Annotated in this window: 56 protein-coding genes, 1 tRNA gene and 2 riboswitches (1 of these 59 cut by a window edge); of the genes, 18 read left to right on the forward strand and 39 right to left on the reverse strand. The window is 43.6% G+C overall.

Features of this window, described 5'->3' with window-relative positions:
- The first annotated feature begins 437 nt into the window (after nt 1-437).
- A riboswitch (TPP riboswitch) is annotated at nt 438-539 on the forward strand.
- 100 nt (nt 540-639) lie between these two features.
- Nucleotides 640-1,218, forward strand: coding sequence for an energy-coupled thiamine transporter ThiT (gene thiT, locus CJU60_RS12615; protein WP_044158874.1), 579 nt, complete (start codon nt 640-642; stop codon nt 1,216-1,218).
- A gap of 40 nt (nt 1,219-1,258) precedes the next feature.
- Here thiT and CJU60_RS12620 read toward each other — a convergent pair whose 3' ends face one another.
- Genes CJU60_RS12620 through CJU60_RS12630 form a run of 3 tightly spaced genes read right to left on the reverse strand, consistent with a single transcriptional unit; the run spans nt 1,259 to nt 3,901 of the window.
- The gene (locus CJU60_RS12620; protein ID WP_095713942.1) at nt 1,259-1,783 is read right to left on the reverse strand and encodes a GNAT family N-acetyltransferase; all 525 of its coding nucleotides are present in this window, start codon (nt 1,781-1,783) and stop codon (nt 1,259-1,261) included.
- A gap of 45 nt (nt 1,784-1,828) precedes the next feature.
- Nucleotides 1,829-3,358: a flotillin lipid rafts scaffold protein FloT gene (floT, locus tag CJU60_RS12625; protein ID WP_095713943.1), complete on the reverse strand. Its 1,530-nt coding sequence runs from the start codon at nt 3,356-3,358 to the stop codon at nt 1,829-1,831.
- Nucleotides 3,359-3,376: 18 nt separating this feature from the next.
- A complete protein-coding gene (locus CJU60_RS12630; RefSeq protein ID WP_024122612.1) occupies nt 3,377-3,901 on the reverse strand; it encodes an NfeD family membrane protein in 525 nt (174 codons plus the stop codon).
- 167 nt (nt 3,902-4,068) lie between these two features.
- Between CJU60_RS12630 and CJU60_RS12635 the strand changes: the two genes are divergently transcribed.
- On the forward strand, nt 4,069-4,557 hold the full coding sequence (locus CJU60_RS12635) for a DinB family protein (RefSeq protein ID WP_095713944.1): 489 nt from the start codon (nt 4,069-4,071) through the stop codon (nt 4,555-4,557).
- Between the two features lie 5 nt (nt 4,558-4,562).
- Here CJU60_RS12635 and CJU60_RS12640 read toward each other — a convergent pair whose 3' ends face one another.
- The 3 genes from CJU60_RS12640 to betB form a co-directional block, all read right to left on the reverse strand.
- Nucleotides 4,563-5,141: an MOSC domain-containing protein gene (locus CJU60_RS12640; protein WP_024122614.1), complete on the reverse strand. Its 579-nt coding sequence runs from the start codon at nt 5,139-5,141 to the stop codon at nt 4,563-4,565.
- Nucleotides 5,142-5,230: 89 nt separating this feature from the next.
- The gene (gbsB, locus tag CJU60_RS12645; protein ID WP_095713945.1) at nt 5,231-6,439 is read right to left on the reverse strand and encodes a choline dehydrogenase; all 1,209 of its coding nucleotides are present in this window, start codon (nt 6,437-6,439) and stop codon (nt 5,231-5,233) included.
- Between the two features lie 16 nt (nt 6,440-6,455).
- Nucleotides 6,456-7,928, reverse strand: coding sequence for a betaine-aldehyde dehydrogenase (betB, locus tag CJU60_RS12650; RefSeq protein ID WP_095713946.1), 1,473 nt, complete (start codon nt 7,926-7,928; stop codon nt 6,456-6,458).
- 199 nt (nt 7,929-8,127) lie between these two features.
- On the opposite strand from betB, the gene cudC reads away from it, so the two are divergent.
- The 4 genes from cudC (at nt 8,128) to ktrB (ending at nt 11,815) form a co-directional block, all read left to right on the forward strand.
- A complete protein-coding gene (gene cudC, locus CJU60_RS12655) occupies nt 8,128-8,670 on the forward strand; it encodes a transcriptional regulator GbsR (RefSeq protein WP_095713947.1) in 543 nt (180 codons plus the stop codon).
- A gap of 207 nt (nt 8,671-8,877) precedes the next feature.
- Nucleotides 8,878-9,423: a biofilm surface layer hydrophobin BslA gene (gene bslA / locus CJU60_RS12660; RefSeq protein WP_024122618.1), complete on the forward strand. Its 546-nt coding sequence runs from the start codon at nt 8,878-8,880 to the stop codon at nt 9,421-9,423.
- A 158-nt stretch (nt 9,424-9,581) separates the two neighbouring features.
- Nucleotides 9,582-9,731: riboswitch (cyclic di-AMP (ydaO/yuaA leader) on the forward strand.
- A gap of 71 nt (nt 9,732-9,802) precedes the next feature.
- The gene (gene ktrA / locus CJU60_RS12665) at nt 9,803-10,471 is read left to right on the forward strand and encodes a potassium uptake protein KtrA (RefSeq protein ID WP_024122619.1); all 669 of its coding nucleotides are present in this window, start codon (nt 9,803-9,805) and stop codon (nt 10,469-10,471) included.
- Nucleotides 10,472-10,477: 6 nt separating this feature from the next.
- The gene (ktrB, locus tag CJU60_RS12670) at nt 10,478-11,815 is read left to right on the forward strand and encodes a Ktr system potassium transporter KtrB (RefSeq protein WP_095713948.1); all 1,338 of its coding nucleotides are present in this window, start codon (nt 10,478-10,480) and stop codon (nt 11,813-11,815) included.
- 34 nt (nt 11,816-11,849) lie between these two features.
- Here the strand turns inward: ktrB and CJU60_RS12675 are convergent, their stop codons facing one another.
- The 3 genes from CJU60_RS12675 to CJU60_RS12685 all read right to left on the reverse strand — a co-directional run bounded on the left by CJU60_RS12675 (nt 11,850) and on the right by CJU60_RS12685 (nt 14,782).
- Nucleotides 11,850-12,113 (reverse strand): YiaA/YiaB family inner membrane protein, encoded by a 264-nt coding sequence (locus CJU60_RS12675; RefSeq protein WP_024122620.1) that lies wholly within the window; start codon nt 12,111-12,113, stop codon nt 11,850-11,852.
- Between the two features lie 107 nt (nt 12,114-12,220).
- Nucleotides 12,221-13,069 carry a glucosaminidase domain-containing protein gene (locus CJU60_RS12680; protein WP_095713949.1) on the reverse strand — a complete coding sequence of 283 codons (849 nt, stop codon included), beginning with the start codon at nt 13,067-13,069 and terminating at the stop codon, nt 12,221-12,223.
- 150 nt (nt 13,070-13,219) lie between these two features.
- Nucleotides 13,220-14,782 carry an MFS transporter gene (locus tag CJU60_RS12685; RefSeq protein ID WP_095713950.1) on the reverse strand — a complete coding sequence of 521 codons (1,563 nt, stop codon included), beginning with the start codon at nt 14,780-14,782 and terminating at the stop codon, nt 13,220-13,222.
- 540 nt (nt 14,783-15,322) lie between these two features.
- Here CJU60_RS12685 and CJU60_RS12690 point away from each other — a divergent pair.
- Entirely contained in the window at nt 15,323-15,808 is a 486-nt protein-coding gene (locus tag CJU60_RS12690; protein WP_095713951.1) for a cysteine dioxygenase, read from the forward strand.
- 204 nt (nt 15,809-16,012) lie between these two features.
- On the opposite strand, the gene CJU60_RS12695 is transcribed toward CJU60_RS12690, so the two are convergent.
- The 3 genes from CJU60_RS12695 to CJU60_RS12705 form a co-directional block, all read right to left on the reverse strand.
- Nucleotides 16,013-16,085 (reverse strand) — tRNA-Ala (locus CJU60_RS12695).
- Nucleotides 16,086-16,191: 106 nt separating this feature from the next.
- Nucleotides 16,192-17,022: an undecaprenyl-diphosphate phosphatase gene (locus CJU60_RS12700; protein WP_010331630.1), complete on the reverse strand. Its 831-nt coding sequence runs from the start codon at nt 17,020-17,022 to the stop codon at nt 16,192-16,194.
- 91 nt (nt 17,023-17,113) lie between these two features.
- The gene (locus CJU60_RS12705; protein WP_095713952.1) at nt 17,114-18,280 is read right to left on the reverse strand and encodes an AI-2E family transporter; all 1,167 of its coding nucleotides are present in this window, start codon (nt 18,278-18,280) and stop codon (nt 17,114-17,116) included.
- A gap of 180 nt (nt 18,281-18,460) precedes the next feature.
- On the opposite strand from CJU60_RS12705, the gene CJU60_RS12710 reads away from it, so the two are divergent.
- Nucleotides 18,461-19,447 (forward strand): Gfo/Idh/MocA family protein, encoded by a 987-nt coding sequence (locus CJU60_RS12710; protein WP_024122626.1) that lies wholly within the window; start codon nt 18,461-18,463, stop codon nt 19,445-19,447.
- Between the two features lie 40 nt (nt 19,448-19,487).
- Here the strand turns inward: CJU60_RS12710 and rhaA are convergent, their stop codons facing one another.
- From rhaA to CJU60_RS12755, 9 genes are all read right to left on the reverse strand, one after another.
- Nucleotides 19,488-20,762, reverse strand: a complete 1,275-nt coding sequence (rhaA, locus tag CJU60_RS12715) for an L-rhamnose isomerase (RefSeq protein WP_095713953.1) — start codon at nt 20,760-20,762, stop codon at nt 19,488-19,490.
- 15 nt (nt 20,763-20,777) lie between these two features.
- Nucleotides 20,778-21,092: an L-rhamnose mutarotase gene (gene rhaM / locus CJU60_RS12720; protein WP_059292671.1), complete on the reverse strand. Its 315-nt coding sequence runs from the start codon at nt 21,090-21,092 to the stop codon at nt 20,778-20,780.
- A gap of 15 nt (nt 21,093-21,107) precedes the next feature.
- A complete protein-coding gene (rhaB, locus tag CJU60_RS12725; protein ID WP_095713954.1) occupies nt 21,108-22,565 on the reverse strand; it encodes a rhamnulokinase in 1,458 nt (485 codons plus the stop codon).
- The gene (locus CJU60_RS12730; RefSeq protein ID WP_024122630.1) at nt 22,562-23,347 is read right to left on the reverse strand and encodes a DeoR/GlpR family DNA-binding transcription regulator; all 786 of its coding nucleotides are present in this window, start codon (nt 23,345-23,347) and stop codon (nt 22,562-22,564) included. The genes rhaB and CJU60_RS12730 overlap by 4 nt, the downstream gene beginning before the upstream one ends.
- A gap of 57 nt (nt 23,348-23,404) precedes the next feature.
- Nucleotides 23,405-25,474: a bifunctional aldolase/short-chain dehydrogenase gene (locus CJU60_RS12735; RefSeq protein WP_095713955.1), complete on the reverse strand. Its 2,070-nt coding sequence runs from the start codon at nt 25,472-25,474 to the stop codon at nt 23,405-23,407.
- Between the two features lie 143 nt (nt 25,475-25,617).
- Nucleotides 25,618-27,606, reverse strand: a complete 1,989-nt coding sequence (locus tag CJU60_RS12740; protein WP_095713956.1) for a methyl-accepting chemotaxis protein — start codon at nt 27,604-27,606, stop codon at nt 25,618-25,620.
- A gap of 112 nt (nt 27,607-27,718) precedes the next feature.
- Nucleotides 27,719-29,704: a HAMP domain-containing methyl-accepting chemotaxis protein gene (locus CJU60_RS12745; RefSeq protein ID WP_024122633.1), complete on the reverse strand. Its 1,986-nt coding sequence runs from the start codon at nt 29,702-29,704 to the stop codon at nt 27,719-27,721.
- A gap of 126 nt (nt 29,705-29,830) precedes the next feature.
- Nucleotides 29,831-31,819 (reverse strand): methyl-accepting chemotaxis protein, encoded by a 1,989-nt coding sequence (locus CJU60_RS12750; protein ID WP_095713957.1) that lies wholly within the window; start codon nt 31,817-31,819, stop codon nt 29,831-29,833.
- 174 nt (nt 31,820-31,993) lie between these two features.
- Complete coding sequence (locus CJU60_RS12755) at nt 31,994-33,982, reverse strand: HAMP domain-containing methyl-accepting chemotaxis protein (RefSeq protein ID WP_095713958.1); 1,989 nt, start codon at nt 33,980-33,982, stop codon at nt 31,994-31,996.
- Nucleotides 33,983-34,136: 154 nt separating this feature from the next.
- Between CJU60_RS12755 and CJU60_RS12760 the strand changes: the two genes are divergently transcribed.
- Nucleotides 34,137-34,874 (forward strand): protein-glutamine gamma-glutamyltransferase, encoded by a 738-nt coding sequence (locus CJU60_RS12760; protein ID WP_024122637.1) that lies wholly within the window; start codon nt 34,137-34,139, stop codon nt 34,872-34,874.
- A gap of 12 nt (nt 34,875-34,886) precedes the next feature.
- Here CJU60_RS12760 and CJU60_RS12765 read toward each other — a convergent pair whose 3' ends face one another.
- The 7 genes from CJU60_RS12765 to CJU60_RS12795 all read right to left on the reverse strand — a co-directional run bounded on the left by CJU60_RS12765 (nt 34,887) and on the right by CJU60_RS12795 (nt 40,895).
- Complete coding sequence (locus tag CJU60_RS12765; RefSeq protein WP_024122638.1) at nt 34,887-35,141, reverse strand: hypothetical protein; 255 nt, start codon at nt 35,139-35,141, stop codon at nt 34,887-34,889.
- 24 nt (nt 35,142-35,165) lie between these two features.
- Nucleotides 35,166-36,197 (reverse strand): nitronate monooxygenase, encoded by a 1,032-nt coding sequence (locus tag CJU60_RS12770; RefSeq protein WP_095713959.1) that lies wholly within the window; start codon nt 36,195-36,197, stop codon nt 35,166-35,168.
- Nucleotides 36,198-36,211: 14 nt separating this feature from the next.
- Complete coding sequence (locus CJU60_RS12775; RefSeq protein ID WP_095713960.1) at nt 36,212-36,610, reverse strand: secondary thiamine-phosphate synthase enzyme YjbQ; 399 nt, start codon at nt 36,608-36,610, stop codon at nt 36,212-36,214.
- Between the two features lie 116 nt (nt 36,611-36,726).
- Nucleotides 36,727-38,391, reverse strand: a complete 1,665-nt coding sequence (locus CJU60_RS12780) for a glycoside hydrolase family 13 protein (RefSeq protein WP_095713961.1) — start codon at nt 38,389-38,391, stop codon at nt 36,727-36,729.
- A gap of 185 nt (nt 38,392-38,576) precedes the next feature.
- Complete coding sequence (locus CJU60_RS12785) at nt 38,577-39,866, reverse strand: hemolysin family protein (protein WP_024122642.1); 1,290 nt, start codon at nt 39,864-39,866, stop codon at nt 38,577-38,579.
- Between the two features lie 43 nt (nt 39,867-39,909).
- Nucleotides 39,910-40,587 (reverse strand): zinc metallopeptidase, encoded by a 678-nt coding sequence (locus CJU60_RS12790; RefSeq protein ID WP_024122643.1) that lies wholly within the window; start codon nt 40,585-40,587, stop codon nt 39,910-39,912.
- Between the two features lie 44 nt (nt 40,588-40,631).
- A complete protein-coding gene (locus CJU60_RS12795; protein WP_059335356.1) occupies nt 40,632-40,895 on the reverse strand; it encodes a YuzI family membrane protein in 264 nt (87 codons plus the stop codon).
- A 132-nt stretch (nt 40,896-41,027) separates the two neighbouring features.
- Between CJU60_RS12795 and CJU60_RS12800 the strand changes: the two genes are divergently transcribed.
- Nucleotides 41,028-41,282 (forward strand): protein mistic, encoded by a 255-nt coding sequence (locus CJU60_RS12800; RefSeq protein WP_024122645.1) that lies wholly within the window; start codon nt 41,028-41,030, stop codon nt 41,280-41,282.
- On the forward strand, nt 41,279-42,265 hold the full coding sequence (locus CJU60_RS12805) for a potassium channel family protein (protein WP_024122646.1): 987 nt from the start codon (nt 41,279-41,281) through the stop codon (nt 42,263-42,265). Before CJU60_RS12800 ends, CJU60_RS12805 begins: the two co-directional genes overlap by 4 nt.
- Here CJU60_RS12805 and CJU60_RS12810 read toward each other — a convergent pair.
- The 5 genes from CJU60_RS12810 to CJU60_RS12830 all read right to left on the reverse strand — a co-directional run bounded on the left by CJU60_RS12810 (nt 42,262) and on the right by CJU60_RS12830 (nt 47,059).
- Nucleotides 42,262-42,666, reverse strand: a complete 405-nt coding sequence (locus CJU60_RS12810; protein ID WP_095713962.1) for a YugN-like family protein — start codon at nt 42,664-42,666, stop codon at nt 42,262-42,264. The two genes, CJU60_RS12805 and CJU60_RS12810, sit on opposite strands and share 4 nt — an antisense overlap.
- 60 nt (nt 42,667-42,726) lie before the next feature.
- Complete coding sequence (locus CJU60_RS12815) at nt 42,727-43,098, reverse strand: hypothetical protein (protein ID WP_049809957.1); 372 nt, start codon at nt 43,096-43,098, stop codon at nt 42,727-42,729.
- Between the two features lie 58 nt (nt 43,099-43,156).
- Nucleotides 43,157-44,509, reverse strand: a complete 1,353-nt coding sequence (locus CJU60_RS12820) for a glucose-6-phosphate isomerase (RefSeq protein WP_024122649.1) — start codon at nt 44,507-44,509, stop codon at nt 43,157-43,159.
- Nucleotides 44,510-44,620: 111 nt separating this feature from the next.
- On the reverse strand, nt 44,621-45,793 hold the full coding sequence (locus tag CJU60_RS12825; RefSeq protein ID WP_095713963.1) for an iron-containing alcohol dehydrogenase: 1,173 nt from the start codon (nt 45,791-45,793) through the stop codon (nt 44,621-44,623).
- A gap of 102 nt (nt 45,794-45,895) precedes the next feature.
- A complete protein-coding gene (locus CJU60_RS12830; RefSeq protein WP_095713964.1) occupies nt 45,896-47,059 on the reverse strand; it encodes an iron-containing alcohol dehydrogenase in 1,164 nt (387 codons plus the stop codon).
- 241 nt (nt 47,060-47,300) lie between these two features.
- Between CJU60_RS12830 and CJU60_RS12835 the strand changes: the two genes are divergently transcribed.
- Nucleotides 47,301-47,537, forward strand: coding sequence for a DUF378 domain-containing protein (locus CJU60_RS12835; RefSeq protein WP_003220771.1), 237 nt, complete (start codon nt 47,301-47,303; stop codon nt 47,535-47,537).
- 46 nt (nt 47,538-47,583) lie between these two features.
- On the opposite strand, the gene yugI is transcribed toward CJU60_RS12835, so the two are convergent.
- The 3 genes from yugI to CJU60_RS12850 form a co-directional block, all read right to left on the reverse strand.
- Nucleotides 47,584-47,976: a S1 domain-containing post-transcriptional regulator GSP13 gene (yugI, locus tag CJU60_RS12840; RefSeq protein WP_019259312.1), complete on the reverse strand. Its 393-nt coding sequence runs from the start codon at nt 47,974-47,976 to the stop codon at nt 47,584-47,586.
- 202 nt (nt 47,977-48,178) lie between these two features.
- Entirely contained in the window at nt 48,179-49,339 is a 1,161-nt protein-coding gene (locus CJU60_RS12845) for an aminotransferase (protein ID WP_024122652.1), read from the reverse strand.
- Nucleotides 49,340-49,840 (reverse strand): Lrp/AsnC family transcriptional regulator, encoded by a 501-nt coding sequence (locus CJU60_RS12850; protein ID WP_024122653.1) that lies wholly within the window; start codon nt 49,838-49,840, stop codon nt 49,340-49,342. It lies immediately after the preceding gene.
- A 149-nt stretch (nt 49,841-49,989) separates the two neighbouring features.
- Between CJU60_RS12850 and CJU60_RS12855 the strand changes: the two genes are divergently transcribed.
- Nucleotides 49,990-50,814 carry an alpha/beta fold hydrolase gene (locus CJU60_RS12855; protein ID WP_095713965.1) on the forward strand — a complete coding sequence of 275 codons (825 nt, stop codon included), beginning with the start codon at nt 49,990-49,992 and terminating at the stop codon, nt 50,812-50,814.
- A gap of 26 nt (nt 50,815-50,840) precedes the next feature.
- On the opposite strand, the gene CJU60_RS12860 is transcribed toward CJU60_RS12855, so the two are convergent.
- Nucleotides 50,841-51,101: a YugE family protein gene (locus CJU60_RS12860; RefSeq protein WP_024122655.1), complete on the reverse strand. Its 261-nt coding sequence runs from the start codon at nt 51,099-51,101 to the stop codon at nt 50,841-50,843.
- Nucleotides 51,102-51,188: 87 nt separating this feature from the next.
- Here CJU60_RS12860 and CJU60_RS12865 point away from each other — a divergent pair, with 87 nt between their 5' ends.
- From CJU60_RS12865 to kapB, 3 genes are all read left to right on the forward strand, one after another.
- Nucleotides 51,189-52,352 carry a MalY/PatB family protein gene (locus CJU60_RS12865; RefSeq protein WP_095713966.1) on the forward strand — a complete coding sequence of 388 codons (1,164 nt, stop codon included), beginning with the start codon at nt 51,189-51,191 and terminating at the stop codon, nt 52,350-52,352.
- Between the two features lie 125 nt (nt 52,353-52,477).
- Nucleotides 52,478-53,764, forward strand: coding sequence for a sensor histidine kinase (locus tag CJU60_RS12870; RefSeq protein ID WP_095713967.1), 1,287 nt, complete (start codon nt 52,478-52,480; stop codon nt 53,762-53,764).
- Nucleotides 53,765-53,809: 45 nt separating this feature from the next.
- Nucleotides 53,810-54,196: a kinase-associated lipoprotein KapB gene (gene kapB, locus CJU60_RS12875; RefSeq protein ID WP_024122658.1), complete on the forward strand. Its 387-nt coding sequence runs from the start codon at nt 53,810-53,812 to the stop codon at nt 54,194-54,196.
- A 26-nt stretch (nt 54,197-54,222) separates the two neighbouring features.
- Here the strand turns inward: kapB and kapD are convergent, their stop codons facing one another.
- Both kapD and CJU60_RS21870 read right to left on the reverse strand, forming a co-directional pair.
- Nucleotides 54,223-54,840: a 3'-5' exonuclease KapD gene (kapD, locus tag CJU60_RS12880; RefSeq protein WP_024122659.1), complete on the reverse strand. Its 618-nt coding sequence runs from the start codon at nt 54,838-54,840 to the stop codon at nt 54,223-54,225.
- 77 nt (nt 54,841-54,917) lie between these two features.
- On the reverse strand, nt 54,918-55,121 hold the full coding sequence (locus CJU60_RS21870; protein ID WP_095714058.1) for a hypothetical protein: 204 nt from the start codon (nt 55,119-55,121) through the stop codon (nt 54,918-54,920).
- On the opposite strand from CJU60_RS21870, the gene CJU60_RS12890 reads away from it, so the two are divergent.
- Both CJU60_RS12890 and CJU60_RS12895 read left to right on the forward strand, forming a co-directional pair.
- Entirely contained in the window at nt 55,024-56,232 is a 1,209-nt protein-coding gene (locus tag CJU60_RS12890; protein ID WP_221899242.1) for a multidrug efflux MFS transporter, read from the forward strand. The genes CJU60_RS21870 and CJU60_RS12890 overlap by 98 nt on opposite strands.
- Before the next feature lie 92 nt (nt 56,233-56,324).
- On the forward strand, nt 56,325-57,157 hold the beginning of the coding sequence (locus CJU60_RS12895; protein ID WP_024122661.1) for a transglycosylase domain-containing protein. It continues 1,042 nt past the right edge of the window; the window shows 833 of its 1,875 coding nt (coding positions 1-833); it begins with the start codon at nt 56,325-56,327; the stop codon falls past the right edge of the window.

Below are 57,157 nucleotides of genomic sequence, written 5' to 3' on the forward strand. Positions count from 1 at the left end.
CAACATCTGCGTGATCTACATCGTGCAGACCTCAGTTTGACTGACTACGCACATTGCTGTGCGATTTATAATAAAACTTGAATTAACAGGTACGTTTTGTCTTGTTTAGTTTTCAAAGATCATCACCGCTCTCAATGAAGCAGCTTTACTAATATAACACTCAGCTTCTTAATTGTCAACAACTTTTTTAAAAGTTGTTTAAAGCTTCTTGTTTTGTCTGCTGTTCATCAGCGACGTTTAATAATATAACACCTATAATTATTTATTGCAATAGTTTTTTAAAAAAATCTATAAAACAATAAAACTGTAATCATCTTTATTCTATCTAACTTGTAATGCTTTATAAAACATTTATCTATTAAAGAACATTTACTACAGGCAATGTCATCTTGTTGTTTTAACCTTTTTCTTGTATAGTAGAAACGAACTAAATATCCGATGACCACAAGGGGAGCATAAAAGCTGAGAGTGAGCGGTTTCGTTCTGACCCTTTGAACCTGTTAGTTAACGCTGGCGTAGGGATGTGGCAAAGTCAAATGAATTGCAGATTGTAAAGCAGTGCGTGGAACTTTCCTCATCCTTCCGCGTGCTGCTTTTTTGTTGTCCTTTTGGATTGTCTATCGATGGAAGGGGATTTTTATGGCTCAATCAAGACAACTGGTACGTCTTATTGAAATTGCAATCATGACTGCTGCTGCTGTCATTTTAGACATCGTTTCCGGAATGTTCCTCCGTATGCCTCAAGGAGGGTCGGTATCCATCATGATGATTCCGATTTTTTTGATTTCTTTTCGCTGGGGAGTTAAAGCGGGGCTTACAACCGGTCTATTGACAGGTCTCGTTCAAATTGCGATCGGAAATCTATTTCTTCAGCACCCTGTTCAGCTGTTGCTTGATTACATTGCAGCGTTCGCTGCTGTCGGCATAAGCGGCTTTTTCGCTTCCGCTGTCCGCAAATCCGCCTTATCAAAAGCAAAAGGGAAATTGATCGTATCAATTATTTGCGCAGTTTTTATCGGAAGTTTTCTGCGTTATGCTGCACACGTGATTTCAGGGGCTGTATTTTTCGGCAGCTTTGCACCAAAAGGAACGCCGGTATGGATTTACTCATTAACTTATAATGCTACTTATATGGTTCCGTCATTCATCATCTGTGCGATTGTCCTTTGTTTATTGTTCATGACAGCTCCGCGCTTGCTGAAAACTGAAAAAGCTTAATCTAACAACCCCCAGCGGCCGTTCCGCTGGGGGTTGTTTTTTATCTTCCGTTAAGCAGATTTTTTAATGAAGCAAGATCCGGCCAGCCGAATCCTATTTCTTTCATGCTTTCTCCTGCGATTTCAAAACTATCCTCGGCTGCTCTTTCAGGTGAAAACGAATGATAAAAATTAATCGAAGGATTCTCTTCTACGACCCAAACAAACATGCTCGTAAAGCCATGATCAAGCAAAAAATCTGTTCCCTTTGTCAAAAGCGCTCTGCCTGCACCTTGCCGCTGTTTTTCTTCTAAAAGGTAAATGGCATACAACTCTCCGTCATAGCCGCTCTGCTCTGCACGAATTGGACCAAAAGATGCAAATTCGAATACCGAGCCTTTTTCATCTTCTGCCACAAAAACCCCCTTTAATGAACGGCTTTTCCATTTGTCTTGAAAATCCTTGTAGTTCAAACCATTTAAGTATTCAGCGGAGACAATGCCGCTGTATGTTGTCACCCAGCTGTCAACATGCACTTTTGCGATGGCCTTTATATCATCTAGTCGTGCTTCTCTTATAGTCACCATTCATTCTCTAATCCTTTCCACAATGGTTATTCAGATCCACAATGGTTATTCAGATTTTTGAACAGGTTTTGTTTCTTTTAATTCATTTGTCAGTTCGTTGATGCTCTGTTTGATATTGCCTTTTCCTGAAAAGTTCTCAATCATTTCTTTTACGTCGATTCCCGAAGACGCTTTTAAGCTTTCTTGCAGACTGGACATTAAATTTGTCGCATAGCTTGTGACTTTGTTGGCGCCGCTTGAATCACCGTTTCCTCCTGTATCAACAACGGTGATCTTATCAATATTTGAAAGCGGTGCTGATACCTGTTTCGCGTATTCTGGAAGCATTTTGACAATCATATCGAAAATCGCAGCCTGACCGTACTGCTCAAAGGCAACGGCAATTTTTTCTTTCGCTTCCGCTTCCGCAAGACCTTTTAAGCGAATAACCTCGGCCTCTGTCTCACCTTTTGCTTTTTCAGCTTCTGCTTTTGCAAGGCCGTCAATTCTGACCCTTTCAGCTTCAGCCTTCGCCATCGCTTCTATGCTGTATTTCTTGGCATCGGCTTGGGCTAGCTGTTTGGCTTTTTCAGCAGCGGCAGATTGCTCAACTGAATAGCGGTCTGCATCGGCTTTTTTCTTCACTTCAGAATCATACTGGCGTTCACGGCGGAGAATTTCTTTTTCTTCTAATTCAATTTGTTTTTGGCGTTCTATAATCTTGACCTGCATTTCCTGCTCAGTCACCTGCTGGCGTGCTTTGGCTGTTTCCAAATCGTATGCCTGGTCAGCGTTGGCTTTTGCTGTATCTTGATCTCGCCGGTATTCAGCCATTTTAAGCTGATTGATTTTTTCAGCTTCGGCAATTTCCGTCGCTCGTTCAAGCTCTGATTTTTTGGCTTCTTTATCGGCTTCCGCCCTCTTAATTCTTGTTTCTTTATCGGCCTCTGCGGTTGCAATGTCAGCATCACGTTTAACCTGCGCAATTCTCGGTTTACCTAGTGATTCAAGATAGCCGTTTTTATCACGGACATCTTTAATGGTAAAGGAGACAATCACAAGACCCATCTTCGCAAGATCCTGTGAAGCGACACGCTGCACTTCTTGAGAGAATTTTTCGCGGTTTTTATAAATTTCTTCTACTGTCATAGACCCGAGAATGGAACGGAGGTGGCCTTCCAGTACCTCACGGGCCTCCTGCTCACGGTCTTCTTTTGACTTTCCTAAAAATTGTTCGGCTGCTGTGGCGATTTCTCCAATAGAGCCGCCGATTTTAATAATTGCAGTTCCGTCTGCCATTACAGGCACACCTTGCTCGGTATACACTTCAGGTGTCGATACATCGAGTTTGCTTGATAACAGACTTAGCGGCTCAGCCTGCTGAAAAACCGGAAGAACAAAGGTTCCTCCTCCGCGAACAATCTTCAGGCGGTTGCCTCCCTCATCAACGTGAACATTTTTATTTCCAAGATAACTTCCTGTAACAATTAACGCTTCATCAGGCCCTGCCGTACGATATTTTGTAATAAATACCGCTATAAGTGCGATGAGTAAAAAGAATACAACTGCGATGACGATGATAATCGGCATTGTCATATGACATTCCTCCTTGTTTTATAAAGGTTCATGCGGAGTAACTGAAAGAACTCCGTTTTTGACATCCACAACTAAGACGACTGTTCCGTAACTGATCTGTTCATTTTCAAAGCTGATCGCTGATTTTGAAATCGTACCGCCTATCCCTTCAATCAGTACTTCTCCAAATCCATCAACCGGAACAGCGGTTATGACTTTTCCGAGTCTGCCTCTAAGATCATCTTCCCGATAAGTCAATGATTCTTCTGCCGATGATAAAGGGACAAGCACAAATAAATGGAGCAATATCACCAGCAGCACTGAAAGAAGACAGGATAATAGAGCAATAATCAGGCTGGAGAGGGGGAAAACTGTTTCACCTATATATCCAGATGCAGAGAAAAATGTGAAAAATGAGAGCACCAATGTCGGGTGTAATAACGGAATAGCTTCGGACAGCCCTTCAAACACATCTCCGAAAAATAAAAATAGCAGCGTGAGGCTTCCGGCTATGATAAGGGTGTAAAGGTAAATCGTTTGAACAGGAATACCGTATAACTCCAATTTTCTCATCCTTTCTAAGCTGCTACTTTAACCGACGGCCATCGTTACCTTTTATACGAGACACACAAGGAAAGGTTTCAAAATGTTTCGATAAATGTTCCCGACACAGTGCTTTATACATGATAAATGCCCTTATATATGGTAATGTTTTTTCAGGAGGAGATATGATGAGTATCTTTAATGAAGCCAGATTAGAAACATGGAATGAAGTAAAAGGACTTTCCGATGAAAAGCTGAATCAGAAGCCTTCTTCTAATGAATGGAGTATACGGGAAGTTCTTGATCATTTGAAGAAAATTGATATGATCGCCCAAAACATGCTGAAAGAACGAGTAAAGGAAGCGCCTGTTAAGGAAATTGGGGAAAAACCGCTTACGGCCGCACAGGATAGAAGCAATAAACGGAAAGCGCCGGCCCATCTTGAACCGGATCATGATTTTATTTCAGGCAGCCAAATGAAACGGGAGCTTGATGTTGTAAGGGAGCAGCTGACAGCTGTTATTGCCTCTCTTAAAGAAGAAGATTTTGAGAGAGTATTGCCGCATCCCTTGTTTCAAGAGCTGACCGTCAGACAATGGATCGAATTTATCGGCCATCACGAAAAACGCCACCTCAGCCAGATCAAAGAAATTAAAGAGAAAATAGAAAGAGTCTGATTTATTCAGACTCTTTCTGCTTTTTGTTTGATGTTCCGCTGGTATGAATAAACGATTATTTCGTCACCCGCATACACGGCACCGGGTCTCTCGACAATACATACAATGCCCCTTATCCCCAACGCATGGCGGACAAAAGCCGGTGCAAGCTTTGGCTTGTCCGGATAATAAGACTGGATGACTTCACCCGGCTGGATACACGGATCATTTTCTCCCTCACACAGTAAAGCGGCGCCGCTCGGAAATATAAGCCGGCTTCCTTCTTTTAATGTTGTGAAATCAGGTATACCGCTAATTGCAACATTTGCACCGAGCCATTCGGGAAAAATACTCGGGACTCCCATTTTCAAAGCAATTTCGTCACATTCTTCTGTTGAAACAATTGAAATTTGTCTGCGGTTAAAAATTTCTGTTCCTCTTGAAAACATTGGCTCTCGGGCCCCAGCTTTTTTTGTCAGGCCGAAATGTAAGTCGCCGGGAATGCCGCCATAATCAAAATCGAGCTTGTCCATTTGTTTTGTTACAAAGCTTTCTGTATCTGCAACATATAAGCCTTCCGTTTTTGCGGTCATGCGTTTCCACATAAGCTTGCACCGTCCTTCATCTCTAGGATTGTCACTTATGTTCAATTATCCAAAAAAATCCCGCTCTGTAAAGGAGCGGGATCATCGCATTATACAGTTTTTGGCGTAAGATTAAAGCAGCGTTTGTAGATCCAGTTATATGCTTTCTCATTTAAATCTCTAGGATTTCCGAAGGTTTGCGGATCTTTCATTGCTTCTTTTGACAAGCGCTCGATCATGTCCGGCGATACCCCTTGTTCTTCTAAAGTCGGTACTTCTAACTCTTTCACAAGATCGTACATCCAGTTGACAGATGCTTTTGCAGCTTCTTCTGTTGTCATATTGCTTGTATCAATGCCGAACGCTTTTGCGATACGGGCAAATTTCTCCGGATAGCCCTTCCAGTTGTATTCCATAACAGGGCCCATCATTGCCGCTACACATTGACCGTGAGCAACCGGGATGATACCGCCGAGTGTTTGGCTCATGGCGTGAGCAGCACCCGCTGATTCACTGCCGTAAGAAAGACCGGCAAGCATAGCAGCTTGCGCCATTCCGTATCTGGCTTCGAGATCTTCTCCGTCAGCAAATGCTCTCTTAATGTAGTGAGCGGCATATTCAATCGCCATCAACGCCACTGCGTCTGTAATCGGCTGCGCAAATTTCATTGTGTAGCACTCAATGGCGTGAGCGAGAGCATCAATCCCCGTCATTGCTGTTACGTGCGGCGGCATTGAGACGTGAAGCTCTGGGTCAATCACAGTCAAATGCGCAGCAATCAGCGGACCGCCTGTGTTAAATTTGAATTCTCTTTCTTCATCTGTAATAACCGCCCATTGCGTCACCTCTGAGCCTGTTCCAGCCGTTGTCGGAATTGTCGTAAGCGGAGGAATGCGGTTCTCCAGCGGTTTCTTTCCTTCGGCTGCTTCATAATCAAGTACGCTTCCCTCGTGAGTCGCTTCTACCCCGATGGCCTTCGCTGTATCCATGGAGCTTCCGCCTCCGACTGCCACCAAGCCGTTGCAGTTCTCTTTTTTGTAAAGCTCAGAACCTTCATTTACAAGCCGTACAGGAGGGTTTGGCTCAACTTTATTAAAGAGCACCACTTCAATGCCTGCCCCTTTTAATGACTCGATGACAGGATCTGCGACGCCGGCTTTATAAATTCCAGGGTCTGTAACAAGCAATGCTTTTGAAACACCCAGTCCAGCTACTTCTTTTCCTACATGGTTGACGGCGCCAATTCCGTGCTTAATCACAGTCGGAATTTCAAATGTGTGAAATTTATGCATGCTTTCTACTTTCATATTTAATGTCATAATCAATCTCCCCTTCTTATGAATTGAACCAATTAACCGCTGCCGGTTTTGTGTTGCGATAGACATGTTTGACTTCTGTGTACTCTTCAAGCCCTATTTTTCCAAGTTCCCGTCCGAACCCGGATTGCTTATAGCCGCCCCATGGCGCCTGCGCAAAGTACGGATGGAAATCGTTAATCCAAACCGTTCCCATTCTCAAACGGGCTGCTACACGTTCACACTTTTCAATATCTTTCGACCATACAGCTCCGGCCAATCCGTAAATCGTATCATTCGCTAGTGAGATTACTTCTTCCTCAGAACTGAATGTTTCGACTGTTAATACTGGCCCAAATACTTCTTCCTGAACAATTCTCATGTCAGATTTACAGTTTGAGAAAATGGTAGGTTCATAGAAAAAACCGTTTTGAAGTGCTGGATCTTCCGGACGTTTGCCGCCAGTCTCCAGTTTTGCACCTTCTTCCAGTCCGATCTCTACATATTTTTCAACCTTTGCTCTATGCTCCGCGGAGATAAGCGGACCGCTTTCTGTCTCTTCGTGAAAACCGTTTCCGAGTTTAATGCGTTTCGCCCGCTTGACAAGCTCTGCTAAAAATCGGTCATGAATATCTTCTTCTACAAGCAATCGGGACCCGGCGGAGCATACTTGGCCGGCGTGGAAAAATACGGCGTTTAGCGCCTGATCAACCGCGACTTCCAGGTCTGCGTCTTTGAAGACGATATTTGGATTTTTCCCTCCAAGCTCAAGCGCAATTTTTTTAACGTTGCCGCTTGCCGCCCGCATGATTTTTTTGCCTGTTTCAATTCCGCCTGTAAACGAAATCAAGTCAACGTCTTTGTTTACAGCAAGCTCGTCACCCACTGTGGCGCCCGGTCCCAACACAAGGTTTGCGACACCTTTTGGAACCCCGGCTTCCTCCATCAGCTTAAAGACTTTCATTGTCGTCAGCGGTGTGATTTCACTCGGCTTCATGACAATTGTATTGCCTGCCGCTAAAGCCGGGGCGATTTTCCAGCTTGCTTGCAGAAGCGGATAATTCCACGGCGTGATTTGTCCGCATACGCCAATTGGCTCTCTGATGATTTTGCTTTCTGAGTCAGGGATTGGAGATGAGATGATCTCTCCTCCATCTTTATCTGCCAGACCAGCATAATACTGAAAAACATTGGCGATATCGTCCATATCGGCTTTGCTTTCCTCAAGTGTTTTTCCCGTATCAAGGGATTCGAGCTCGGCCAGCTCGTCTAGATCGCGTCTGATTAATTCCGCAATTTTCAGAACTATTTTTCCGCGTTCAAGCCCTGAAAGAGAAGGCCACTCTCCTGCATCAAAAGCTCTTCGTGCAGCAGCGATTGCTTTAACGGCATCCTCACGTCCGCCCTCGCTAACTGTTGCAATTTCTTCTTGATTAAATGGATTAATAATACTGCGGACCTGCCCTTTTTCGGCACTGATCCATTCACCGTCAATGTATAATGTTTGACTCATCTAAGTCCTCCTTGACGAAAATAAAGTTTGTTAAATAAAAATTTAATGTTTTTAACAACCTTAATCTAACATATGGTTTTTAAACTGTCAAAGCCCTAATTGTGATTTTCATTTTGACTTTTCTCTAGGTTTCGTTAAGATAAAGAACATAAAGAAATGACTTAACAAATTTAATTTTCTAAAGGAAAAGAGGGTCAGTATGGATGAAAATCCAGAATTTGCAGCTATAGAACAGGCACGGGATCTTGTTATTGACTCCATTGCTGAAACAATGGATCTTTACGGAATTACCCGAAGTGTCGGGATATTATATGGAACGATGTACATGCGGGACGAGATGACGCTTGACGAAATGCGGGAGGAGCTGCAAATGAGCAAGCCCAGCATGAGCACAGGTGTCAAAAAGCTTCAGGATTTAAATGTCGTGAAAAAGACATTTCACCGAGGCATCCGTAAGCACACATTTGTAGCCGAAAAAGATTTCTTTAAATTTTTCACAAATTTCTTTCCGCCAAAATGGGAACGGGAAGTTCAGGTGAATGTAGCAGCAATTGAGGAGGCTCAGGCTGATTTACAAGAGGTATTGCATAAGGATGAGCTCAGTGAGGAATTGAAAAATGAAGCGCAGCGTTTATACGAGCAGCTGGAAAGTTCCAAAGCCTACTACGATTGGCTGAAACGTCTCGCTGAATCGGTGCAGAGCGGAGAGATTTTTAAATTTATACCAATTGAAACAAAATAATCGAAAAACGTCTGGAAAACCGGACGTTTTTTTGTTTTTTCACTATATTTACTACAAATTTGAAAAATACGGGAAAAACACCCCATTTACTTCCATTTTATTTGATGGTAATTTTATGTAGGTAAAATTTGTATTTGGCCTTTAAGAGGAGGTGGAAAGCAGAGGCAGGCCTTTAATCTTTATCACTTATTAGGGGGAATTTTTGTTATGAAACGCAAGTTAATATCTTCTTTGGCCATCAGTGTATTAAGTCTCGGTTTACTCGTTTCTGCACCTTCAGCTTCTTTTGCAGCTGAATCTAAGTCATCTTCTGCTCATACTGAGTCTACGATGAGAGCTCAATCAACAGCTTCATTGTTTGCAACAATTACAGGAGCGAGCAAAACAGAATGGTCTTTCTCTGATATCGAATTGACATACCGTCCAAACACGCTTCTCAGCCTTGGCGTGATGGAATTTACATTGCCAAGCGGATTTACAGCAAATACAAAAGATACGATGAACGGAAATGCATTGCGCGAAACACAGATCCTCAATAACGGGAAAACAGTAAGAGTACCTCTGGCTCTTGATTTATTAGGCGCTGGTGAATTCAAGTTAAAACTGAATAACAAAACGCTTCCTGCCGCTGGTACATATACTTTCCGTGCAGAGAACAAATCACTGAGCATCGGAAATAAATTTTACGCGGAAGCCAGCATCGAAGTGGCTAAGCGCAGCACACCTCCGACTCAGCCATGCGGCTGTAAATAATCACAGAGGGCCGGCTTAACGCCGGTCTTTTTTACGTTTTTTGACTCCTTTTCCTCTCCCTTTTCCCTCTATTTCCAGTTACCTTTTCACTTGTATTAAATTTAAATTGACAAACACTAGAAACAGGAGTAAATTCTTGAGTGTTCAATTTCATAAAGTCTCTTTTACCGCTTAATCAAACACGAACGGGGAAACCAATGATTGGCTGTTTCACAAAACGGCCTTGGGGTGAATCTTACTTAGTAAGAAGGGGTACTCTGAATCCCTAATCCGACAGCTAACCTCGTAGGCGTATACAGAGAGGAGGTCTATTTTGACCATTCTTTGTAATGGTCTTTTTTACTTCAAAACGCTAATTTTATTAAGGGAGTCTTGAACATTGGGAAGAATAAAAAACAAGCAATTTGCAGTCATCGGGCTTGGACGGTTCGGCGGAAGCATTTGCAAAGAGCTGCACAGAATGGGCCATGAGGTCCTTGCCATTGATATTAACGAAGAAAAGGTCAATGCCTTCGCTTCCTACGCAACCCATGCGGTCATTGCCAATGCCACTGAAGAAAACGAATTGCTTTCACTGGGAATTCGTAATTTTGAATATGTCGTCGTGGCTATAGGGGCGAATATTCAAGCGAGCACACTGACCACTTTGCTATTGAAAGAGCTTCACATTCCAAATATTTGGGTGAAAGCTCAAAATTATTATCACCATAAGGTTCTGGAAAAAATCGGCGCCGACCGCATTATTCATCCGGAAAAGGATATGGGCGTCAAAATCGCACAAAGTCTCTCTGATGAAAATGTCTTGAATTATATCGACTTATCTGATGATTACAGCATTGTTGAGCTGCTGGCAACACGAAAACTGAATTCCAAATCCATTCATGATCTGAATGTTAGAGCAAAGTACGGATGTACCATCCTGGCAATTAAACATAATGGAGATGTTCGCCTTTCTCCTGCACCGGAAGAGGTGATTTACGAACAAGACTGCCTGGTGATGATGGGTCACAAAAAGGATATTAAACGCTTCGAAAACGAAGGGATGTAGACAAAGGTGGGACTTCATAAGGAAACTGTAATCAAGTGGGTTCGTTTTTCTCCCCCGCAAGTGCTCGCGATTGGTTTTTTTCTTACTATTATTATTGGCTCTCTTTTGTTAAAGCTCCCGATTTCTACTGCGAAGCCGTTGTCATGGATAGATGCCCTTTTTACAGCGGCTTCTGCTACAACTGTTACCGGGCTTGCAGTTGTTGACACTGGGACAGAATTTACGATGTTCGGGCAAACTGTCATCATGGGTCTGATTCAAGTCGGCGGGCTTGGCTTTATGACATTTGCTGTTCTGATCGTCATGATTTTAGGAAAAAAAATCGGATTGAAAGAACGAATGCTGGTCCGGGAAGCCTTAAACCAGCCGACAATCGGCGGCGTGATAGGCCTTGTCAAAGTCCTGTTTCTATTTTCAATCAGTATCGAATTGATCGCCGCCCTGATCTTATCCATCCGGCTTGTGCCCCAGTATGGCTGGGCATCCGGATTGTTTGCCAGCGTGTTTCATGCAATATCGGCTTTTAACAATGCCGGTTTTTCTTTATGGCCGGATAATTTAATGAGCTACGTTGGTGATCCTGCAGTCAATCTTGTCATTACTATCTTATTTATCACAGGGGGCATCGGGTTTACGGTGCTATTTGACATCCTGAAAAATCGGCGTTTCAAAGCCTTTTCATTACATACAAAACTGATGCTAGCGGGAACGTTCGTTTTGAATATTGCTGCCACACTGATTATTTTTATTTTAGAGTACAGCAACCCCGGCACGCTTGGTTCCTTGCATTTGCCAGATAAACTGTGGGCTTCGTATTTTCAGGCAGTGACGCCGAGAACCGCGGGCTTCAACTCTGTGGATTTTGGCAGCATGAGAGAAGGCACCATTGTATTTGTCCTGCTGTTGATGTTTATCGGAGCGGGCAGCGCTTCAACGGCGAGCGGTATTAAGCTGACTACTTTTCTTGTGATTTTGATGTCTGTTATCGCTTATTTAAGAGGGCATAAAGAAACTGTTATTTTCCGCCGGACCATAAAATATCCGATCATTATTAAGGCCTTAGCAGTCAGTGTTATCAGTTTGTTCATCGTCTTTATAGGGATTTTCGCCTTGACCATTACAGAAGAAGCGCCGTTTATACAGGTTGTTTTTGAAACTTTTTCAGCTTTCGGAACGGTCGGACTGACAATGGGGCTGACACCCGAACTGACAACAGCGGGGAAATGTATCATTATTGCGATTATGTTCATCGGAAGAATTGGACCGTTGACGTTTGTTTTTTCATTTGCTAAAACAGAAAAATCAAATATTCGTTACCCTGACGGTGAGGTGTTTACTGGGTAATGTAAAAAATCCGGCATATTACATGCCGGATTTTTTATGATTCAATATGAGATTGACTTTGTCTTTTTTCCTGCTCCGCGATGATATCATTATCTTCTGCGTTATCACGCGTCACTTTTTGTGTAAGGATCGCGCCGACCGCTACAAGGATCATCACTGCAATGTAGTAGCCTTTTTCATTGAGTTCGAGATTATCAGCGTTATAGAGTCCGATACAAAACAAAAATACTCCCGCAAAAAAAGTGAAATAAGCTAATACAGTAAAGGCAACCGTGTTTCTCCGTCTATATTTCTGCACCTTTGTTCCCTCCTGAAGCATAGTTATTAAGTGATAACTTCCGTGGAATATTATACCTCAAATTCCCCTGAATGGAACAAAAAAATAAAAATACCAGGAAAAACGGCTCAGATTGCTTCCTTTATTTCAACAGCTGAGTCATCAATCCAGCCGACCAGTTTATTATTGACTTGGAATTGGTACCATACGGACTGGCCTTTCTGTTTTTTAGATACAACCTTTATATCCTTGCCAACGTAAGATTGCGCAGAGGTCAGCTTAATGGATTGATCATCAGTAGAAGGCTTAGACCATACATCTTGAACGGCGCTGTCTTTGATGGAGCCTTTTAAATCCACAGCTTTCAGAGATGGATTCACCTCATCGTATTCATCTAAATCGTACTTTTCCACAATGGCGCTGATTTTGTCAGCATATTCCGGGTCTGTGGCATAGCCTGATGTTTGAAGAGCGCCTGCTGCTTCTTTATAATCCTCAGCTTCAAGCACCGGCTTATACTTCTTTTTATTCCACGATGTGCCTTGGACAAATAATTTGGCGTGATCATCCATTGATTCAAAAAACGTGCTGTATTTGCGGAATTTCGCGCGAATCGTTTTTCTTTTTCCTTTTTCAAATTCATCTGTATCCATGGTGACGTGATGTCCTTTATAATTTCCTTTTACGCCAAACAGGTTGTTGGCTTTAGAGGCAAGCTCGCTGTTTCCCCAGTCAGATTCGAGTATGGCCTGAGCTATCGTTATGCTGGGAAGGACATGATATTTTTCATATAAAATTTGAGCATGTCCGGAAAGGCTGTCAATAAATACTTGCTGTTCATCAATTTCTTCAGGTTCTTTGGATGTTTCAATTGGCTTTGAAAGAGTTGTCGCTAAAACAAACAAGGCTAGCGGAATCGATACAACGAAAAATAGAGAGATGAAGAGTCTACGTTTTTTCAGTTTTTTACGGGCCATGAAAACCTTCCTTCGATTTAAAAGATTACGAGTGTAAAAGAATCTACCTTTAAGAATTTTACTTGTACTTCTAATATTTTTCAATTCTTTAGGGATAAAGTTTGAGAGAGAACACACAAAAAGCCTTTCCCATCAAGGGAAAGGCAGTGATCATGTATCTATTTTTGTAAGACTGTGCTGTTTAAAATGTCTGAGCGCATCACGATATTCTTGATCATGTATGACTTTATGAGATTTTACGGCAGCCTTTGTCAGTCCATGTGCAGAAACAGCCGGTTTTTCCGGAGCGGATTTTCCTTTATCATGAGGCTTATGAGCCAGCTTGTGCCCCATTCCGGTGGCGTTCATACAAAACGATAAACAAACGAGCAGCACGCTCAGGATAAAAGAAATCAAAAACAGATCATGATAGGCAGTCATCATAGCATCCTGCATCGATCCGTTTTGTCTGGCAGCATCCTTTTTCGTGAAATAGCCGATCAGGATAGGCACACCCATATAGACAAACAATCTTAAAAACTGAACAGCTGTCATTCTTTTGACCAGATCAGGAAGCGGGCCGCCCATAGCGGCTCCCATTAGTCCTGCTGCGACCGTCAGGCCGGTTCCTGCTGCCAGCATGATGAACAGCGCCGCAAACACATAGAGAGACGATTGATATTGCATATGAAGCCATTGAAAATTCACAAAAACGAGAATGAGAGAACCTATAATCCCCAGCATCCCTGGTCCGACTTTATCATATAACAGAGCACTCGCAATAGCTGCGATGGCCACTCCAATCAATAGAGTCATGTTTAAAAGAATGAGATGATCTCGGGATATATCATACATTTGACGAAGCAAGCCTTGAAAAGCTGCCAGACTGACAGCTACCGTAATCGTTCCTGCCGCTATGATAAATAAACCGAGCACAGGTTTAGGCAGCAGCATCTGTTTAATAGAGATGAAAGGGTTTTTCACCTTATATTCTACAAATAACAGAATGAGGAGCAAACATAAAGCAACCCCAAAACCAGCCCGTACATAACCTGATGAAAAGCCCCATTTTTGCAGAAAAATGAATGTAAACGCTGAGGCTGCGGCCACGCATACAGATAAAATGATCCCTGCTCTGTCGAGTGATGACTGTTCCTTTTCTGATCCCCCATGATGCTCATCATAGAGAAAGAAATAACTCACTGCGACGCCGATCAAAGACAATGTGCCAAAGGTAAAAAACAGCCATCTCCAGTGGCCGTAGCTCAACGCGATCGTTCCTAAAATCGAACCGATAATAACAGAGCCATAGAACCCGCCGATAAGCACCAGTAGTGCGTAATTCCGCCGGTCAATCGGAAATGACAGGACTAGCATCGGAATCATAATCATCAGCATGACACCTGTAGCCGCTCCCTGTAAAAAGCGTCCTGCCGCCATCCAGGCAATATCGCTTGAAAATGCGAAGAGCAGTGAGCCAAGTATAAAAACGGGTAATGAAGCCAGATAGATCGGACGGGCACCGAATTTTTTCCTTAGCAGCGGTCCTGCCGGAACTAATAAAGCGAAGGCCATATTGCCGATCAATATTGGATTTACTGATGTGAAGTCACTTGTTCCAACCGTCTTCTGAACAAGGCCTTGAACTGACGACAATGCCGTGTTAGACATCAATCCCGGCCCGACCGCTAAAACAGCGAGCAAAGAAATCACCCAATAGTGTTTTGTCTTCATGTTGTCATTCCTTCCTATATGAATACATACGAAACACATCATTTTTTGAAAACAAAAGAAGCTAATAGATTTTGCATGCCATTAGCTTTCATTCGGATTCTCTCCCCATCATGGGAAATGATATTATTTTATGATAATATGTGAAAAAATGAGCATATACTCAAACATTATTCCAAACCGATTGTGTTTTGTCAATGGCGCAAATTTCAAGCACAAATCAAACACCTAAACGGCTTTTGCCCGATATCGTGACTTATGAGTCCCTGCCTGCTCCCTCAAGCGATTTAAAGCAGGCCGTTTTAAAATTAATCCTATCGGTCTTCGCTTGGGTAATGACGGCACCTTTCAATTCACTGTTTTCATCAAAATTCAAACTAATCAACCCGAATAAGTTGGTGATAAGAACAACATGTTGACCGCACATTTTTTTGTGTTCACTAGGCGTTTGCCGCCTCTAAATTGTCTATGGGTAAATATCATGAACTAATCTGCGAAATACCAATGCTAGGCAATTTTAAATGATCCGGGAGGTAAAAACGAATGGAACTGTATAAGTGTATCGAAGAAATTTTTGGCGGCTTGAAAAATCCATCGGTTAAAGATTTGGCAGCTTCTTTAAAACAAATTCCAAACGTGGCAGAATTGAGTCAACCATATATAAAGGAACCAGACCAGTACGCTTACGGCCGAAATGCCATCTATAGAAACAATGAATTAGAAATTATCGTGATTAACATTCCCCCAAACAAGGAGACAGCAGTCCACGATCATGGTCAATCCATTGGTAGTGCAATGGTGTTAGAAGGAAAACTTCTTAATTCTATTTATCGCTCAACCGGCGATCATACAGAACTCTCCAATTCATATTTTGTCCACAAAGGAGAATGTCTTATATCAACCAAAGGTTTAATTCACAAAATGTCCAATCCGACTTCCGAACGAATGGTGTCTCTTCATGTTTACTCACCCCCTTTGGAAGACATGACGGTCTTTGAAGAACAAAGTGGTGTATTGGAAAATTCATGATTTACAGCCTGAACTACTTTACTTGATTAGTTTGTTATATGTCATTTTTCAAACGCAGGAGCCTAATGAAGGAATATCTGACTTTATCATTGGTTTATGAAATGCTCCTGAGGACATATGATTTCGGATCAACAGAAGGGTTCAGCGAATGAATCCTATCTATTAAAAACAAAAAAACCCTTATAGAATAAGGGTTTACAGGTATGGAGCCAAGGGGGCTCGAACCCCTGACCTCTACGCTGCCAGCGTAGCGCTCTCCCAGCTGAGCTATGGCCCCGTATGTAACGTCATGTTTATTATAGATGATTTTTTTTTGAAAAACAAGCTGTTCCTTTCTAATTGACAGAAAAAATAAGGCCCTTTCCGGAGCCTTATTTTTCGATTTACATCATAAACAAAAGTAAAATCACGCCGAGAATGATTCGGTAGATTGCAAACGGAACAAGTTTGATTTTGTTAATCAGTCTTAGGAAGAAACGGACCACAAACAGCGCAACAACAAAGGCACAGATAAAGCCGACGATAAAAAACGGCATTAAATCGGAGCTTAAGCTGTCCCAGTGTTTCACTAGGCTTAAGGTGCTGGCTCCCATCATAATCGGCATTGCCATTATGAATGTGAAATCGGCTGCCGCACGGTGATTCAACCCGAGAATAACGCCGCCGGAAATCGTTGAGCCGGAGCGTGAAAAACCCGGCCAAAGAGCAAGACATTGGAATAAACCGACGCCGATTGCCTGCTTATATGAAATACGGTCTAGGGTGTCTGTCGTTTCTTTCCGTTTATTAATCCAATCGGCTGCAAGCATTAAAACTGCCCCGGCAATTAAGCCAATGGCCACGGTGCGGACTGAAAATAAATATTCATCAATATAATCCTCAAACAAAAAGCCGAGAACCGCGGCGGGCACAAGCCCTACTGCGATTTGGGCAATGCTTAATTTGTGACCATGCTCTTGGTCACTCGTGATATTTTTTTTCAAGCCAAGCAAATTCAAAATCCTGTCTTTAAACACAATCGCAACCGCTAAAATAGAGCCAAGCTGAATGACAACTTTAAATGAGTTGGCTGCTTCTTCAGACATGAGACTGCCTGATTTAAGCCAGATATCGTCTACTATAATCATATGTCCTGTCGAAGAAACCGGTGCGTACTCTGTTAATCCTTCTACGATTCCTAAAATAGCAGCTACAAACAATTCCCATAGAGTCATGATTTTAATTCTCCCCATTAGACATTTATTTTTTACATAACGGGAGCCTTCCATAAATGGAAAGCCCGTCTTATATAACTATAAATGAAATTTATGCTTTATGACTCTTTGTATTTTCATTTTTTTCTTCATCGTATAGATGCGACTGCATTTTAAACCAGTCAAATAAATGTGTCGTAATGACTTTGGCAACCGCATAGCCCGGAATCGCAAGAATAATTCCGATAACACCAAACAGCTTGCCGGCGGTTAACAGCAGAAAAATAATGGTGATTGGGTGGATATGAAGGTTTTTCCCCATAATTTGCGGGGAGATCAGTTTCCCTTCAATAAGCTGAACAATTGTCCAGACGATCACAAGCTTGAGCAGCATCAGAGGCGATGTCACAATAGCGATAATGATCGCAGGCGTAATGGCGATTGTCGGACCTAAATACGGCACGATGCTTGTACAAGCCGCAATAACGGCAAGTAGCGAAGCGTAATCCAGTCCGATGATCAAATAGCCGATAAACAGCAAAAATCCAATGCAGAAGCTGACAATGATCTGTCCTCTGATATAAGAACTTAGCCGATGATTCATTTCGCTTAAGACTGTGTATGTCTGCTCTTTTAATTGTGTCGGCACAAACTTCAGTATGTAGATCGGCAATTTCTTTCCGTCCTTTAACAGATAGAAAAGAATAAATGGAACTGTCACGATCGAAATGATAATCTCAGTTAAGGCGCCGATGAAATTCCCAACGCCGGTAAAGGTGCTGTTTACAATCGTCGCTGCCTGATCTGACACCTTTGTCGCGAGATCAGATATATTAATGTTCATCGTTTGCTGCGCCTGATTGACAAAGTTACTGCCGATCAGTTCTTTTGTCTGATTCTCAACAACATCCACATATCTCGGGATGTTGTCAATCAAACTCATAATTTGCTCTTTTAAAAAGGGGATAATCGACACGATTGTGATCGTGATCAGCCCGATAATCAACAGATATAACAGCAAAATGGAATAGATTCTTCTGATTCTTCTTCTCTCAAGGAAATCAACGACAGGGTTTAACAGATAAAAAACAATGCCTGTTAAAATAATCGGAAGCGATATCGTTTTGAGCAGAACAATGATCGGGGTGAAAATAAATGATGTTTTTGTAAATACGAGAATATTTAAACCAATCAGCAGCAGAACAAGCAGGAATAAAACAAACTTGTTGTCCAAGAAGAATCGCTTGAATCTGCCGCTCCATGTTTGCAACGTCTCCACTATCGTTCCTCCGTCATACATAGTTTAAGTAAATTGTACACTATCGTACCTATAATGAAAAATAAAAACCGCTAATTGCTGGAAAAACTTCCTTATCTAAAAAATGTGATTTGATCTATCATGTGCTTTTCATCTTTTTAAGCTATAATTTAGCTATATCATACAAAAGGAGCGATATGCGTGATACGATTTGCAATAGTAGGAACCAACTGGATTACAGACCGCTTTCTAGAAGCAGCTTCAGAAGTTGAAGATTTCCAGCTCACAGCCGTTTATTCAAGAACACCTGAACGCGCCGCTGAGTTTGCCGCTCGGCATGGGGCTGCACATACCTTCTCCGACCTTCAGGAAATGGCGGCAAGCGATGGCTTTGATGCTGTATATCTCGCCAGCCCGAATGCTCTTCACAAGGAGCAGGCGATCCTCTTTATGAAACATGGCAAACATGTGCTATGCGAGAAACCGCTTGCTTCAAATACCAGAGAAACAGAAGAGATGATTTCAGCGGCCAGAGCGAATGGTGTTGTCCTCATGGAAGCAATGAAGACCACATTCCTGCCTAATTTTAAAGAGCTGAAAAAACACTTCCACAAAATCGGCACAATCCGCAGATTTACCGCAAGCTACTGTCAGTACTCTTCAAGGTATGATGCGTTTAGAAACGGAACTGTTTTGAACGCGTTTCAGCCTGAGCTGTCTAACGGCTCATTGATGGATATCGGCATCTATTGTATTTACCCTGCCGTTGTGCTGTTTGGAGAGCCGAAAGCCGTGAAAGCGAACGGATACACTTTATCTTCCGGCGTTGATGGAGAAGGTACCGTCATTCTCTCATATGACGGGTTTGAGGCCGTACTGATGCATTCTAAAATCTCAACTTCCTACGCGCCTGCTGAAATCCAAGGAGAAGACGGGACAATTGTATTGGATACGATCCATCGTCCTGAACGAGTGGAAATCCGCTATCGTGACGGCCGCCTGGAAAACATTTCGCTCTCTGATCCTAAACCGGCAATGTTTTACGAAGCGGCTGAATTTGTTTCGCTCGTGAAAGAGAAGAAACAGGAATCTGAAGAAAATACATATGAACGCTCCTTGATCACTGCTAACATCATGGAGGAAGCAAGAAAACAGATGGGTATTGTGTACCCTGCTGATCAAGCCTAAAAAAATCCGCCCGCGGCATGTTGCACGCGGGCGGATTTTTTTAAACGATCGGTGAGGATGCCTGCCTTTTGAAAAGCACGTTTTGTTCATATTCTTTGATATCATCAAGCCAAGCCTCTTTTACCGGCACTCCCATTTGCTCACAGTAATAATCCCAGATGGCACCGAAAGGATAGGTTTTAAATTCCTCCATCAGCGCCAGCCTTTCTGTAAAGCGCCCCTCATCCTGCAATTGTTTTAAATGGTCATTCGGAAGAAGCAAAGCGTACATTAAAGCTTTCATCATATTTCTCGTTCCGATAGTCCAAGCGGCGACACGGTTAATGCTGGCATCGAAAAAATCCAGACCGATGGCGACTTTCTCTAATGCCTGATTACGGACGATCTCAAGGGCGATTTCTCTCAATTCATCGTCTAACATCACGACATGGTCACTGTCCCAGCGAACGGGCCGGGATACGTGCAAGGCGAGTTTGTCTGTGTAAAGCAGCATCGCCGAGATCTTGTTTGATACCGTTTCTGTCGGGTGAAAATGTCCCGTATCGAGCAAGCATAACTTATGGTTCGTTAAAGCATAGGCTAAATAAAACTCATGAGACCCGACGACATATGATTCTGATCCAAGTCCGAACAGCTTGCTCTCGACCGAATCAACATTGTAATCTTCACTGATTTCCTCGCGGAATATCCGATCCAATGATTCTTTTAATCTTTTGCGCGGCGTCAGCCTGTCACTCGGAATATCCTTATAGCCGTCCGGAATCCAAATATTCGTCAAGCAAGGCGTGCCTAATTCTTTGCCGAAATACGCTCCGATGCGGCGGCACGCGATGCAGTGATGAATCCAAAACTCCCGGATGGATGGATCAGGGTGTGCGAGTGTAAGCCCGTCATCCGCTTTCTCATGTGAAAACAGTGTCGGATTGAAATCTAATCCGATACCAAGACCCTTTGCCCACTTCACCCAATTTTCAAAGTGATGCGGCTTCAGCTGATCACGTTCTACAACTTCTCCGTTTGTTTCTGCGTATATAGCGTGCAGGTTTACCCGATGCTTTCCCGGAATGAGAGACAGAGCTTTCTCCAGATCTCTTCTTAATTCTTCCGGGGTTTGCGCTTTTCCGGGATAATTGCCTGTGACGTCAATGCCGCCGGAAAGCTCGCCCTTATTCACTTCAAACCCTTCAATGTCATCACCCTGCCAGCAGTGGATTGAGATCGGAACTTGCTGCAATTGCCGGAACACAGCTTCAACATCAATTCCCCATTTTTCATATTCTTGTTTTGCGCTGTCATAATTCGCTTTTATCGTCATACGGCTCTCTCCCTTTTATTCGAAATAAAAGACTTCCTTCAGATCGATTGAAACGGGACTGTCATCGGCGTTTGTTTTCATTAATGGCGCCATTGATTTCCACCATCTGCGGCACACCTCTGTGTCCGCCATCTTCTTCCACTTTTCCTCATCCTCTATCTCTAAATAAGCAAATAACCGGCCTGTCTCTTCGTCTAAAAAAATAGAATAGTGATGCGCCCCATGGGCTTTAAGCGCTTCCGCCATTTCTGGCCAAATGTCATCATGCCTCTGTTTGTATTCCTTGAATTTATCTTTATGGACGAACATGATACTCGCTTTTCTTTTCAAGCTGATCACCTCTTTTTATTTAGATAGCGCTTTCAAAACAGTTTGATGATAGGACTGAATGATGGCGCTTCTGTCAGTATCTTTAGGGATAAACACTTTAATGGGAAAGGAGTTTCTGACGGTCTTGCGGGCCTGGTTTACGTCCTTTATTTCTTTGGCAGCAATCATTTGCATCAGCAGATTTCCGATGGCTGTCGCCTCAGCAGGTCCGGCGTATACCGTTTTTCCGCTCATATCAGCGGTTAATTGATTTAAGAAGTCGTTTTGGGCGCCTCCTCCGATAATATGAAGCTGTTGAATGTTTTTCCCTGTAATGGTTTCTAGTTCTGAGATGGCTATCGCATAGGTGATGGCTAAATTGCTGTAGATACAGCAGGCAAGTTCGCCTGCGGTGTGAGGAATCTGTTGGAAGGTTTCTCTGCAATAATGTTGTATTTCCTTTATCATGTCATGCGGATACAGAAAACGATCATCATTTAAGTTGATAAACTGCTGAAACGGTTTTGTTTTTCCAGCTTCTTCTGCCAGTTGCTGAAAATTGTAATCTTCTCGTAATTGTTTTCGGACTTCTTGTATCATCCACATGCCAATGATGTTTTTCAGGAAACGAATGGTGTTGTTTGCGCCGCGTTCATTTGTATAATTGTTTTTCAATGCGAGTTTATTTATAATCGGCGTTTCGTTCTCAATTCCGATTAGCGACCATGTTCCGCTGCTGATATACGCCCAATCATTGTTTATGCCTGGTGCGGCGAGGACAGCTGAAGCAGTATCATGTGTTGCGACGGTAATCACCCTGCAAGCCGGCAGATCATAGCCTGGAAACCAATCATTTCTTAACATGCCGAGTTCCTGTCCCGGTTCAGTCAGCGGCGGAAGTTGCTGTTCCTTAACAGACACGGCTTCGAGCAATTCGGGATCAAACTTTCCGGTTAAGGCATTTAAGAGCTGTGTCGTGGACGCATTTGTGATTTCCGCTGCTGCTTTGCCGGTTAAGCAATAGCCTAAATAATCCGGCACCATTAAAATCTGCTCTGTTTTTCTCAGCAGCTCCTGGTCTTCTTCATATAATTGATAGATTGTGTTAAAAGGCAGAAACTGAATGCCTGTTTTTTGATAGATTGTTTCTTTTGATATCGTTTGCGCAAGCTTCTCCATTGTGTTCTCTGTTCTTTTATCCCGGTATGATATGACTTCTCGTAAACGGCTGCCTTTCTCATCCAGCAAGACGTAATCAACGGCCCATGTATCAATGCCGACGGTGCAGCAGTCATAGCCAAGAGCTTTCACCTTTTGCAGCCCTTGCAGGATTTGCTCTAGCAAATGATCAATATCCCAATAGCCATGTCCGTCTCTTTGCATGAAGCCGTTTGCGAATCGGTGAATCTCTTGTACTGCAAGCTTTCCTTCCTGGAGTTCGCCTATTATGACTCTCCCGCTTGATGCCCCTATATCAACAGCAGCATATATCATCCTTTCACCCTTTCTTTAGGAAGGGGGACGGCTGTCACTTTCACATTCTTTTCTTCAAGGGCTTTTACTGATACCGGATCAAGTCTGGAATCGGTAATGATGCAGCTGACATCCTGCAAAGAGGCGATATGTGAAAACTCACGGTTCCCCCATTTGCTTGAATCGGCCATCAAAATGGTCTGATCAGATCTTTCAATCATCCGTATTTTAAGCAGTGCCTGCCACTCATTTGAGTCGCTCATTCCATGTTCCATATCAAACCCTTGGCAGGACAGAAAAGTTTTATTTACATGATAGGTTTCAAGTGAACGCTCAGCTAACGGTCCCGCAAATGATAATGATTTTGTCAGCAAGATACCGCCGGTTGAAATAACTGATATCTTTTGTTTTTTGCTCAGTTCAATGGCTGCCTTCATTGAGTTTGTAATGACGGTGAGCTCAATATCAGGGAGTATTTTCGCCATGTACCATGCAGTGGTGCTTGCATCGAGAATGATTCGGTCACCGCTTTTTACATATTTGGCCGCTTCGTGAGCAATGGCTTTTTTCTCTATTACATTTGTAATTTCACGTTCAGAAAAATGAATTTCCGACTCCTGCTGCTGAATGCTGACCGCACCTCCGTGGCTGCGGCTCAGCTTATGCTCTTTCTCAAGCTTCTCAAGGTCCCGCCGAATCGTTTCTTCTGTGACAGAAAATATGTCACTCAATTCGGATACGCGGATGCTTAAACGCTTATTCACTAGTTCGACTATTTTTTTCTGCCGTTCTGCTACTAACATCGGTAACGTCCTTCCTCATTAATATCCGTCTTGCTTTTCCCATATCATAGCATACTTCTAACGCGTAAAAGCTGCCGGGACGCCGCCGTCTACTGTAATCATACACCCTGTCGTCTTTTCAGCTTTAGAAGAAGCCAAAAACGAGATTGATTCGGCAATATCCTGCGGGTAAATATTAACCAAAAGCGTTGTGCGTTTCCGATAATGTTCCTCTAGCTGATCCGGCTCTATTCCATATGCCGCAGCCCGTTCCTCCCGCCAGCTTGACCCCCAAATCGCTGAGCCTTGGAGAACCGCGTCAGGCAAAACTGAGTTTACACGAATGCCGTATTCTCCTCCTTCTGCTGCAATACATCGAGCCAAATGGGTTTCAAGTGCTTTTACCGAACTGTAGGCTGAAGCGTTTTTTCCCGCATAGACAGCGTTTTTCGATCCCACAAACACCATGCTTCCGCCTATGTTTTGCTGTTTCATTTGCTTAAACGCTTCCCGGGCCACGAGAAAATAGCCGGTTCCCAATACATTGATATTGAGATTCCATTCTTTTAAACTTGTTTCGTCAAAAGGGCTTGATGTTGCCAGCCCGGCATTATTAACGACAATGTCAATGCCGCCGTAGGTAAGCGCTGCTTGTTCAAAGGCAGACTGTACCTCATCTTCATTTGTCACATCCATTTTGACAGCCATTGCGCGTCCTTCTCCGTACGTTTCGTTTATTTCCTCGGCAATTTTTTGTGCGCCTTCTACATTCAGGTCAGCCGCGATCACGTGTCCGCCTTCTGCTGCAAAGTGCCGGCAGGCTGCACTTCCGATTCCGCCGGCGCCACCTGTTATCAATGCTACTTTTCGAGAAAATTCTGCTTCCGGCGGGGCCAGCGTGAGTTTATATAATTCCAGCGGCCAGTATTCAACATGATAGGATTCATTTTCGTTTAATGAAACAAATCGTCCGAGTGAGGCAGAGCCTTTCATTACAGCAATAGCTCTCTGGTATAAAGCACCGCTAACTTTTGACATGGCAAGGCTTTTTCCCGTATTGACCATTCCAATGCCAGGAATCAATATGACACGCGGCGCTGATTCAAAGATTTGATCCCCTTCCTGCTGATTGCGTGCAAAGTAAGCTTGATACTCTGCTTTGAAGCGCTCGATCCCTGACTTCAGAAGGTCCTCCAGCTCCTGTGCATCTTGCGTTTCCGGATTCCATTCAATGTACAGCGGGACACGCTTTGTATGAACAAGGTGATCCGGACACGCAGCGCCAATTTGAGAAAGCTCCGGCGCTTGCACGCTGTTTACAAATTCTAATACCTCTTCATGATCGTCATAGGAGAGGATCATTTTCTTTTCATCGCTTACAGCTCCTCGGATAACAGGCATGATACCCGCCAGAATTTGTTTCCGCTTATCTGCTGGCAGTGACTCGTATCGCCTGCCGCCGAATCGCTGTTTTTGGTTGATGCGTTCATGAATGTACTGCTCAGCTTCTTGAATAATGGAGATCGTTTTCTCATAACACTTCTCTGACGTATCTCCCCAAGTGACTAAGCCGTGTTTTTCCATTAAGACAAGCTCGGCATTTGGATTGTTTGCCACGCCGTCTGCGATCATTTTAGACAGAGTAAATCCCGGGCGAACGTATGGCACCCATACAAACCGGCTGCCATAAATATCTTCGGCAATTTGTTTTCCATTATCAGCGCAGCAAATGCTGATAATTGCATCCGGATGGGTATGGTCAACATGATTGTATGGCAAAAATGCGTGTAAGAGTGTTTCAATGGAAGGGCGGGGATGTTTGCTGTCTATCATACAATGAGACAAGTAATCTACCATTTCTTCATCTGACATCTGGTCTCTTTCAATCAGCGGACGGATGTCATCTAATCTCAGGCCGGTAAAGTTATGCGCTTTCATTGTTGCCAAGTCTGAGCCGCTTCCTTTTACCCACATCACTTCTGTTTCGCGGCCTCTGAAATCCTTCTCCGTTGTTTTCATCGACGTATTGCCGCCGCCCCAGTTGCATACAGTGCGGTCTGCTCCGATTAAATTGGACCGATACACCAATTCTTCAACACCCTTTGGCAGCTGGGCGGCATGTTCTGATTCCCATACATGTTTCACCATTTTCGTCTTCCTCCGTCCCTTTTATTTGTATCCGCTTTCATTATATATGATGTTTGTTTGTTTTTGAATACCTTTTGTTTATTTTTGTTTTTATCAAGAAACAAAAAAAGAAAGCAGCAAAGATATGCCGCTTTCTTTTTCTATTAAGATTCAATTTTAAATTTTTTCGTAATGTCTTGAAGTTCTTCCGCCATGTTCGCCAATGTTTCAGCTGAAGAACTGATTTCCTCCATAGACGCAAGCTGCTCTTCCGCCGAAGCTGCGATATCTTGAATGCCCGCTGAGCTTTCTTTCGCTACTTCGGAAATTTCCTCAACCGCACTTGATACTTCCTGTGATCCGACTGACAGCTGTTCAACCGTTGCATTCAGATTTTGTAATTCACCGGATATTTGCGATGTCATCTCGTAGATTTGCTTAAAGCTTTCAGCTGTTTGGTCTGTAATTTGCAAGCCTTCTTTAACTTCATGATTCACGGATTGGAACATAGAGAGCGACGTGCTGATTTCTCTGACAATCTCTTGAATTAATCCTTCAATTTCCTTCGCAGAATGTGCTGATTGCACAGCAAGTTTTCTGACCTCTTCCGCTACAACAGAGAAGCCTCTGCCGTATTCTCCGGCTCTGGCTGCCTCAATTGCTGCATTTAGAGCCAACAAGTTCGTTTGATCTGCAATGCCGTTAATTACATTTAAGATGCTGGTAATGTCCTGAGATTTTGTTTCAAGGCCTTTGACGACGGCTTCAGCTTTTTGAACGGATTCATCGATTGTCTTCATTTGGCCGACTGTGTGCTCTACCAGTTTTTCTCCGCTTCCGGCTGCCTCAGAGGACTGGATCGAAGACTTCGTAATGGTTGATGAAGCCTGAGCCACTTTTGATATGCCATGGTTCATTTGAGAAAGATGATCTGAGCTTGTTTCCAATTTCTCACTTTGCGCCTCGTTGCCATTTGAAAATTGTTCGATTGCCAGCGTAATGTGTTCAGTCGCCTTGCTCGTTTGGGCTGCACTTGCCGTCAGTTCTTCGGAAGATGATGCCACATTTTCTACAGATGTTTGAATAACACCGATGACAGAACGCAATGATTCAGACATTTCGTTAAAGCTTTCTCCTAGCTGGCCAAACTCATTTTTCGACTGAATATCAATCACTTCCGTTAAATCTCCGCTGCTGATTTTCGCAGATGTTAAAACCAGTTTTCTTAACGGTTTGGTGATGGCGCGTATAATAAAGAGAATGAGTATGCCGCCGATCACAATTGACACACATAGAATGATAACGGCAGTGTTCAGTACCGGACTTGAAGCGTCTTGCAATTCACTGACAAAGTACGTACCCGCGATTTTCCACCCTGTCAATTTATTTGTCGTAAATGCCATTTTCTTTTCTTTGCCTTCGAAGGTATATTCAAATGAGCCGTCTGCTTTTGAATATACCTCTTTTGTCCAGTCGCCGGATCCAGTTGTTCCAGGCTTAATCGTCGGATGGGCGATATATTTTTTGCTGCCTGTTGTAATAAATGCAAAGCCGTTTTTACCGATTTTTATTTTCTGTGAAGCTGCCAGCACTTCATCCAGATTTAAATCAAGCGCTATGACCCCTGAGCCATCTTTTAATTGTTTGGAAATCGTAACAACGATATCTCCTGTCGCTTCGTCAGTATACGGCTCTGAGAATACAGCCTGTCCTTTTTTCGCAACGGCTTGTTTGTACCAGTCACGTTCTGTCGGATCGAAACCTTTAGGAACGCCGCTTTCCGGATATTTGTAAAGCTTTTTATTTTCTGAAGCCGCATAGATTGCTCCTACATCGGCATTTAGTGTTGTGTACTGCTTAAATTTTTCATTCAGTAAGGTTTTATTTTTGCCTTGTAATATGTCCTTATCAATCGTCTCACTGTAATAATCAATTGCTTTTACTTTATGATTCAATTTGTTTTCAAGTGTGCTGTTGAGTTCTTCAACGTTTCCTATTGCACTATTTGTGAGTTCCCTGTCCAGTGCGTTCCAAGCTGATTGATAACTGAAATATGCTAATACCCCAATCGGCAAAATGAGCACTGTCAGAAACGCAGCGATGAGCGGTTTGCTGATTGATGGCTGTTTGATCCAATGTATGAATTTTCCCATTCTCGATAATTCCTCCTTTAAGCTAAAAATAATATCGTCAAGCTAGGATAAAAGCTTTAATAAAAAAACTAAAAAAAACACCCAAGTGCAGAACCTTGGGTGTTTTGACTTATTATTCGATTTTGAATCGTTTTGTCATATCGCGAAGCTCTTCAGCCATGCTTGAAAGTGTTTCTGCTGATGAGCTGATTTCTTCCATAGAAGCAAGCTGCTCTTCGGCTGATGCCGCGATATCTTGAATGTGGGCTGAGCTTTCTTTTGAAATCGATGCAATATGCTCAGACGCTCCCGATACCTCTTCAGAGCTGGCAGAAAGCTGCTGAACCGTCGCACTCATGTTTTGCAGTTCTCCGGCTATCTGGTTTGTCATTTCAGAGATTCGTTTAAAGCTTGTCTCAGTTTGATCTGTGATGTCAAGGCCTGTTTGCACCTCTTGGTTCACAGACTGGAACATGCCGAGAGATGTGTTGATTTCTTTCACGATTTCAATGATGAGTGCTTCAATCTCTTTAGCTGAATCAGCGGACTGTACAGCCAGCTTTCTGACTTCTTCCGCTACGACTGAGAAGCCGCGCCCGTATTCGCCTGCGCGCGCCGCTTCAATGGCAGCGTTTAGTGCAAGCAGGTTCGTCTGGTCAGCAATACCGTTAATCACGCGCAGAATGTTTGTGATGTCTTTTGATTTGGTTTCCAATCCGCGAACAACTTGTTCCGCTTCTTTCACGGACTTGTCTATCACGTTCATTTGGCCGACAGTCTGATGAACAAGCTGTCCGCCCGCACTCGCGATTTCTGTCGATTGAACAGATGAATCTGTAATGACTTCAGAAGCTTGAGCCATATTCGTCAATCCGTCATTCATCTGATAAATATGCTCCGCCGCTGTTTCGATGTTTTCATTTTGTTTTTCATTGCCGTTTGAAAATTGTTCAATCGCCAATGTAATATGCTCGGTCGCTTTGCTTGTTTGCGCGGCAGATGCCGTCAATTCCTCGGAGGAAGCGGCAACATTGTCTACCGAATCCTGAATGGCGTGTATGAGAGAGCGAAGTGAAGACGCCATATTGTTAAAGCTTTTGCCCAGTTCGCCCAGTTCATCTTTTGAACGGATATCAATCGTTTCCGTTAAATCTCCCTCACTGATCCGCTTAGATGAACCGACAAGCTGTTTCAGCGGTGTCGTGATTGATCGAATAACCAATGTCATCACGATGATACCGACGAGAATGGCTGCAATCAGGACAATTGATGCAAGGTGAAGCACAGGCTTAGCCGCATCATGAATCTCGTCCAGATACATCGTTCCGCCTATCTTCCATCCCGTTAGCTTGTTCGTATCAAAGGCCATTTTTTTCTTATCGCCGTTCATGCTGTATTGAAAATCGCCTTTATCGGCAGACAGCATCTGTTCAAGCCAGTCGCCTTTCAATTCGGTCCCTGAAGCCTCGTCAGGATGCGCAACGACCTTTTTGTCGTTCGTCATAATAAAAGCATAGCCTTCTGTGCCGATGTTCACTTGTTTCGTCGTTTTCAGCAGGTTATCGATCGTCATGTTGATTGCGATAACGCCTGATCCGTCTTTTGTCTGCTGGGCAATTGTCACAACCATTGTGTTCGTAGATGCTGTTTTGTATGGATCTGTTACGACGGCTTTGCCATTATTGGCAACCGCTTTTTTGTACCAGTCCCGTTCAACGGGATTATAATCGCTTGGCATCGGCAGATCCGGGTAACGGGTAAAGCGCCCGTCTTTGTCACTTGTATAAATAGATTCCACGTCTTTATTGATTTTAATATATTGTGAGAATTTCTCTTCAATGCTGGCATTGCTCTTTGCTTTATATTTCTTTTGTGTCAGCCATTCGCTGAAGTATTCGGCGCTGTTTTCTTTTTCTCCGATGCTGGTGTTAATGATTTCGTTTAGTTGCTGTACATTTTCTAAGGCGCTTCCCATCATCTGTCTGTCGAGCGAGCTGCTGGCAGATCCATAAGCAATCGCCGCTACTATGGCAACCGGTATGATGAGAATCGATAGAAAGGAAACCAGAAGCTTCCGTGTAATTGATCTCTGTTTAATAAGTTGGAGTATTTTTTTCATCAGTTCATTTCTCCTTTTTTATGCTACCCTTCATATCGGCTGAAAATGGGTAAATATATACATTAAAAAAGAAGAAATTCAAGAAAAATAACTAAATCCCTATTAAAAATTAGTGATTTAGACCTATTAATCATCCAATTTAAATCGTTTTGTCAAATCCCGCAGCTCTTCGGACATTTTTTCAAGCGTCTGTGCTGATGTGCTGATTTCTTCCATGGAGGCAAGCTGCTCCTCGGCTGAAGCTGCGATATCTTGAATGCCGTCTGAACTTTCTTTAAAAATAGCGGCGATATCTATAGAAGCAGCGGAAATTTCCTGAGACCCTGCCGACAGCTGTTCAACCGTCGCATTCATGTTTTGCAATTCTGCGGCAATTTGATTCGTCATTTTTGATATATGTTTAAAGCTTTGTTTTGTTTCGTCTGTCATGACCAGACCTGTTTCCACTTCTTTATTTACGGATTGAAGAACGTTTAATGATGTATGGATCTCTTTTACGATTTCGCTGATCAGCGATTCAATTTCCTTAGCTGAATCCGCCGACTGTACCGCAAGTTTTCTCACTTCTTCAGCGACTACAGAAAAGCCTCGTCCGTACTCGCCTGCTCTTGCCGCTTCAATGGCGGCATTTAATGCTAAAAGATTGGTTTGATCCGCGATGCCGTTGATAACACGTAAAATATTTGTGATATCCTTTGATTTGATTTCCAGGCCTTTGACCACTTGCTCCGCTTCTTTCACAGAATGATCAATTGTATTCATTTGGCCGGCTGTTCTCTGAACAAGTGTTTCCCCTGTGCTTGACACTTCGGTGGAGTCTGCAGAGGTTTCTGTAATGACTGCCGCCGCCCGGGCCAGCTCAGCAAGTCCGTCGTTCATTTCGTTAATTTGTTCTGTTGTCGTCTCGATTCGGTCGCTCTGGTTTTCGCTTCCGTTTGAAAATTGTTCGATCGCCATTGTAATGTGTTCAGTGGCCTTGCTTGTCTGATCTGCAGAAGCTGTCAGCTCTTCTGACGATGAGGCGACATGTTCAACAGATTCTTTAATGCCGTATATCAGCGAGCGGAGAGAGTGCGCCATATTGTTGAAGCTTTGGCTCAGAACCCCGAGTTCGTCTTTTGATTTGATTTCTATCGTTTCTGTTAAATCGCCTTTGCTGATTTTTTCAGCTGACGCAACGATGCGTTTCAAAGGCCTTGTAATCGACCGGATGACAAAATAAATCGCCGTTATTCCGGCTGCAATGGCAATGGCAAGAACAACTGATGCCATAACAAGAACCCTGCTTGCGGCATCATGGATCTCGTCGGCATACATCGTGCCGCTGATTTTCCAGCCTGTTGTTTCGCTTGTGGCGAACGCCATTTTCTTCTTCTTTCCTTTGTGCGTATATTCAAAGTCGCCGCTTTTGTCTTTGTAAAGTTTGTCTATCCACTCCCCTTCTAACTGCGTACCCGCTTTTTCACCGGAGTAGGCGATGACTTCTTTATTTTGGCTGAGGATAAAGGCATAGCCTTCTTTGCCAATACTGATTTCTTTTGCTGTTGCCACAAGGTCATCGATTTTCATATCCATGGCGACAACGCCTGATCCATCCTTTGTCTGGCGTGCAATGGTGACAACCATTTTTCCTGATGAAATGGATTCGTAAGGTTCGGTCACAATTGTCTTTCCTTTATTAGCCATGGCTTCTGTGTACCAGTCACGTTCTAAAGCATTAAAGTCACTCGGCATGTCTGCGTGCGGATAGCGTGTGAATGTCCCGTCTTTGCTGCTTGAAAACACCGCAGCGACATTGTCATTCATTTGAATAAATTGTTTAAATTCTTGTTTGAGCTCCGTTTTTTTCTTGTCTTTCAACTTGTCTGCTGTCGCCCAATCGCTGAAAAACGCGAGGCTTTTTTCAGTCGTTTTGATTTTGCCATCAATAATGTTATCTAATATTTGAACGTTTTCCTTTGCGCTTTGCGTCATCTGTACGTCAAGAGATGCAACGGCTGATTGATAAGCGCTAACCGATAGTGCCGTAATCGGGACAATTAAGATCAGCAGGAAAGAAATAATGAGTCTCCTGGCAATTGATGATCTGCGAATGGTGGTGAGTGTTTTTTTCATTCCTCTTGAACCTTCTTTCAATAATTTACAAATTATATCGGCTGATATTCCTTTATCTTACATTGAAAATGAAGGAAAAAATGAAAAATAGTTCAAAACTCACCGGTGTAGACAGGTCTTTTTTATTATTTCTTATACAGAAAAACAGCGCTTTATAAGCGCTGTTTTTTGCTCTTATTCAATTTTAAATTTCTTCGTCAGATCACGGAGCTCTTCTGCCATCTGCGCCAGGGTCGTGGCTGATGAACTGATTTCTTCCATAGAAGCAAGCTGCTCCTCGGCCGATGCAGCAATGTCTTGAATGCTTGCCGAGCTTTCTCTTGAAACATCGGCAATTCCGCTCACTGCTGCCGATACATGCTCTGAACGGCCTGACAGCTGTTCTACGGTTGTATTCATCGTCTGCAATTTGTCTGCAATCTCATTTGTCATGCTGAAAATACTTTGGAAGCTTTCCTTTGTATTGTCTGTGACAACTAGCCCTGATTGCACTTCTTGATTAACGGCTTTAAACATGTGAAGAGAAGTTTCGATTTCTGCAACGATTTCCTGGATCAGATTCTCGATTTCTTTAGATGAATCTGCAGATTGAACGGCCAGCTTACGCACTTCCTCCGCTACAACAGAGAAGCCTCGTCCAGATTCCCCGGCCCGCGCCGCTTCAATGGCTGCATTTAATGCCAGCAGGTTTGTTTGATCAGCAATCCCATTGATGACTCGTAAAATACTCGTGATATCTTTTGATTTTTCTTCTAACCCTTTCACCACTGCTTCAGCCTGCTGAACCGACTCATTAATTGAATTCATCTGCCCGACTGTCTGCTGGACAAACTTCTCGCCTGTACCCGCGATTTCCGTTGATTGGATAGACGCCTTTGTAATGTCTGATGATGTTTGCGAGACTTGCTGGAGCCCTTCATTCATCATGTTCAGCTGATGAGAGCTGGACTCCACTTTTTCGCTCTGCTCTTCGTTTCCGTTTGAGAACTGCTCAATTGCCATTGTAATATGCTCCGTCGCCTTGCTCGTTTGCCCGGCGGATGCAGTCAGCTGTTCGGATGATGCGGCAACATTATTAACCGAGTCTTGAATGGCGCTGATAAGCGAACGCAAGGATTGTCCCATTTCGTTGAAGCTTTCGCCAAGCTCTCCCAGTTCATCTTTCGAACGGATCTCGATGGTTTCTGTCAGATCCCCGCTGCTGATCATTTTTGATGATTGAACCAGACGTTTTAACGGTTTTGTGATCGAACCAACGATAAACAGGATTAACATTCCGCCTGCCAGTATTGAAGCAATCAGCACGATCATGCCTGTTGTCAGGACAGATTTTGAGGATTCCTTGATTTCACTCATATACATGGTGCCGGCAATTTTCCAGCCAGTCAGTTGATTTGTCGTATATGTCATCTTTTTATCTTCATGATTCAGGGTATACTGCAGCTCGCCGCTGTCCTTGTCATACATTTTGGCAACCCAGTCGCCAGACAGCTTTTCACCAGCCTTATGGTTTTGATGGGCGACATATGTTTTGTTTTTCGTCGCGATGAAAACATAGCCCTCTTTTCCGACTTTAATTTGTTTCATCTGTTCCAACAGCTTATCAATTGTGATATCCATGGCGACGACGCCTGAACCATCCTTCAATTCCTGAGCAATCGTTATGACCATGCTTCCGTCATTGGCTGCCACATAAGGATCGGTCACTATGATGTCACCGCCGGCCTTCATTGCATCCTGGTACCAAGCTCGTTTTCTCGGATCGTAGCCATCCGGCAATTTTTCTTTCGGTGCCTGTACATATGTGCCGTTTTCTGCCCCTCCGTAAATTCTGGCTACGTCTTGGTTAATGGAAACATATTGCGAAAACTTGGCTTTAAGCTCTTCCTGTTTGGATTTTCCTTTAAACGCGGAGCTTTTCAGTGATTCACTGAAAAAGCTGATGCCTTTCGCTTTTGCTCCTAAATCATTTGTAACTGTTGTATTAAATGAATCGACACTATTTTTCGCATTTCCCATGATTTCCTGATCCAGTTTTCCGCTTGCTGAGCGGTAAGAACTGAATTCCAATATAAGAATCGGAATAATTAAAATCACAACAAATGAAATCATTAGTTTTCTAGAAATTGACGGTTTTGTCAGCCAATTGATAAAAGTCTTCATATCCAGCTTCTCCTTCAGGTTTGATACAGTATATATCGGCTGCTTTAAAAAGTTTTTAAAATAGAAGAAGTTTCCTTTTCAACATTTCTCTGTCTTTTTAGCTTTCATTGCCCAAGCCTTGTGCATAGTTTATAAAAAACAAGGGGGGCTTCAGATGATTATTGTATCCGGACAATGGCTCCGTCCCCAAGACATTGAAAACTGGCAAATTGACAAGAACTTGAATCCGCTGCTAAAAGAAATGATTGAAACACCCGTTCAGTTTGATTATCATTCGATCGCTGAACTGATGTTTGAGCTTCATTTGCGCATGAATATCGTTGAATCGGCAAAAGCGCTGCATAAAAGCGGAGCGAAGTTCGCCACCTTTGTAAAAACATACGGGAATACAGCGTATTGGCGGGTTTCACCGGAAGGGGCTCTGGAGCTTAAGTATAAAATGCCGCCTTCAAAGGCGATTCGGGATATTGCAGAAAACGGCCCGTTTTACGCGTTTGAATGCGCGACGGCAATCGTTGTGATTTATTACTTAGCATTGCTTAAAACCATCGGAGAAGAAAAATTCGACGCAGCCTTTGACAGAATTATTTTATATGACTGGCATTATGAGAAATTGCCGATATATACGGAAACGGGACATCACTTTTTCCTTGGAGACTGTTTGTATTTTAAAAATCCTGAATTTGATCCGCAGAAAGCGCAGTGGAGAGGCGAAAATGTGATTTTATTAGAAAAGGACAAATATTTTGCTCACGGCCTGGGAATTTTAAACGCTCAGCAAATTATTGATAAGCTGAATTCTTTCAGACGAAAAGGAGCCGTACAGTCAGCTTATCTCCTTTCACAAGCGACCAGGCTTGATATTCCGTCACTCTATCCCATCACCCGCTAAAAACCCCACCGTCTATTTTGGGGACGATGGGGTTTCAAATGCTTTTCGTTTTCGATAGAAAGGAGCTGTGCCGACATACTGGTTCGCAGCCCATTCCATTTTTTCAAGGTCATTTCTCGTCACGATGGGATCTTGGCTGCTCCACTTGATAAACCGGACAAAATAATACCCTTTGATGGGAGCCATTGTAACTTTTGAATGAGGCCAGTCTTCAAATACAAACTCAATTTTCCCTTTCTTTTTATAAGAATATTGAAGAATGTTCATCGTCTGTCACCTCTGTTAGTTACGTTACGATTGGCAAAGCTCAGCTATCAGCGTTTTCACGTCAGAGGGCCCATTGAGCAATCCGACTGATTGCCCCGCCCACAGAGACATGTGACCGGAATCTTTGGCTGCAGCGGCATGTTTTCTCATTGGTTTTGTTAACGTGTTTTGCAATGGATAAGGAAGTGTATTTGCCTCTTCAGCTTGTTGCTCTTTCATCCATTGGTTGACTATACCCCTTGCAGGCTTTCCCGAAAACAATGCGGTAAGGCGCGTGTCTGTTCCATGCGCTTCTTTTAATTCCTGTCTGTACGTTTCAGAGACTTTGCTTTCCTCACACATAAGAAATGGGGTCCCGACCTGTACACCTTGCGCTCCGAGACAGTGAGCAGCTTGGACGCCGCGGCGGTCTGCAATTCCGCCTGCCGCAATTACAGGTACTGAAACAGCGTCTGCAGCTTGGGGAACCAGTGACATTAAGCCAATAGAAGACTCTCCGCTGATCGGCAGAAAAGAACCGCGGTGGCCGCCTGCTTCACTGCCTTGCAGCACGATGATATCCATTCCGCGCTCTTCCAGCAGGACGGCTTCTTGCGGCGACGTAGCCGTTCCGATAAGACAGCAGCCATTTTTCTTTAATAAATGAATGCTTTCATCAGGCGGAATGCCGAACGTAAATGAACAGGCTCTTACATTGTATGTAAGAATCAGATTTATTTTTTGATGAAAATCCTCCCACTCTTCCTCCTCTAAAGGAAAAGCAGCCGCCTGTTCCGCAAACGGAATGTTCTGTTTCCATGTGTGAACCGTTTTATCGTCCGGTGTCTTCCTTTTTTCCGGCACAAACACATTTACCTGAAAAGCGCTGCCGGTCAATTCCTGCATCTCGATGATTTGTTTTTCAAGCGTAGCTGGACTGAGATATCCGGAAGCGAGACTTCCGAGCGCGCCTTCATTCGACACAGCGGCTGCCAGTCGGGGTGTGACCAGGCCGCCTGCCATCGGCGCCTGAATGACAGGCTTTGATAATGATAGTGCTTTCATCCATTGAGTCATAGAAGCACCTCCTGTTATTCCATGATTTTGATATGGCAAGTTCGATGACGCGGGCCGTCAAATTCGCAGAAATAAATACCTTGCCACGTCCCGAGAATGAGACGCCCGTTTTCAATGATGACATGCTGTGAAGCGCCTACCGTACTGGACTTCATGTGTGCAGCTGTATTGCCTTCCATATGGCGGTCCAGCTCATGGTCCCATGGATACATCTCATCAAATCTTCGGAGCATATCTCTTTTCACATCGGGATCGGCATTTTCATTAATTGTAATGCCCGCCGTCGTATGCGGACAGTAAATCAGCGCTGCCCCGCTTGCCACTCCTGTTTCTTGAAGAAACGCTTCGACCTCGTGAGTGATTTCAACCATTTCATCTCTTTTGTTTGTTTTGATTTGCAGAGTTTTCAGCATTTGTTTCTCCTTCCAATTCCCCTTCTCTTTGCATATTCGTTCTGTGTTCTTTTTTTCCTGTTAAATCAGGCTCATAAACCTGAAGAAAACAAAAACTCCAGCTTGTTTCTGGAGTTTTATTGCCATAGATATACTCTGGCTTCATAAGGTTTTAACAGCAGTGATGTCGTATGCTTGTGCGGTTCTGTTTCCATATTCGACAATAGGAGTTTGTCAGAAGATAACGGCAATGCGGGATATCTGCAGAACGCCGGCGCACCCGTCAGATTTGCCGCAATTAGCGCAGTTTGGCTCTCGTTTTTGCGAAGGTATGCAAAGATTTGCTGATCTTCCGGCAAAATCAGCTCGTATTGGCCATAAATAAATACATCATATGTTTGGCGGAGTTTGATCAAGCTTTTATAAAAGTGATAGACAGATGTGTTATCGTTTATTTGCGCCTCGGCGTTCAGCCATGTGTAATTGTCATTAACCCCAATCCATGGCTTGGCATCGGAAAACCCAGCGTGAGGAGATGCATTCCATTGCATTGGTGTTCGAGAATTGTCTCTTCCCTTTTTCCAGACAATCTTCATCACTTCCTCGTGAGAAGCGCCTTTTGCGGTCTCTATGTCATACAGCCGCTTCATCGCGACATCATCATAATCCTCAATCGAAGGAAACGCCACATTGGTCATGCCGATTTCCTGTCCCTGATAAATAAACGGCGTGCCTTTCATCAGAAAATAAACAACGGCGAGTGCTTTTGCACTTTCCTTTAAGGAATTCCCCTCGTTTCCCCATACAGAAACAGAACGGGGCTGATCATGGTTTTCCATAAACAAAGCATTCCAGCCGATTCCCTCCAAACTGTTCTGCCACTCTGTTAAAATCCGTTTGAATGCAACGATATCGATGCTTCCATTTATCTCTATATCCCACAGGCCGAGATGTTCAAATTGAAAAATCATGCTGAAAATGCCGGATTCCTCCCCCGCCCACTCAGCCGCCTCCTTTGCCGCGACACCGTTTGCCTCTCCGACCGTCATGATCGGGTAGCGGGAAAATGTGTTTTCCTTCAGCTCTGTTAAAAAATCCAATATGCCCTCAGCATTCATATGATAAGGAAAAGAAGGAACATAGGACAGCCCTTTCGGATTCGGCAGATCAGGCAGCCCTTCTTTTTTCTTAATATGAGAAATGGCATCCACCCGAAATCCGTCTATGCCTTTATCGAGCCACCAATTGACCATGTCATAAACGGCGTTTCTTACCTCTTGATTTTCCCAGTTCAGGTCTGGCTGCTTTTTATCAAAAAGGTGGAGATAATACTGGCTTGTCTGCTGATCATACTGCCAAGCCGATCCTCCGAAAATGCTTTCCCAATTGTTTGGCTCTTTTCCGTCTTTCCCGTCCTTCCAAATATACCAGTCGCGTTTTTGGGATTGTAAAGATGCACGTGATTCAATGAACCATGGATGTTCATCACTTGTATGATTCACGACAAGATCCATAATGAGCTTCATGCCAAGCTCATGAATATCATGAAGCAGCTGATCGAAATCTGCCATTGTGCCGAAATCGCTCAATATGTTTTTGTAATCTCTTATATCATAGCCGTTATCCGCATTGGGTGAGTCGTACAAAGGACAAATCCAAATCACATCGGCACCAAGTTCTTTTATGTACGGAAGCTTGGACCTGATTCCTTGAATATCCCCGATTCCATCGCTGTTTGAATCCTTGAAGCTGCGGGGATAAATTTGGTAGACCACCGCTTCCTTCCACCAAGCCTTTTTCATACAGCCACTCCTTCCTGCGTGTGCGGTTTTTATATCTTATGTAGAAAAAAGCCTTTGAAGCATTCATTTTTTCAGAAAAAAAGCCTCTTGCCGATGACAAGAGACTGATCAATTTTTCAGAAGCCTCTGGTCCTGATTTTCTTTGAGCTCAAAAAACAGCCGCGATCCAGCCCGGCTGTTTTTGATTAAAACTCTGTTTTTTTGATTTCGACAAATCGAATGTGATGGTCTTCAGCGTCGAGGATTTTAAACTCGCAGCCCTCCGCCTGTATCACATCTCCTGCTTCCAGCTCCATTTTTTGCGTCAGAAGCCAGCCTGCAATCGTATCAATTTCTTCATTCTCAATGGCAATGTCGAGCAGGTCGTTCACTTCATCTATTAGCGCTTTGCCATCCATCACATAATGGTGCTCGCCTTTTTTCAAAATATGCGGCGTTTCATCCTGATCATATTCATCACGGATTTCCCCGACAATTTCTTCGATAATATCCTCGACAGTGACAAGCCCCGCCGTTCCCCCGTATTCATCTACGAGAATCGCCATATGAATCCGTTCCTTCTGCATGCGGATTAAAAGCTGCTGAACAGGAATGCTTTCAATGACCCTGATGACAGGTCTCATAATTTGCTTCAGCTTAATCGGCTGGCCGAGAAAATATGCTTTAAACATATCTTTGCTGTTGATAATCCCTAAAATATGATCCTTATCTTCTTTGATGACAGGATACCGTGTATACCGTTCGTTAATGATGAGATGAATCGCTTCTTCAAGCGACTGCTCCAGAGAAATGACAGCGATTTCTGTACGCGGAATCATAATTTCTCTCGCCACGCGGTTGTCGAATTCAAAAATCTTATTCACATAGCGAAATTCGGACTGGTTGATTTCTCCCTTTTCATAGCTTTCTGACAGGATCAGCCTCAGTTCCTCCTCGCTGATGACAACCTCATGCTCCTTGACTGAATGAAAGCCAAACAATTTCACAAGAAAACTTGCAGAGCCGTTCAATGCTTTGATAAACGGATATGTGATTTTATAAAACCAGATCAGCGGCTTTGCAATCCATAAACTGACAGCTTCAGCCTTTTGAATGGAAACCGTTTTCGGAGCAAGCTCACCCATTACCACATGCAAAAAAGTGACGATGATAAATGCAATTACAAATGTGACAATGTGGTTAAACGGTTCCGGTATGCCTGCCGCTGTAAATAAGGGATGAAGAATGCGTTCAAATGTCGGTTCACCAAGCCATCCAAGGCCGAGGGCTGTAATTGTAATCCCGAGCTGGCAGGCTGATAAATACTCGTCAAGATTGGAGATGATTTTATGTGCGGCAAGCGCCCGGCTGTCTCCGCTTTCGATGAGCTGATTGATTTTTGAACCTCTGATTTTGACGATTGCAAATTCGGCTGCAACGAAAACAGCCGTAATGCCAATCAAAACAAAAATGGCGATCAATTGTAATATAAGCAAAAAAAGCCCTTACCATAAATGGTAAGGGGCCACCTCCTTAACGTTAATTCTCATTACGACCGTTTAAGAAGATCATCACAAAGCGAAGAAGTTCAAACAGGGAAACCAGGGCGGCGGCCACATACGTTAAGGCGGCGGCGCTCAGCACTTTATTTACCCCATTCTCTTCATTGTTCCGGATGAATCCTTCTGACACAATAATTTGCTTCGCACGTGAACTTGCATTGAATTCGACAGGCAGTGTGATCAGCTGGAAAAAGACAGCGGCTGAAAACAGAATGATGCCAAGCCCAATCAAATTCAGGCTGCCGAGAAGCATGCCTCCTAAGAAAAGCAAAGGAGCTACACCGGATGCAAAATTCACGACTGGGAAGATTTTATGTCTCAGCACAAGCGCACCATATGACTCCTGATGCTGCAAGGCATGTCCGACTTCATGGGAAGCTACGGAGATGGCGGAAATTGAGCGGCCATAATAGACCGGCTCAGATAAACGCACCACCCGTCTTGTCGGGTCGTAATGGTCTGTTAAAGCGCCTCTTACCGGTTCGACCGGCACGTCGTAAAGACCGTTTATATCTAGAATCCGTCTTGCCGTTTCTGCCCCTGTTCGACCGCTTGAGGCTTCCACTTTTGAATATTTTTCAAAGTTGCTCTTTACTTTAAATTGTGCCCAAAACGACAATCCCAATGCGGCTATTGTTAAAAATATAAACAGCATGTTTCATCATCCTTTTTTAAAGATCGTATGTTTCTTTATTACGATTATTTTAATGAGTTTTCTTTCTCGTGTACAGAAAAGCGCTTCTTCTTCCGTCTAGGCGCACACATTCCGATAAGCAAAAGGAACAAGCCGGCCGAAAACAAATAAAAAGAAAAGCCTCCAATCAGCTCTTTCAAAAAATGATGCCATGAGAAGCTATCGGAGAAGTGATTATACGAATTCAAGTCGAAAATAAACAAAATCACTGCGGATGCCGCAAGCTGGGTACCGATCAAAACCACGACGGTTCTTTGAATGATCGTCATCTGTTCCATCCTTTTTTCGCCTATTTATTTTAGTTTATGGAGAAATCCGGTTTTATATGTTTTGTTCATTTTTTGAAAAACAATGCCGGAAGTGGGACATACTGTTATAAAAAGAGCACGGGTGTGATGAACATGAAAGTGACGAGCGAGGAAAAGGAACAGCTGAGTACAGCGATTGACCGAATGAATGAAGGGCTGGACGTATTTATCCAGTTTTATAATGAATCCGAAATCGACGAACCGCTCATTCAGCTTGAAGACGATACAGCTGATCTCATGAAGCAGGCCCGCGATCTGTACGGTCAGGAAAAGCTAAATGAGAAGCTGAATACGATTATTAAACAGATTTTATCTATTTCATTATCTGAAGAAGGGGAAAAAGAATGAAGTCAAACCGGATCTTTATTTCTTGGCTGAGATGGCCGTTATTTATCCGAATCGGGCTGATCATTCTTTTTCTGATTCTTTTGTTCGGACAAATCATTTATTTACTTGAGCCCGAGCAGTTTACTTCCGTCTTCGAAGGTATTTGGTGGGCCGTGGTTACCATCTCAACAGTGGGCTACGGAGACTATGTGCCGCACACGCCGCTTGGTCAAGCAGCCGGAATGCTGCTGATATTCATCGGCGCAAGCTTTGTCACTGCTTACTTTGCCACCTTATCCGCTGCCGCTTTCAGTAAACAGCACCGCTACATAGAGGGAAAGGTCGCTTACAAAGGACGGGGCCATGTGATTATTATCGGCTGGAATGAAAAATCAAATCGCCTTTTGAGAGAGCTTCAGCTGGCGGCGCCCTCCAAGACAGTCGTTCTGATTGATGAATCGTTAAAAGAAGGGCCGCTCATTGAAAATGTCCATTTCATACGCGGACACGCCGCTGATGATGAAACGCTGAAACGAGCCAATATTACTGAGGCGGACACAGTTATGGTCACTGCCGACCAATATAAAAGTGAAGCGGAAGCGGATATGCTGTCGGTGCTGATTCTGTTATCAGTCAAAGGATTGAATCCGCTGGCATACTGTATTGTCGAAATTCTGACAGACCGCTTTGTCACCAATGCAGAACGGGCGGGCGCTAATAAAATTATCGGGACGTCTCAGCTCTTAAGCCGCGTGATGCTGGAACATTACCGGGTCAAATTGCAGCTGTCTAAACCGCAAAGCTTAATCGAGCTGACACTCGATAAAAAAGTGAGGCTGATTTCGGTTCCTTCTGAACTGCATGGTGCCGCTTATAAAACATGCGTCCTCTATTTTCTTGATCACAACACCACTATTATCGGCATACAAAAAGAGGAAGGGCCTATGATTACCCCTCCTCTTTCATATAAAGTGCTTGAAACGGATCAATTCCTTGCGCTTTAACCCAACAAAACATCCTCCAGCTCTTTGACAAGGGAGGCGCCGATATCCAAATACGCCGGATCAATCTCTGCGTCCCGTCTCTCGGGCTCAGAAAATTGATTAAACAGCGATTGAAACGGCCCTCCTTCAGCATGATCATCAAGGCCTGCCTGGAACACCTGCCTCAGCATAAACGGAGTTCCGATACGGACAGCTGCCCCGCGTTCATCCAGACTGCCTTGTATGGCATTGACGGGAATTCTTAAAAATAAATATCCGTCTCTATCATCAATTTTATAATCAAAATAGCCGTGGTCGTACTCCCAGCCGCCGTTTACCACATAACCGAGCGGCTTCATGACTTGTTCCAGCTCTTGAAGCAAGAAAGGCTGTCCATCTATCGCGGAAGGTATCGTAATCATCAAACTGCCCCTTTTTTCATTTATCCTGTCCTGCAGAACAAGACTTCATTCAAAGGCTGATTACATGGAAACCGTTTTTTCCTTTGCACGGCCAACCGAAAAGAAAGCGCATTCAATTAAGAAGTAAACAGTCATCGCTGCAGCAATCCCCGCTGCAGATTCCCATGAAACATAGACAACAGCTGTATAGAGTCCTAACTTTGTTAAAAGGGTGTGAGATCTGTTCAATTTCAGAAAATGGTGCACCGCATCGGTAAAAATGGCAAGCGGCAGCCCGATCAGAAGAAAGGTGTGGATAAAAAAGTGTGAGAGTGTGCCGCCAAGGTTGGAAGAAAACTCTGTATTCACGGCATCAAAGGATATGAGAATAACTAAAACAGCTGCAGAAAAACCCGCAATGATGAGATGTTTGACCACTTGTTTCATGAACATCAGCACCTTTCTGATTTTATAAAAAGCCGACCGGCAAATGCCAGTCAGCTTTCGTACATTAATCTTCGAGACGTTTTTCAAGCTCAGCTTTTTTCTCTTCAAAGCCAGGTTTGCCAAGCAATGCAAACATATTGACTTTATATGCTTCTACTCCAGGCTGGTCAAACGGATTGACGCCGAGGAGATAACCGCTCATCGCGCAGGCTTTTTCGAAGAAATAAACAAGGTATCCAAAAGTATATGCATTCAGCTCAGGAATGTTGACGATTAAGTTCGGAACATTTCCGTCTGTATGTGCCAGCATTGTACCTTGGAATGCTTTTTTGTTAACGAAGTCTACAGTTTTTCCGGCTAAATAGTTTAAGCCGTCAAGATCGTTATCCGCTTCTTCGATTGTCAGCTCGTGTTTAGGTTTTTCGACATTCAGCACCGTTTCGAACAAGTCTCTGCGGCCTTCCTGTACGTACTGTCCTAATGAGTGAAGGTCTGTTGAATAGTTGGCAGAAGAAGGATAAATGCCCTTCTCGTCTTTGCCTTCACTTTCGCCGAACAGCTGCTTCCACCACTCCGCAAAATATTGAAGCGCCGGCTCATAGTTGATAAGCATTTCAATCGTTTTACCTTTATTGTAAAGCACATTGCGAACGACCGCATACTGGTATGCAGGGTTATCTTCCAATTCTGATGTGGCAAAATCCTTGCTCGCATCAAACGCGCCTTTCATCATGTCGTCAATGTTGACGCCGCTGACAGCAATCGGCAGTAGACCAACGGCTGTTAAGACAGAATAACGGCCGCCGACATCATCAGGAATGACAAATGATTCGAAGCCTTCTTCGTTAGAAAGTGTTTTTAACGCGCCGCGCTCTTTATCAGTTGTCGCGTAAATCCGCGCTTTCGCTTCTTCCTTGCCGTATTTCTCTTCAAGAAGCTTGCGGAAAATACGGAAAGCGATTGCAGGTTCAGTTGTTGTACCTGATTTAGAGATGACGTTAATGGAGAAGTCAACATCTTCGAGAAGATCCATGACATCTCTCATATAAGATGAACTGATGTTGTTTCCGATGAAAATGACTTGCGGATTGCCTCGTTTTGCTTTTGGCAGTGTATTGTAAAACGCGTGATTAAGCGCTTCAATCGCTGCCCGCGCGCCGAGGTAAGAACCTCCGATACCGACAACAAGCAATACATCAGAGTCAGATTTGATTTTTTCCGCGCTTTTTTTAATGCGCGCAAATTCTTCTTTATCATAATGTTCAGGGAGGTCCACCCAGCCTAGAAAATCGCTGCCCGCGCCTGTTTTTTCATGAATATTATGGTGTGCTGTTTTTACAAAGTCGCGCAAATATGTAAGTTCATGTTCGTTGAAGAAAGTCAACGCTTTTGAGTAGTCAAAGCGTACATGCGTCATTGCTTGTCCCTCCATAACGGTATAATGTTTTCATCTTTCACTTTATATGAACTTATCTGTGAAATCAAGTCAAGAAGAAAGGACGGAATGACTGCATTCCGTCCTTAGAAATCAGAGTGACGCGCGAAGGATGGCAAGCACGTCATCTTTGTTCAGTTTTTGGAAGTTGCCGAAGCCGCCATGCTCCATTTCTTTGGCTGCGATATCAGCAATCAGTTCCAGTTTTTCCTCTCCGATATCATAGTCGGATAAACGGGAAGGCGCACCCAGACTTGTCCAGAACGCAGACAGCTTGTCGATTCCTTCAAGCACGATTTCTTTATCCGTTTTGCCTTCTGTATCAATGTCAAACATATTGAGCATAAGGTTTTTAAAGCGGCCGACATTTGTATCAAGCGTGTATCTCATCCAGTTCGGGAACAGGATCGCGAGTCCGCCGGCATGCGGAATATCGTAAACAGCTGATACGGCATGCTCCATAGTGTGAGAAGCCCAGTCGCCGAAGTAGCCCATTTGAAGCGTGCCATTCAGAGCGATTGTGCCTGCATATAAAATCGTTTCACGATGTTTGTAATTTTCCAGATCCTCCAATAGTTTTGGAGCTGTTTCGATTACCGTCTGCAGAACGGCAAAGCACATTCTGTCTTGCAGCGGTGTGTTTTCGACATTATGGAAGTATTGTTCAAACACGTGGCTCATCATGTCAACCATGCCGTAAACCGTTTGATTTTCAGGCACTGTAAACGTATTTTCAGGGTCTAAAATCGAGAACCGCGGATGAGTTACATTGCTTCCCCATACAAATTTCTCGTTTGTTTCCCAGTTTGTAATCACAGAGTCAGGGTTCATTTCAGAACCTGTAGCAGCAAGGGTTAGAATGGTACCGAACGGCAGTGCATCTTCGGCTGTTACTTTCTTGCTGAAAATGTCCCAAGCGTCTCCGTCGTATTTTACTCCCGCAGCGATCGCTTTTGTGCAGTCAATGACACTTCCGCCGCCCACAGCAAGCAGAAAATCAATATCATGCTGTCTGCATAGGTCAATGCCTTTTTCCACAGTCGCAAGACGCGGGTTCGGCTCTACCCCTGGCAGTTCATAGACAGCGGCACCTTCTTCTTTTAATATGCCTGTTACTTGGTCATAAAGGCCATTACGTTTAATGCTTCCGCCTCCGTAGACAAGCAGAACACTTTTACCGTATTGCTTTAATTCTTTTCTTAATTGTTCAAGCTGGCCTTTTCCGAAGATCAGCTTCGTCGGGTTATAATAAGTGAAATTTTCCATTGTAAAACCTCCAAATATTGCTGTATCAAAAAACAGATTAACAATTGTAACATAAGTCCAAAGAAAAAGGGAAGCAGCCGGATCGGCTATTTCCCCCTTTTGTTATAGAGATGCTTTTAAAATAGCGAGTACATCTTCTTTGTTAAGTGATTTAAACTGGCCGAACGTACCGTTGGCCATTGCCTTGTCGGCAATTGTGCCGAGCTGTTCGTCATTTATATCGTAGTCAGCCAGACGGTTTGGAGCGCCTAGGCTTGTCCAGAAAGCAGACAGCTTGTCGATGCCTTCCAGCGCGATTTCCTCATCTGATTTTCCATCTTCTTCTACATCAAACACACGCACCGCAAGCTGCTTCATGCGGGCCGGGTTTTCTGATAATGTATGTCTCATCCAGTTCGGGAAGAGAATCGCAAGTCCGCCGGCATGCGGAATATCGTAAACGGCTGAAACGGCATGTTCGATATTATGAGTTGCCCAATCCCCTCTTGCGCCCATTGACAGCATACCGTTTAAAGCGATTGTCCCTGTATAAAGAATCGTTTCACGCAGTTCGTAATTTTCAAGATCATTGATCAGCTTAGGCGCTGTTTCGATGACTGTGCGTAAAAGAGATTCGCACATGCGATCCTGGTAAGGTGTGTTTGATACATGGTGGAAGTATTGTTCAAACACGTGGCTCATCATATCAACCATTCCGTAGATCGTGTGGTTTTTAGGAACAGTAAATGTGTTCACTGGGTCCAAAATAGAGAATTTAGGGAACACGAGCGGGCTGCCCCAGCCATATTTCTCTTTTGTTTCCCAGTTGGTAATAACTGAACCTGCGTTCATTTCAGAGCCAGTTGCGGCGAGAGTCAATACAGTTCCGAACGGTAAAGCTTCCTTCGGCTGGTGTTTTTTCGTTACGATATCCCACGCATCACCATCATACTTTGCCCCCGCAGCAATCGCCTTTGTACAGTCGATGACACTTCCGCCGCCGACAGCCAATAAGAAATCAATGTTGTTTTCTTTGCAGATCGCAACACCTTTATTAACAGTCGACACACGCGGGTTCGGCTCTACGCCTGCTAATTCATGCACCGTGACACCGGCTTTATTCAGCTGTTCCATCACTTGATCATAAAGGCCGCTGCGTTTAATGCTTCCGCCTCCGTAGACTAACAATACATTTTTTCCGTAAGGTTTCAGTTCCTCCGGGAGTTTTTCAACTTCTCCGCGGCCGAAAATTAATTTCGTCGGATTCCAATATGTAAAGTTTTGCATGACATCTCCTCCTTAGATTTTCATTATGCAGAATGCCTGCGCTCCATGTAAAGCAATCAGCTCTTTCCGTTTTCAGCGTATCGGGCAGTTTTCATTTGCAAGATGCTGGGAAAGGAACAGATACAAGCTGAGTTTGGGCCGTTTCGTCCGGCTACTCTCAATATGGAGAATGCATGTATAGATTCTCCAATTTGTCACAATCTATAACTGTTTTAATAATTCATGGAGGAGGTTGCAAAACATGAGTACAATTCAGAGAATTTGCCTTGTATTAACAATCATTGGCGCTATTAACTGGGGACTGATCGGATTTTTCCAATTTGATTTAGTAGCGGCCATCTTCGGCGGCCAAGGGTCAGCTCTTTCCCGTATTATTTACGGTCTTGTCGGAATCGCCGGCTTAATCAACCTCGGTCTGCTGTTTAAACCAAACGAGGAAAGATCACGTGAAGAGGCAGCAAATCCTGAAATGCGATAGGATAAAAAAAAGCACCGAACATTCCTGTCCGGTGCTTTTTTCATGCTTATTTTTTGATAAGGTCTTTACGGTTGGACATTTCAATCCACTCTTCAAGCTTATCTTTTAATGTGTTGAAACCTTGTGGTGCAGAAGCTTCTTCGCTTACTTGCGCAGCTTTAGGTTTTCTTGGTTTGCTTTCTTTTTTCTCAGGCGCAGCTTGTGTCGCACGAATAGAAAGGCTGATTTTTCCTTTTTCTTCATCAACAGCAAGTACTTTTACTTGTACTTCGTCGCCAACTGAAAGGTGCTCGTTGATGTCTTTTACGAAACCGTGAGTCACTTCAGAAATGTGTACTAAACCTTGAGTTTCTTCATCTAATGCAACAAACGCACCATACGCTTGTAATCCTGTAACTTTACCAGTGTAAACACTGCCCACTTCAAATTTTGCTGCCATTCATAACAACTCCTAAGTTAAATTAAATATCTGTTTATACGCAATTTAAAATTATATCATACATGTCTCATTTCCGCAAAGGAAACTTTTTTTAATATGATATCAGGTTTAAGCATATCAAAAAGAGGGCATACTGCAAATACCAAAGGCTTTCTAGTATTCCCCCTTTTATTGGATGCGAACAAAAGGTTCGTATCTTTTTTTATGTTGTTTTGTGTAAGAAGCGCTTCATTCTGACCAATGCTTCTTGCAGCTGTTCAATTGATGTCGCATACGAACAGCGGATATATCCTTCTCCGCTCGGCCCAAACACATTACCGGGAACAACGGCTACTTTTTCCTGCATCAGGAGCTCCTCAGCAAACTGTTCTGAGCTCATCCCAGTGCTTTTGATGGATGGGAAAGCATAGAAAGCACCGCTCGGATGGTGGCAGCTGAGACCGATTTCATTTAGCGTTTCGACAAACAAATTACGCCTTCTTCGGTAGCTCTTTTTCATCTTTTCTACGTCTTCTATTCCGTTTTTTAATCCTTCAAGCGCTGCATATTGCGCCATTGCAGGCGCGCACATCATCGCATACTGGTGGATTTTAAGCATCGCGTTGCGAATTTCTGAAGGCGCCGCGGCAAAACCGAGTCTCCAGCCTGTCATGGCAAACGCCTTTGAAAATCCCGAAATGACAACCGTCCGCTCTTTCATCCCCGGGAATGCTGCTATGCTTGTAAATTCCTCATCGTATGTCAGTTCTGCGTAAATCTCGTCGCTCAGTACGATCAAATCATGTGTTTTGGCAAACTCAGCAATTTCATGTAACTCTTTCTTTGAGTAAACCGAGCCGGTCGGATTCGAAGGCGAACAAATGAGAATGGCCTTTGTTTTTTCGGTCACTGCCGCTTCAAAATCCTCAGCAGTCGCTTTAAAACCTTTATCAGCCGTCGTATGGACATGAACAGGGACGCCGCCTGTCAAAGACACAAGCGATTCATACGCCACAAAACACGGCTCAGGAATAATCACTTCCTCACCGGGATTTACAATGGCGCGGATCGCAATATCCAAAGCCTGACTCGCCCCTACCGTCACAATCAGTTCATCGTCAGGAGAGTATGTAAGACCAAACCGGCTGCTGACATAACGGCTGATTTCCTCCCGCAATGAGTATAAACCTGCATTAGCGGTATATGACGTATACCCTTGTTCAAGGGAAAGAATGCTTGCTTCACGGACATTCCAAGCCGTTACAAAGTCAGGTTCTCCGACTCCTAAAGAAATAACCCCTTCCATCGTTGCCGCCAAATCAAAGAATCTGCGGATGCCGGATGGTTTTATTTGTTGTACATAATCGGATAAATAAGAAGTCATTTACGGTGACACCACGATTCTTTTGTCGTCGTCTCCCGTTTCAAATACTTTGCCGTCATGCTTGTATTTTTTCAGGATAAAATGTGTTGTCGTAGACACAACTGAATCAAGAGTTGACAGTTTATCAGATACGAAACGCGCAACGTCAGACATTGAATTGCCGCGGATCACGACAGACAGGTCGTATACGCCTGACATCAGGTAGACTGATTCTACCTCCTGGAATCGGTAAATCCGCTCCGCCACTTCGTCAAAACCGACTCCGCGCTTCGGAGTGACTTTAACATCAATCATGGCTGTTACGCCTTCATGGCCGTCCACCTTCCGCCAGTCGATCATAGCGGAATAATCGATGATAACCTTTTCTTTTTCCAATTTGTCAATGATCGCTTTTACTTCATTTACAGGGATACCGGCCATCTTTGCGATTGTTTCTAGATCAGCGCGGCTGTTTTCGTCTAAAATTTCTAATATTTCTGTTTCTTTCTCGGTCAATTTCATTCAATTCACACCTTTGCAATGTCAAGAAATCTCATGACATTATATCACGTTTTTTGACGAATGCTAAGAAAAAACGAGGAGAAACTTCCGCTAGAACTGACAATTTCAGGGCATAATACAGGACATCCTATGAAGGGAGTGACGGCAAAATGGAGGCGGTTACACCAATAAGGCGTGTTAAAGTCGGAGGAGTACATGTATATTATGAGCACTATCAAAATCCAGGCAAACAAACAATTGTCTGCGTACACGGTTTTTTATCTTCTGCTTTCAGCTTCAGAAAATTAATCCCCTTGCTTCGGGACCAGTATGACATCATCGCGCTCGATTTGCCTCCTTTCGGCCAATCAGAAAAATCAAGGACATTTATATATACCTATCAAAACCTCGCCATGCTTATCATCGGACTCCTGGAGCACTTGCAAGTCAAACAGGCGGCGCTTGTCGGGCATTCGATGGGAGGACAGATATCGCTGTCGGCTGCTCTATTAAAGCCTGAGCTCTTCTCGAAGATTGTGCTTCTTTGCAGTTCAGGTTATTTAAAACGCTCGCACCCGACGATTATCTTCGGGACTCACCTCCCATATTTTCATCTTTATATCAAACGCTGGCTTTCCAAAGAAGGCGTGATGAAAAACTTATTAAATGTCGTTCACAACAAATCGCTGATAGACGAGGCGATGATTGACGGCTACGGCAAACCTTTTCAAGATGAACAGATTTTCAAAGCAATGACGAGGTTCATCCGGCACAGAGAAGGAGATTTACAGTGTGAGGAATTGAAAAAAATCAACAAACCCGCTTTATTGATTTGGGGCGAGGAGGACAAGGTGGTTCCGTTGAAAATCGGCGAACGCCTGCACCGTGACCTGCCGGATTCCAAACTGTATTCATTGCGGGAAACAGGGCATTTGGTGCCGGAGGAACGCCCTGAATTCGTTTCCGAACGAATTGCAGAGTTTATCACAGAATAAAAAAACCGGTTTGTATACCGGTTTTTTCAAGGCGTGCAAGAGCTGCTGTCTTTAATGAACAGCAGCTGGCCAGCCACATTCCGGCAGCTGTCGATCGGAAGTGTTTGTTCAAAAGAAGCTTCGAAAATATGCTGTATGCTTTTCGCTAACACTTCAGGATCGTCTTCATCATAGACGGCCTGTACGACATCAACAGCCTCCGTTTCATAAAAATCTTCACCATATTTAAACGGGTCCCATTTGGCAATGACATTGATCATTTCCCTGACCGCTTGACTTTCTTCCATTTTCATCACCGCTTATAATAAAATTTGCAGATCTATTTTATCATAGTTACGCTAAGAAAAATAAACATACATAAGAGGTGGAACAGAATGAATTTTGATAAACAAGAACAGCGCCTCGGCACCCAATCCGTCAAATGGGACAAGGCAGGCGAATTGTTCGGCGTGACAGACGCACTCCCGATGTGGGTGGCGGATATGGATTTTCGTGCGCCGGAAGCCATAACAGAAGCATTAAAACAGCGCCTAGAACAAGGGATTTTCGGATATACAGCTCCAGATCAGAAAACAAAAGATGCAGTGTGTGCATGGATGCATAACCGGCACAGCTGGAAGGTGAACCCGGAAAGCATTACATTCAGTCCCGGTGTTGTCACAGCTTTAGGCATGGCGGTTCAGGCTTTTACAGAACCAAAGGATCAAGTGATTGTCCAATCCCCTGTTTACACGCCTTTTTACCATATGATTGAGAAAAACGGCCGGCGTATTTTACATAATCCGCTTAAAGAAAAAGGCGGAACATATGTAATGGATTTTGAAGATTTGGAGACAAAAATCAGTGATCCGAGCGTCAAAATGTTTATTTTATGCAATCCGCATAACCCTTCAGGGCGTGCCTGGGGCCGGGAAGATTTGCTGAAGCTCGGCGAATTATGCCTGGAACACGGCGTTACAGTCGTTTCAGATGAAATTCATTCCGATTTGATGCTCTACGGAAATACCCATACACCGTTTGCCTCTCTTTCTGACGATTTCGCTGAGATTTCTGTGACTTGCGCAGCACCGAGCAAAACGTTTAACATCGCGGGTTTGCAGGCGTCAGCAATCATTATTCCAGACCGGCTGAAGCGCGCCAAATTTTCAGCAAGCCTGCAGCGAAACGGTTTAGGCGGATTAAACGCGTTTGCCGTGAGCGCAATCGAAGCGGCTTACTCAAAAGGCGGGCCGTGGCTTGATGAACTGATTTCATATCTTGAGAAAAATATGGATGAGGCGGCAGCCTTTTTGACCAGCGAGCTCCCGAACGTCAAGATGATGAAGCCTGATGCGTCTTACCTGATCTGGCTCGATTTCCGCGCATACGGCCTGTCCGATGCAGAGCTGCAGCAAAAGATGCTGCACAAAGGGAAAATTATTTTGGAGCCCGGCACGAAATACGGCCCTGGCGGAGAAGGATTTATGCGTTTGAATGCAGGATGCCCTCTGGCAACCTTGCAGGACGGACTGCGCCGAATAAAAACAGCGTTGGAGTAAATATTCGTCACAAACGCCTTTACGCATCAATCGTAAAGGCGTTCTTTATAAAGAAATTTTGTATTTTACTTCTAATGATAAGTGTTATAATAGATTCATATTTTATACGAAAGGATTTCACTCGAATGGAAATTCTAAAAGACTATCTCCTGCATATTTGCTTTATTTTGTTTCCCATTCTTCTTTACCAAGTGTTTTGGCTTGGAAAACCGTCGATCCTTGTACCAAAAATCAACAACGGATTGGTCACGTTATTTGCATGCGGCGCCTCCGTTTTATGCATTATCTTCCCTATACAGGAAATGGACTACATCCAATACGGTCTTCAAATCATTCCTGTCATCATTTGTTTATTTTACATAAACCCTGCTTCCGGGCTAACAGTCGCCGCATCCGTCTTATGTTTTGAACTGCTGTTTTTTGAGCCTTCCGCCATTTTTGTTTTTACTTTGCTGCCTTTTCATATCATCATCCCAATTTTGCTTCAAAAAAAGTGGCCATTCATGTCCAAAGCGAGAAAACTGCTGCTGTCTTTATTCATCGGTTGCTTGGAGATCTTCTTATTTTTCGCCTCCATCTTGGTTTTTTCCGCCGTGAATATTTTAAATTTTCAAAATTCAGAATCCTTATATTATGAGGCAGCTGTATCAGGTTTGTTCCGCTGCATCGTTCTTCTTTTAAGCATTTATATTATAGAAAGCATCGCAGAAAATATCGCCCTGCGTTCCCAGCTTATTCATTCGGAAAAAATGGAGATTGTGAGTGAACTTGCGGCAAGTGTGGCTCATGAAGTTAGAAATCCGCTGACAGTTGTCCGGGGATTTGTCCAGCTGCTTTTTAATGATGAATCCTTTCAAAACAAATCCAGTGCGGATTATAAAAAGCTTGTGCTGTCAGAGCTTGACCGGGCTCAGGGCATTATTACAAATTATCTTGATATCGCCAAACAGCAATTATATGAAAAAGAGATTTTTGATTTATCTTCTCTTATCAGAGAGACGAGCTCCCTCATGATTTCGTATGCCAATTACAAATCTGTGACAGTAGAGGCGGACGCCGAGCCGGACCTTTTGGTATACGGGGATGCAACAAAGCTGAAGCAGGCTGTGATCAACCTCATGAAAAACAGCATTGAAGCCGTTCCCCCGGGTAAAGGGGTCATCCAAGTTTCAGCCAAAAGAAGCGGCCATATGATCGTAATCAAAATCTCAGATAACGGTGTCGGCATGACGGATCACCAAATGCAGAAGCTGGGTGAACCTTATTACTCTTTAAAAACGAACGGAACGGGACTTGGACTGACTGTGACGTTTTCCATCATTGAACACCATCACGGAACCATTTCGTTCAGCAGCAGCTTTCAAAGAGGAACCATTGTGACGATCAAGCTCCCTGCCGACCTTCCTCACTAGCAAATCAATTGGAACTTTTATAGAATGAATGCGAGGTGATAACAGATGAGTACATTTGAGAAAGGCTCTATCGTAAAAGGGTTTTACAAAACAGGTGTATACATAGGAGAAATAACAGATTGCAAACCGCAGCATTATTTAGTCAAAATCAAGGCGGTTCTTACCCATCCCGCTCAAGGAGACCTTCACAATCCAAAACAGGCAGATGTGCCGTTTTTCCATGAGAGAAGAGCGCTCGCTTTCGGCGAACAGACCAATATCCCTCATCATATGGTGAAGCCCTATGACAGTGAAGTGCCGGATTATAACGAGTCTTTGCGGGAAGCGGTTGCACAGCTGAGAGCCAAACTGGACGGAGATGATTCAGAATGGGCAAAGCGCTCCCTGAATAATCTGGACGTTTTAGAAAAAGAATACTTCACTCGGCCATAACCCAGTCTGACAAAAGATTGGGTTTTTTATGTGGCGCGCCGGAACAGTTCAGATAAATCAATCCTCTCGCCGATTGTCGGCGGTTTTGGTTTTTCAAGATACTGCTTATCCTGCTCGACAAGCTTAAAAAGCTTATAGGCTGTAAGAGCATCGTCAAGCGCCTTATGATGGGTGCCGGTTCCTTTATCTCCGTACTCTTCCGCGGCCTTCCACAAGCCGGTCAGTGTCCGGTCTCCAAAAAAGTTTTTATATTCAAGCGATAAATCTCTCATCTCCCCTTTAAAGGGGAAAGGAATATGGTTAAACATACAATTTTGCTTCAGCACTTTCATATCCATGTTTCCCCATGTGATGATCGTGCAATTTTTTTCAGGATCAAGCTCATTTAATTTACGGATAAAGTCCTCGAACCTCATCCCCTCATCTACCTGGTTTTGCGTAATGTTTAAAAATGATCTGCAGCGTTTCGTCAGCTTGGGGAATTTTTTCGGCCTGATATAACTCGAAAACGTCTCAACTACTTCACCATTAACCGACTTTACAATTCCTGCTTCAATGATTTCCGGAAAAAAATTTTGCGGACTGTATTTTCCTTCGGGCATCGTAAATTCGAAATCAATAATGAGTAAGTTGCCTGCCTCCACTATTTTTACACCTGCCTTTCCTCCGATCAGAAGAATGCTATCTTTATAGTATATCAATTCTCCTTCTCTTCATTTCTTCATTTTCTAAAAATAATGAATTTTCCCAGCCGCATTGTTTCTTTTAAATGGTGCACTGTTTCTTTATAATTAGTAAGGAGCCCGAAATAATAAGAAGGTGATGTTATTTCTATCCGCAAGAAAAACTTTGTCATTGTGTGGCTGGCGAATTTCTTTGTATCAGCCAGCACAACGATGATCGTCCCTTTTCTCTCCTTGTATATTGAGACGCTCAGCACCTTTTCCAACGGCTTTGTGCAAAGGTGGAGCGGTTATGTGTTCGGCATTACATTTTTAATGGCTTTTTTGGTATCCCCATTCTGGGGGCGGTTCGGAGACAAACGCGGTTACAAGAAAATCCTTTTGACAACCGGAACCGGCATTGCCGTCAGCATTTTATTAATGGGCTTTGTCACGTCGGTTTATCAATTGTTTTTTCTGCGTATGGCAATGGGGCTTGTAACCGGATTTATCCCGACATCCCTTGCAATGATTTCCGCGCAGACGCCTAAAAGCTCAGCCGGCAAAACGCTTGGCACGCTCCAAATGGGGCAAGTGTCCGGAAGCTTGTTCGGCCCGCTTTTGGGAGGCGTTCTTGCTGACCACTTCGGCTTTACGTATACCTTTTTTATCACATCCTTTGTGATTTTCTCAGCCGTTCTTCTCGTGTTATTCGGGGTCAAAGAACAGCCGCTCACAGAGAAGATAAATAAACGTCAGTCTTATACGAGAAAAGAAGTGCTCTCCTATATTTTTCACCAGCCCGCGCTTTGGGTCATGATGCTTTTAACCATGCTGATTCAAACAGGAAATTTCAGTATCCAGCCGTTGCTCGCTTTATATGTAAACGAGCTGCACGGATCTGACAATCTGGCCTTTTTCTCCGGCATGGCATTTTCGGCAACCGGACTCGGCAGTTTGCTTCTGGCAAGAAAATGGGGAGATTTAGGAGACCGCTACGGCCACCGCCGCATCTTAATCGGGCTTTTAATCGCCGCCTCTTTATTTTTTATTCCGCAGGCACTCGCTTCTTCATTCAGTGTGCTGCTTGTTTTCAGGTTTTTATTCGGGATGGCGATGGGCGGCCTTCTGCCATGCATCACAGCGGCAATCCGCGTTCATGCTCCCGGCTCCATCCAGGGAGAGGTCCTCGGCTACAATGTCAGCTTTCGCTTTTTAGGAAACGTTCTCGGACCTCTTCTCGGCGGTATTATATCGAGTCACTTCAATATCTCTGCAGCCTTTTATGTCACAGCATTTCTCTTTTTCGCAGGTGCCTGCCTGCTTTGGATCATGAAGAAATTCCAAAAAGAATCGTATGCCAAAGCAAGCTGATTCTCAGCAAAAATTGAGGAGTCTTCTAAATTTAACCTTCTCGTAAACTCAAAAGAATGGTACGATATGGCTAGAATTTAGGAGAAAAGAGAGTGACCATGTTACGAAAAATTATCGGATGGATTTTGCTCCTTTGCATAATCCCATTGTTTGCATTTACAGTTATCGCTTCCGGAAAAGAAGTAAAACAAATGAAGTCCCTGGATCAGGTGCTTGATAAGAATATTGATTTGAAAGAGATCAGCCTTGTTCAAAACAGCTACATGTACGACAGGGACGGATCTCTGGTCTCGGAAATCGTCAGCGATGATGAGAACCGTGTGCTGGTTCCCTTCAAGAAGATTCCCGAAGAAGTCAAACAGATATTTTTAACTTCCGAGGACCGCCATTTTTACGAACATAAAGGCTTTGACTTTATGGGGATGGTGCGGGCGGCCGCTTCCAACGTGAAGGACAAAAAGATTGACCAGGGGGCCAGCACCATCACACAGCAGCTTACAAGAAACTTGTATTTGAGCCACGAGCGCTCCTTCAGCCGCAAACTGACTGAGCTCGCGTACTCCTATCAGCTTGAGAAAAAGTATACGAAAAATGAGATTCTTGAAGCCTACCTAAATACGATTTATTTTAATAACGGCGTTTATGGCGTCGGATCAGCTGCTGAATTCTATTTCAGCAAACCGCTGAAATCTCTCACACTGGGAGAAATGGCTTTTATTTGCGCTATACCTAATAACCCTACATTATATGATCCTCTCAAGCATTTTGACTACACGAAAAGCCGTCAAGAACGCTTGCTTAAAGGGTTAAAAAATGCCGGAGTCATTACGGACAAAGAGCTGAAAAAAGCCGTAAAACAAAAAATCAAACTGGATGTCGAAGAGAAAGAAGACAAATATCCGGACTACGTTTCCTACGTAAATGA

The sequence above is a fragment of the Bacillus sp. 7705b genome (assembly GCF_002289525.1).
In the GTDB taxonomy this organism is placed as follows: Bacteria; Bacillota; Bacilli; order Bacillales; family Bacillaceae; genus Bacillus; species Bacillus halotolerans.

What these genes read in the sequence shown, in the direction of transcription:
- thiT (WP_044158874.1), top strand. Translation starts at nt 640, where the DNA reads ATGGCTCAATCAAGACAACTGGTACGTCTTATTGAAATTGCAATCATG.
- CJU60_RS12620 (WP_095713942.1), bottom strand. Translation starts at nt 1,783, where the DNA reads ATGGTGACTATAAGAGAAGCACGACTAGATGATATAAAGGCCATCGCA.
- floT (WP_095713943.1), bottom strand. Translation starts at nt 3,358, where the DNA reads ATGACAATGCCGATTATCATCGTCATCGCAGTTGTATTCTTTTTACTC.
- CJU60_RS12635 (WP_095713944.1), top strand. Translation starts at nt 4,069, where the DNA reads ATGAGTATCTTTAATGAAGCCAGATTAGAAACATGGAATGAAGTAAAA.
- CJU60_RS12640 (WP_024122614.1), bottom strand. Translation starts at nt 5,141, where the DNA reads ATGTGGAAACGCATGACCGCAAAAACGGAAGGCTTATATGTTGCAGAT.
- gbsB (WP_095713945.1), bottom strand. Translation starts at nt 6,439, where the DNA reads ATGACATTAAATATGAAAGTAGAAAGCATGCATAAATTTCACACATTT.
- betB (WP_095713946.1), bottom strand. Translation starts at nt 7,928, where the DNA reads ATGAGTCAAACATTATACATTGACGGTGAATGGATCAGTGCCGAAAAA.
- cudC (WP_095713947.1), top strand. Translation starts at nt 8,128, where the DNA reads ATGGATGAAAATCCAGAATTTGCAGCTATAGAACAGGCACGGGATCTT.
- bslA (WP_024122618.1), top strand. Translation starts at nt 8,878, where the DNA reads ATGAAACGCAAGTTAATATCTTCTTTGGCCATCAGTGTATTAAGTCTC.
- CJU60_RS12680 (WP_095713949.1), bottom strand. Translation starts at nt 13,069, where the DNA reads ATGGCCCGTAAAAAACTGAAAAAACGTAGACTCTTCATCTCTCTATTT.
- CJU60_RS12685 (WP_095713950.1), bottom strand. Translation starts at nt 14,782, where the DNA reads ATGAAGACAAAACACTATTGGGTGATTTCTTTGCTCGCTGTTTTAGCG.
- CJU60_RS12690 (WP_095713951.1), top strand. Translation starts at nt 15,323, where the DNA reads ATGGAACTGTATAAGTGTATCGAAGAAATTTTTGGCGGCTTGAAAAAT.
- CJU60_RS12700 (WP_010331630.1), bottom strand. Translation starts at nt 17,022, where the DNA reads ATGACTCTATGGGAATTGTTTGTAGCTGCTATTTTAGGAATCGTAGAA.
- rhaA (WP_095713953.1), bottom strand. Translation starts at nt 20,762, where the DNA reads ATGACGATAAAAGCGAATTATGACAGCGCAAAACAAGAATATGAAAAA.
- rhaB (WP_095713954.1), bottom strand. Translation starts at nt 22,565, where the DNA reads ATGATATATGCTGCTGTTGATATAGGGGCATCAAGCGGGAGAGTCATA.
- CJU60_RS12730 (WP_024122630.1), bottom strand. Translation starts at nt 23,347, where the DNA reads ATGTTAGTAGCAGAACGGCAGAAAAAAATAGTCGAACTAGTGAATAAG.
- CJU60_RS12735 (WP_095713955.1), bottom strand. Translation starts at nt 25,474, where the DNA reads ATGGTGAAACATGTATGGGAATCAGAACATGCCGCCCAGCTGCCAAAG.
- CJU60_RS12740 (WP_095713956.1), bottom strand. Translation starts at nt 27,606, where the DNA reads ATGGGAAAATTCATACATTGGATCAAACAGCCATCAATCAGCAAACCG.
- CJU60_RS12745 (WP_024122633.1), bottom strand. Translation starts at nt 29,704, where the DNA reads ATGAAAAAAATACTCCAACTTATTAAACAGAGATCAATTACACGGAAG.
- CJU60_RS12750 (WP_095713957.1), bottom strand. Translation starts at nt 31,819, where the DNA reads ATGAAAAAAACACTCACCACCATTCGCAGATCATCAATTGCCAGGAGA.
- CJU60_RS12755 (WP_095713958.1), bottom strand. Translation starts at nt 33,982, where the DNA reads ATGAAGACTTTTATCAATTGGCTGACAAAACCGTCAATTTCTAGAAAA.
- CJU60_RS12760 (WP_024122637.1), top strand. Translation starts at nt 34,137, where the DNA reads ATGATTATTGTATCCGGACAATGGCTCCGTCCCCAAGACATTGAAAAC.
- CJU60_RS12765 (WP_024122638.1), bottom strand. Translation starts at nt 35,141, where the DNA reads ATGAACATTCTTCAATATTCTTATAAAAAGAAAGGGAAAATTGAGTTT.
- CJU60_RS12770 (WP_095713959.1), bottom strand. Translation starts at nt 36,197, where the DNA reads ATGACTCAATGGATGAAAGCACTATCATTATCAAAGCCTGTCATTCAG.
- CJU60_RS12775 (WP_095713960.1), bottom strand. Translation starts at nt 36,610, where the DNA reads ATGCTGAAAACTCTGCAAATCAAAACAAACAAAAGAGATGAAATGGTT.
- CJU60_RS12780 (WP_095713961.1), bottom strand. Translation starts at nt 38,391, where the DNA reads ATGAAAAAGGCTTGGTGGAAGGAAGCGGTGGTCTACCAAATTTATCCC.
- CJU60_RS12790 (WP_024122643.1), bottom strand. Translation starts at nt 40,587, where the DNA reads ATGCTGTTTATATTTTTAACAATAGCCGCATTGGGATTGTCGTTTTGG.
- CJU60_RS12795 (WP_059335356.1), bottom strand. Translation starts at nt 40,895, where the DNA reads ATGACGATCATTCAAAGAACCGTCGTGGTTTTGATCGGTACCCAGCTT.
- CJU60_RS12800 (WP_024122645.1), top strand. Translation starts at nt 41,028, where the DNA reads ATGAAAGTGACGAGCGAGGAAAAGGAACAGCTGAGTACAGCGATTGAC.
- CJU60_RS12805 (WP_024122646.1), top strand. Translation starts at nt 41,279, where the DNA reads ATGAAGTCAAACCGGATCTTTATTTCTTGGCTGAGATGGCCGTTATTT.
- CJU60_RS12810 (WP_095713962.1), bottom strand. Translation starts at nt 42,666, where the DNA reads ATGATTACGATACCTTCCGCGATAGATGGACAGCCTTTCTTGCTTCAA.
- CJU60_RS12815 (WP_049809957.1), bottom strand. Translation starts at nt 43,098, where the DNA reads ATGTTCATGAAACAAGTGGTCAAACATCTCATCATTGCGGGTTTTTCT.
- CJU60_RS12820 (WP_024122649.1), bottom strand. Translation starts at nt 44,509, where the DNA reads ATGACGCATGTACGCTTTGACTACTCAAAAGCGTTGACTTTCTTCAAC.
- CJU60_RS12825 (WP_095713963.1), bottom strand. Translation starts at nt 45,793, where the DNA reads ATGGAAAATTTCACTTATTATAACCCGACGAAGCTGATCTTCGGAAAA.
- CJU60_RS12830 (WP_095713964.1), bottom strand. Translation starts at nt 47,059, where the DNA reads ATGCAAAACTTTACATATTGGAATCCGACGAAATTAATTTTCGGCCGC.
- CJU60_RS12835 (WP_003220771.1), top strand. Translation starts at nt 47,301, where the DNA reads ATGAGTACAATTCAGAGAATTTGCCTTGTATTAACAATCATTGGCGCT.
- yugI (WP_019259312.1), bottom strand. Translation starts at nt 47,976, where the DNA reads ATGGCAGCAAAATTTGAAGTGGGCAGTGTTTACACTGGTAAAGTTACA.
- CJU60_RS12845 (WP_024122652.1), bottom strand. Translation starts at nt 49,339, where the DNA reads ATGACTTCTTATTTATCCGATTATGTACAACAAATAAAACCATCCGGC.
- CJU60_RS12850 (WP_024122653.1), bottom strand. Translation starts at nt 49,840, where the DNA reads ATGAAATTGACCGAGAAAGAAACAGAAATATTAGAAATTTTAGACGAA.
- CJU60_RS12855 (WP_095713965.1), top strand. Translation starts at nt 49,990, where the DNA reads ATGGAGGCGGTTACACCAATAAGGCGTGTTAAAGTCGGAGGAGTACAT.
- CJU60_RS12860 (WP_024122655.1), bottom strand. Translation starts at nt 51,101, where the DNA reads ATGGAAGAAAGTCAAGCGGTCAGGGAAATGATCAATGTCATTGCCAAA.
- CJU60_RS12865 (WP_095713966.1), top strand. Translation starts at nt 51,189, where the DNA reads ATGAATTTTGATAAACAAGAACAGCGCCTCGGCACCCAATCCGTCAAA.
- CJU60_RS12870 (WP_095713967.1), top strand. Translation starts at nt 52,478, where the DNA reads ATGGAAATTCTAAAAGACTATCTCCTGCATATTTGCTTTATTTTGTTT.
- kapB (WP_024122658.1), top strand. Translation starts at nt 53,810, where the DNA reads ATGAGTACATTTGAGAAAGGCTCTATCGTAAAAGGGTTTTACAAAACA.